We start from the raw sequence: 54,877 nt of genomic DNA, 5'->3' as shown, positions 1-54,877 counted from the left end.
TTGGCCGCGCGTCGCGGGGGTACACCAGTCCGAGCGACTCGAGCTCGAGCTGCAGCCCTTCGACGGCCTCACCGGTCATCAGCGGCGGGCACGGCAGACCCAGCCGGGCGGCCATCCACTCTGCGCGCGCCTGCGCAACGATCCCCGCGCCCTCAACAAACACCTTGTCGGTGTCGGCGGTGTGCAGGCCGTACCACAGCGTACGGTCGCAGCCCTTCAGCCAGCGGAACCGCGCAGGGGGCAGGCGCAGGTCGCGGCCATAGAGACCCGCCAGCGCGGAGCGCACCGTCCGGTGCGTTTTCAGCCATTCACTCACGCCGGGGCTTGCCAGCACGCGCGCCACGTGCTTTTCCGCCACCTGCCAGTCGGGCACGGTGCGGAACTCCGGCGCCCGGAACAGCCGGCGGATGACGCACGAGCGGTTCAGGTCATCCAGCAGCCTGGTGGCGGCCCTGCGGTCACCGGTGAACACCTGCAGGCCAAACACGGCCAGCAGCGCGCGCTCAAACGGCTGCCACTGCTCAGGCGGTGTCATAGCAGGCCCGGTCTGCGCGTCGAACAGGGCAGTCGCCGCCTCGCGGTTCAGCACCCGGCGCTGAATCAGTCCGTGCACGTCCGCAAACTCTTCGGGCTTTTGCGCCCAGGCATTTTCCGGCGTGGTGTCGTTCATCAGCCCGTCGCCGCGGTGCCCGGAGAGCACCGGGATAACCGAGGGCGCGAAGGTGGCCATCACCCGGGGCAGCGAGTGAATGTCGATCGCGCGCCGGCTGCGAAAGCCCAGCGCCGGATGGCGCGCCAGCGCCCAGCTGGTCACAGCAATGAGCGGCGCCATGGGCACAAACAGGATGCCGGCCGTGTGGTTCATCACGTCCCGCCATTCGCTGAGCCCCACGGACTCTGCCCCGTTGCCGGTCGCGGCCAGCAGGTTGATGCGTTCGGCAACGTAGCGGTGGAAGTGCGGGAAGTCGGCAAAGCGCCACATCCAGTAGAGAAACCAGCAGCTCCAGCGCACGAAGTCGGCAAAGAAAAGCCAGCAGACCAGAAGCGCGAGACAAAAGGTCATCAGCACCATAGCCGGCTCGTTACTGCCGGCGGCGTTCGGGTGATAGGTCGTCATGTGAGAGTTTCCGGAAGCGGAGACGGGCAGGTGAGCCCGCCGGACTGCAGACAAGAAAACACCGGCGCGGAGGCCGGTGTCAGGGGAAAAGCGTCAGAATGTCAGGAGAAATCAGTTGCTGGCCTGAGGCACAACCACGTCGTGTTCAAACTCAACGAAACGGCTCTGAATGCTCACGTGCAGCGGCCACGGTTCCTGAGGGAATGATTCAACGTAGCTGTTGTGGCTCATCGCACCGAGCGTGTTAAACAGCTCTCTGGTTACCGTCGGATGCGCGTTGATACTCAGCACCGGCACCTCAGGATTTTTGGTCTTAATCCGCAGCGTACCGTCTTCAAGCTCACGTTCCGTCCAGTCGCGCATGCTGAGGCCGATAACGTCAACAACACCCTTCTTCACCATGTGGATGTAAAGAAGGTTGCCGAATTTGATGTCGATGCCCAGGTATTTACCCTGTCCCGCATCCATCACCTGATGCTGCTGCAGCGGGCAGAAGCGCACATCGCTGGTGAGCAGTGCAACCATCTTTTTGAGCTGACGACGACGATTAATGATTTTGAAACGGCGAAATCCAAGTGGAAGAAGAATACCCATCCAGACAATAAAGAATAAGTAAGCCATATTAGGATCATGGCCGCCCGGCTCATTTCCCGAGTAAATTATGATGCTAGCCAGTGCGAGTAAAACAAGGCAGGGTAGCACCAAAAAATAATAGATAACGCGAGTTAAGGCCCAGATATAATCCTTTGATTTATCATATCGTTGTACTTTTTTCATGGCATCCTCCTGCCGAAATCCCTCTGATTAAATTATACGCACAACTGTAAATAAATCCAGGTATAATTATTTCACACCATCTTTATTATCTGGCTTTTCGGGGTTAGTGACATTCTGGAGACCCGGCGTCCTTCGGGTCCCGCCGCCAAATGCGGCGAACATCCCTTTGACGTCATCAACCAGCCCGCCCATGATGCCTGCCATACCCGCACCACCCAGAAATGTGATCACGTAATCAGCCAGCGTAGCCTGCAGACCAAATACTCGCGTGACGCCAAACGTTGCTATGCGGGCATAAATAATCAGCCACCCAACCATTTTAAATACCCCAACAATAGAGTCTGCGTTTGCGTTGGCCAGCGCGGTCCCGAACAGCAAGTTAAGCAGGGTTCCACCCGCCATGACGGCAACAGAGGCAAAGAAGAATCCCAGCACCATCAGCGAGGGGCGCAGCATCATATCAATCAGGAAGATATAGCCGTATGCGCTACGGCTGCCTTTATCTTCCTCGGCGCCGAGGTGCGTAGCCGACCACATCGGGCCCGCAGCACACCCCACCATTACACTGACAAACCAGTTGAATGCACCCACCATCCAGTACAGGAAGGGTACCGCAGGCAGAAACACGGCCAGAGAAAATCCAACGGCAAACAGAAGCAACAACAGGAAGTAAAATGGAGGTGAGAGTTCAGACAGAACATCTTTAGCCGCCGCAGTTACGTTGAACGGGAGTATTCTACCAACGGTGCCCAACAGGGAATTATCAGCAGCGGAAGCAGCAGCATAGACGAGGGTGTAGGTTGTTAATGCACTTTCGCTGGCCAACAGCGTCCAGTCACCAATGGTCTGCATCTTGATGAGAGGATTGACTTGGCTTGAAAAGTCAGCCTGTGTACCTATTTCTTGCGTTGCTATGGCCTTAGTAATTCTCTGCATTGGATTTTTAAAAATACTGATAAAGACCGCATCTGGATCTGCTGCATTAGCAGCCGCACCATCATCCTTAGCCGTTTGCGTGCCCAGCGGCGCGGTGTAAGTACTGTTTTGCACCTGCGAACGGTAGGCCGTAAACACCTGGTGATACAGGTCGCCGGTCCCGGTTTCGCCGTGCAGGCTTGCTCCGGACGTTACCGGGGCCGCGTTGGCGACTTCGTTCGTTTTACTGTTGGCCGTCGCAAAGGTGTTGTACCAGGCGCCCAGCGAAATCCACCCATAGGTCTTGAGCTGCGTCGTCAGCTGGCTCTGGAGCGAATCCTTATAGTTCAGCTGGTTCAGCGCGTTGTTGACCGTGGTTTCATACGCGGCCGCTGCGTTCTGAATGCTTGTTTCCGGGTCTACCAGCGTGCCGCTGTCCTGATCGCGCCGGCTCAGATAAGCCGTCACGTAGGCCTGCGCGGCTGCATCAAGCGTGGACTGCATGGTGTCCAGCGCCCCCCGGGACGCCGTCGTCACGCTTGCCGTATTTACGGCAGAGCCGAACAGGCTGTCCAGCACGCCGGTAGAGGGTTCCGGGATGCGAGCCGTGCCGCATATCGCGCTGCCGTTGCCGGTCGAGTAATCGCCGTTGCCGCCCTTCGTTGTCATCAGCGCCGTGCGCGCCTGACCGTCCTGATAGAGCGAGGACAGCTCGCTGTTAGTCGCGTACTTGCACAGGTTCATTTCGAACACCGCGCGCGCCGCCGAACGCGTGGAGGGGGCCGTAGGCTGCACGACCAGCGACATACCGCTGCTGATCATGTCGGCCGCCTTGTCCGTGAACAGGTTCGCGCTGCCTACCCCCATGGTGGAGGCCGCCCACAGCATCACCAGCTGTGACAGCGACCAGCCCGACGCGGTCGGAACGAGCGTGATAAAACCGGCAAAGCTCATCACGGGGTGCAGCCAGGTGCGGCCGGTGCTGAATACCTTGCCGTCCTGACCGCCTTTAAACAGCGTTTTCAGCGTTACGATAAGGAACCACGTCAGCGCCACAGCGCACAGCACGCCGTTCAGCAGCGCAAACAGCGAGCCAATGAGGGTCTGCTGCCCGGGCTGGAAAGGCGTGAGCACCACGTCGCCAAAAATCATCACCAGCGCCTGCCGGGAAAGGTCCCCGGTCTTGCTGGCGGCGTCGCTGATGGTCTGGTAGTCCACACCGTCGGCAAACGCCGGGCAGGACGCGGCGCACAGCAGAGCCGCCGCCTGAATTTTTGTCAGTAGCTTCATGAGTTACCTGCGGGTCAGGAGCTGACCTGATAGGAAATAGGGGCGCCGCCTGTGCGGCCGTGTAGGGGGAGTTTTTCAGCGACCGCAGCGGAGGGCAGCAGCATCTCGCAGGATAATATTCAGATGGTGCTTAATTGCCTCTGCCGCACTGCAAAGCAGAGAGACAAGGACGACAACCGCAATCAGCGGAAGCGCCATGGCACAGGCGCCACCGATTAAAACCAGGTAAACAAGAATAATCCAGCCTGTCGGGGGTAAGCCTCCGGCGAAAGCGGCGTCGATAAGAGGTTGTGCCTGCGCTCTGCAGAGACATATGAGAAGCACGACGCCGCCCACCCGGGCAATAAAGTCCAGTGTTTGTTTTAGCATGATAAGGGGTCCTGCATACGCCGGCTCCTAACCGGCTGAGGGAGGGTGACTGCCGGGAACGCCGGCGTCTGAAAAGAGTTACTTCACGTACTGCCAGACGTGTTTGGGTACGCGGTCAAACAGCTTGCCGGCGGCGAACTCGGCTTTGCGGTGGTCATAGGCCGACGTCATCGCAAATTCTTCATGGGGGTTGCCGGTATAGCTCAGGTGCTCATAAACCTTTTCAAGCGTTTCAATATTCCGGCAGCGCCGGAACTTCATAAGCCATTCGGTTCGTGTCATCGTGTTCTCACTGGTGGGGTAGCAATGCGGAACGGGATAATAACGTAAACAAGCGAAACGCATTATCCTGAAAATACTGAATTTAATTCACTTTTTTGCCTGAAGATTGTGGTATGACGTTACAAACTTTTCCACTGCCGCCAGTTCAAACTTCAGCTGACCACCCTCTTTCAGGGCCACCGGAACGCTGAGCCCGCGCAGGCGTTTTCCGCCACTGGCCGCCTGCCACAGCACCAGCGGGGGAATACCGGCCCGGCGCGCAAAGTCATCAAGTGGTATCAGATTTTCTCCGGATGCCGGCGGCACCGCGACGGGCTCCCGGGCGTGCCAGCGCCGGGCGAACTCCGTGGCCTCAGCCTGATCGAACATAACAGCCGCGCCCCGCACCTGATGGCGGGCAGGCAACGCCATGCCGTCCAGCTCGCCGCCGGCGCGCACCGCGTGAAGCAGTTCGCCGGGCCTGATTCTCAGCAGGCCGGCAAAGACATCGAGTCGTATGTACATCTTTTCTGTCCTCCGGAATCAACTATGTGCTCAGCAGGCGCCACACCCCGTAAAGCAGGGCGGCCATGACTAAGAGGATGCTCATCCCTGCCAGGCTCGCGACAGGCCGTTCAGCAATAAACCGTGCGTAAAAGCTCCGTTCCTCCGTCACAAAGTCCGGCAGCAGCAGGTCAATGGCCGAGGCTACGGGCTCAAGCGTTTCCGCCGCGGCACCGGCGGCCTGCAGGCGACCGCTGACGGAGCTTAACGCTTTCACAGCCTCAAAACAGAGCGAGCTAGCCACGGTGGTGCACCCGTCACGACTTGCCCGCCGGGCGCTGTGCAGCAGATTCATAATACGTTCGCGATCGTGGCCCAGCGCTGCTCCGTCCAGCAGGGTGATGACCCGGATGAGCCGCTGTTCGCGTTGTCTGTTTCGCATGTCTGTTCCCTCAGAGCAGGCCGCCGCTCAGCACCTGCCGGCACCAGCGCGTTTCCTGCAGGTAAGCCTGAAAACTCCCGTTCTCTGACGCCGAGACCCGCTTTTCCGTGAGCTGCCACAGACGGTAGCCCGAGGCCAGCGCCTGCACGAAGCCGGTCGCAGATAGCAGCATGAGCACGAGCATGACGCAGCTCACGCGCAGCCAGCCGGTCCCGCCGATGCTGCTGCCCGCGGCAATCAGCGCAAACAGGAAACCTGCTACCGGCAGGCCGGTGAGCCACATCAGCCCCCACCAGATCCAGCGGCTGATGCGCAGGTTCCGCGCCAGCCGCTCCGGCGTCTGCCCGCTGTCCGCCACCGCCTGCGCCCAGTCCGCGGGCTGATAGTCACCGTGACCGCGTCCCGCCGTCACCTCACGCAGTCGCTGCCACAGGCGCGAAACGTTTCTCCCCGCGTGGCGCGTCACGCTGGACACCTCCCACGCAGGGAGCACCACGTTCAGGGCTATCCAGCCCGCGCGCTTCGCGGTGATGCGGGCGGGCTTAGCGCCGTCCTGACGGACGGCTGAGTCGTTGTCTTTCACAGCGGTTCTCCTTCTGCGTTCATGACGGGTTCAACGAGTGCGAACGTCACGTGACGAAGCGCCGCCATCGCCTGCAGCGCGCTCATCAGAAAGCCGTACACCGACGTCAGGTCCTCACTCTCCATGCAGCGGATGTCGGGCGTCAGAAAGATGACCTGCCCGGGCCGCTGCCGGAGCGTACTGAGGTTGAGGCCCGGCGCGCCGGTAAAGCTTTCCGCCACGTGCGGATGATGGTAGGTGCCCATACGGTGGCGGATGGCCAGCAGCGCTTCGCTGGCATCCTCCCGGGTGAGCATCGCCCGCACCGTCTGCAGCGTCGGGTCGGACGGGTGTTTCCGGCTCCAGCGTGCGATGGCCGCCCACGGGTCGTCGGCCCAGAGCTGCCCCGCCAACGCCGGCAGGTCGCTGACGTGTCCGGTATTTTCCGCAAAGGTCAGCAGGCAGGCCATCAGTTCCCGTGTAAGCCCCGCATACCGGCCTTCCGGGAACAGCGCAGCGGCAAGTGCCGCTGTGCCGGCCGCCTGATTAACCTGACCGAGCGCGCCGATGACGTTCCACACGTCGCCCTCCTGCGTCTGACCGGGCGCCAGCCGCCAGGCCTGCCACAGGCTCGACCAGCGGGGCGTGTTCCAGAAGGTTTCCCACAGCACGCCGCAGGGGTCCAGCACCAGCACCGGGCCGGTGCCCGCGTCCAGCAGGGATGAAAGCGCGCCGGCGTCCGGCGCAAAGGTACCGCTTGTTATCATGGAATACTCCGGAAGGGTTACTGAGCGCTCACGCCGGCGCTCATCTGCGAGGACAGCGCCTGCAGCTGCGGGGCGTACTCATTTTTTGCCGCCAGCGCCAGCTGCTGGCCGCTGATGATGTTGGCCTGACGCAGCTCGTTTTTAATGCCGAGCGCCAGCCAGTTGGCCGCGGCCAGCTGACGGGCGACCTCACGCGTCAGGTTGTCGCCGTCCATGGCCTGCAGGTCGGTGACCCAGGCGGTGTTGGCGTAGCGGCGACCCACCTCAAACGCCTCAAACTCGCGCTCGCTCATGGTGCCGGTCTGCTTCGCCTGCGCGGACGCGGTCTGCTGGAAGTAGCTTTCCGCCGACGGCGCCTGACGGGCCTCGGTGAGCGCGGCCTGCGTGGCGTCCTGCGGCTGGCTTGCCGCCACCATGTCCAGCTGCGGCTGCATCGCCGCGCTCTGCATGGCCTTGTACTGCGTGAGCAGGCCCTGATACTCCTGCCCGGTGGCGGTCTGGATTTCGCCCTTGCCCGGCGTGCGCCCGGCGTCAAGCTTCGCCGAGTTATTCACGTAGGCCATGGCCGCATCCGTCTGCGCCTGGGTGAAGGTCAGCTCCGGGTCTTTGCCCGCGGGCCCGGCCCCGTCATAAAGCGATCGCGCCTCGGTGTCGCCGCCCGGAAGCTGAGAGACCGACGGGCACAGGCCCGTGCCGCCGTAGAGCTTTGCCTCCTCCGCGGTGCAGTAGGCCGCATGAATGAGCGCGCTGCGGTAGCCGCCCTGCCGGGGTGTGGTGGGCAGGCTCGCCAGCGTCTCGCGCACGACCGCGCTCGACACCCCGCTGCCGCCGGCAAGCTTCGAGGCCGCCGCCCGGGTTGCCTGACTCACCTGCGCGGCCGTGCCGGAGGCCGACTCGCTGCAGATGCTGTCCGGCACCGTGTAGGACGCGCGGGCCTTCTCCAGCCGGTCCGCCTGACGGTTGAAGTTCTCCGCCTCCCGCTGGGTGCGCGCGGCCTCCGTGACCGCGGTGGTGACCTTGTCGGCGTTCTGCACCACGGCCGTGCCGGTTTCAGTTTCGGCGGAGAGGATTTCGCCGAGCGTGGTCTGCATGGTGCCGAGCGCGGGCTGGATAACCGTCTGCACCGGGATACTGGTCATCACCTCGACGGGATAGGCCAGAGCGCACGGAGACAGCGCCGCCAGCACGCAGGCGGCAAGCAGCCGGCGCCCCGCAGGGCGCCGGTGTGTGGATGGTTGCATATCAGTACTCCTGAAGGATCAGAGGTCGTAGCCCTGTTTATCGATAAGCTCGGTGGCAAGCGCCCGGATGACGCTCTCCCCGCCCGTGTCACCGGCGGTGCGGCGGCGGTGTTCGATGACTTTTTCGGCAGAGCCGTTCGGGAAAAAGCGGCCGAGAATGCGGCGGGCCGTGTCGGCGCCAACGTCTTTTTCAATCGTCCGGCGCAGCGACATGTCCACCGGCGTGGTGCTGTGGCCCCACAGCTCCTCCGGGCCCACCGTATTTTTCATGATGTGCGCGATGGTGCTGCCCCCCTTGATGCGGAAAATGCCGAGGAACGGCACGCCGCTGCCGTCCGCCGACGGGCCGCTGCCCATGCGTTCAAAACGGTCCAGCGTCACGTCAGGCACCTTAAAGCGCGTCTTCAGCAGCTCGCGGTCCTCAGGGTCAACACCGACCATGTAGACGTTGTTTGCGGACTGGCGCAGCGCGTCGGGCATGTCGCGGAAGTACTGCGAGGACAGCACGGTACGCACGCCAAACTTGCGCTCCTCGCGGTTCTCGGTCTCGAGCATCGGGAAGATAAAGGGCACGCCCTTGGCGTTGTGCAGCTCGTCGTACTGCTTGGTTTTGACCTCCTCGTCCAGCTGCTGCACGCGGGCGCGGTGCATCGGGTGCCAGCGTTTGTGCAGCGCCGGAAAGAACTCGTCCTGATACTGCGGCAGCACGAAGTCGCCGCCCGCGATGTGCCCGGCAAACAGGTACATCATGCCCGTCTGCAGGTAGCCCGCCTTCGACTTGTTGCCGGCGACGTACTGAATATCCACCGTGATGACGCGCGCTTTGGGGCTGATCATAAAGCGCGTGCGCCCGGCAAACATGCGGTACTGCCCGCAGGCGTCGCGCAGGCAGCGCGCCATGTACTCAATCAGCGCTTCACCGCTGCCGTCGCGCTGGATGCTGCCGTACATGTCTTTGTAATCGGACGACGTCAGGCGCGGCGCCATGTCGGCCAGCTCCGGCACCGCCTGGAACTGCGCCCGCTGCGCCGCGTCCGTGTGACCCGCGTCCTGCAGCAGGTCGCGCACTTCGTACCAGGTGGCGTTGTCCCGGTAATCCGGATGCGCCTCCCAGATGGCGGCGGCCTCCAGCGCGGCGTCGACCTCCGGCACCAGCCCCGGCTCAAAGCGTCGGGGCTCCTCGCGGCAGGCCTTAAACGCATCGCTGACCAGGCGGCGCAGGATGGCCGGCGTGTCGCGCCCGTTCGGCGGCTCGCCCGTGCCGGGGTCGATACACAGCGCGGTGAGCGCGTTCTCCATAAACTCGGACTCGTAGCTGAGCGGCGCGGTCAGGCCCAGCTGAATGTCGAACAGGTTGCGGCAGTGCTGCTCATCGTTGCGCAGGATGATGCTCAGCACCTCGTCCTGCCGCTCAGGCGGCAGCGCCGCGCGCAGTATCGACACCTGCCCCACCGCGCTAAACCCTTTGTCGATCCCCGCAAAGAACGGCAGCTGTTTCTGCGCGGACATCGCCAGGGCTATCGGCTGGCGGTTAATCAGCACCGACTTACCGCCCCCGGACTCGCCCGCCACAATGGTGGTTTTCTTGGTCTGGTTAGACGCCGCGAGCGCCACCGGCATCAGCTTGCCGTCAGGCGTGATGAACGCCGCGTTGCCCTCCCCGCTCCACGCCGTCGTCGGTCGGGTGAGCGGCATCAGGTTCAGCGCCTCGGACAGCGGCGGGTACATCAGGCACGGACCGCTGGCCGCGGACGACGCCGTGAGCGTGGCCACCCAGGCCTTCACCGGGTCGCCGAAGGTCTGGGTCACGCCGCAGATGCCCCATGAGCCCAGCGCCTGCTGCAGTAAAGTCAGGTTGCGCGTCACCGTCTCCGGCGAGTCTCCCCAGGTCGCGGCGGTGATGGTCATCACGCACACCGGCTCGTGCATCTCGCGATGGGCGAGCAGGGAGATGGACTGGAATACCGGCTTCAGGCCCGGCACCCACTCGGTAAAGCTCAGCACCGCCTGCTTGCCGCCGAGCCGGCGCATGCCGCCCGGCATCAGGTCCTGACGGATGCGGAACGGCACGCTGCGGGGAATCAGATCGCGCAGCTTCGCAAAGCTCTGCGGGTTCTGTGGCCCGAGGTTCACGGCCACCGTGCCGTGCCACACGCCGTTTATTTTCAGCAGGTTGTTGCTTATCTCCTGCACGCCCGCCCCCATTACCTGAAACTTCAGCCAGGGCGCCAGAAAGGGCGTGGCATCCGTTCCCTGACGCACGCCGTGCGGGATGATGCGGTCATCGGGCAGCAGCGGCTGCCAGACGGCACCCGTGCCCGGGTCGGTCTGCGCGCGCAGCACGCGCCCCGCTTCATGTGCGTCAATGCGGCGCATCAGCACGCCCTTGCCGCTGTCGCCAAGCGCGCGCTCGACCTGCGAGAGGAAGGCGTCATGCCGGATTTTAAGCCCCGCCAGCTCGGTGGGCAGCGGGTTCTGCCCGAAGGTGGCCGTGGGGCTGGCCGTTACCAGCTCGCTCAGCCGCGCGTTTTCGTCGCGCAGCTCGTGCCCGGCCAGCACGCCCCGCCCGGTGTAACACACAAGCCAGGTGCGCTCGCGGTTCACCCAGGGGGCAAGCTTCGTGACCTGCTCGTCCAGCAGGTACTGCAGCTTCAGCCCGGTGCGTTTCAGGGACTGATACTGCGGGGTAAGCAGCTGACGGATTTCATCCTTCCCGCCCTCAGGTGAGCACTCGTGCACGATGCTGATGCGGTGCCCCGTGTAGCGGTACTGGGCGGTCAGCGTCTCGGTCATGCGCTGCAGGCGGCCCTCCCACGCGTCGTCGTGCGAGGCCGGCAGCGTTTCGTCTGACTCGCGGTAGCTGCCGGCGATCTCAAACACCGACAGGTAGTCGCCGTTGTGCGTGACCATAATGTACGGCGCGGTCAGCTCAGGGTGGCGGATGCGGTCGTCGGCGGTCAGGCGCACTACGGTCTCAAGGTCACAGTAGTCGGGCAGGTCGCGCGATACGGCAAAGCGCGTCGCGGCGGTAATAATCTCTTCAGTCCAGCGGACGAGGCGGTTTGGCATACAGGTCGCTCCGGGTATAGGTCTTCCAGGCCGGGGTATGCACGGCGCTCTCAGCCGTGCGCCCCAGCGGCAGCAGCAGGGTCAGGTCGGTAAACGCATCAGCGGGCAGGATGAGCACGCAGCCTTCCAGCCGCTGCTGCAGCGTTCTGCACTTTGCAGGCGACAGGCGCGCAAAGGCCGCCGCGAACTCCGGCGCGCGGGAGGTTCCCCACATGCCCTCTACCTCACGGGCGTGGCGGGCGAGCCAGTTCCAGAGCTTCTTCGACGCTTTACGCACGGCTTTGCTGTCGCTGTGCTGCCCGATAAGCGCACGGCGCTGCAGGTTGATGATGTCGGCCGCCGGCGCGTCGGGCAGCCAGGCCAGGTGACCGTGTGCCGCTGTGGGGCTGTCAAGATTGAGGGTCAGCCAGCACAGCGTGCAGAGCGGCTGTGCGTCCGGCCCCTGCCAGAGTCGCTGTGCACGCGTGCCGCAGCAGCGGCAGGGCGGTCCGGGTTCAACAGAAACGGGCCGCGGGGGCGCGTCTTCGCCGCTGACGTCCGGCACGAGCGGCAGCAGTCCGCCCGCCGGAGCAGGTGATAAATAAGCAGACATAGCGGGTCCTTACAGGCAATGCCTGTTAGTCAGTTACAAGACGAATGAATGGGGTTGCATCAGCGGGCCACGTCTGCCCCTTCAGGGCACCGTGCCTCCTGTCAGAAAAAATTGCAGAGCCAGCCCGCCCGCAGTCAGGGTGAGGATGCCCTGTGTAACCGCCGCAAACTGGCTGGCAAATTTTTCCTGACTCAGTACCTCCACCGTCACTGTCAGCAGTGAATAAACAATTACAGCCAGAGCACTGGCACTGACAGGGAGCAGGTATACAAGCAGCCCGGAAAATACGGGTGAAAACATCATCAGAATCATGCCCGCCAGACCTGCACACTCTCTGTGCCAGGGTAACCGTGACATGCTCACAGGACGCGCCTGACGCGCCACAGCCTCCAGTCGCTTCAGCACGTCTATCAGACGCTGAATCTCCGCGACCGCTGGATCGCCATGCCCCTGCTCGCGAACGATGCGAAACTTCTCCTGACGTATTGCGTAAGTCAGCATTGAAACCTCCCCGGGGTCCGGGTAACCGGAAACATGCCGGTCAGTACTCATGCGGAAAACCGCTTTCAGCATACGGTTTCGCTCACTGGTACTGATGGAACACTGCCTGACGATTTGCCGCCGTATAGCCCACAGGAACGCCGGGCATGTGTCCGTATCGTTGCAAATCAGCGTCGCGGACATATTGCCTCCACTAATGAACGGTGCGGTCAGATGAGTGAAACAGAGAGGGATGGAAGTTACTGGCCGAACAGGCCCGGCTCCTCTTCCGGAACGGGTCGCCACTGTGGCCAGCCGGTTTTAGGCTGCACGCCGCAGGCTGATGCATGACCCGCGACCTTAGCCACAGCCCCCTGACTGAAGGCTTTACCGTCCAGCCAGCATGTACCGTTCTGCGCGCTCAGGTTCAGCGCGGTGAATATCTGCTGCAGGCGACTGTCGATAACCAGCGTGGTGGCGTTCAGCTGGTCGAGCTTATGACTGACGTCAGCATCATTCACCGGCTGACCGGCAGACGCGCCGGCGCACAGCCCGGCGGATAGCGTGAAGGCAGCGATCATGCGAATTGAGGTTTTCATCGTGAGGCTCCGGAAGGTTTAAGAAGGAACAGGGAAAAATGTGCCGCCCCGCAGGGCGGCCGGAAAATCAGCTGACGCTGACCGGCGTCAGGCCAATCTGCGTCATGCCGCGCTTGATCATCTCCGCGATACCCATCGCCGCCAGGCCGCCAAGAATGGCCAGCGCAATCATCCAGGGTTTAATCTGCGGGTTGTTCTTCATGGCCTTGATGGAAAGCAGTCCGCCGGCAAATGCAAAGAACCCGATAACCTGAATGATGGTGATCCCGCTGGTCTGCATAGACTTGGCACCTTCCGCGCCGGATTTGGCCATGTCAGCCCAGTCGCCGTCGGCCATGGCCACCGGAGAGATAAGCGCCATCCAGGCGCATACGCCGCGCAGGGTGAGTCTGCGCAGGGTTTCAGAAAGCATGAGCGCGCGCAGCTGAGCCGCGCAGTAAAGGCGAGTAAACATGGTGTTTTCCTTTTGTGAAAAATGGCCGGATGGCCGTTGAGTCCGTCCGTATGGACGTAAGGCTGAAACGGCCGCGTCAGAGCAGGCCGAGGGTTTTCTGTGTGGCGTCAAGCAGGTAGGGGTTACAGACCATCATCACGCCAATGATAAATTTCACGGTGCCCTGGCTGACGTCGTTGCCCGCCGTCAGGCCGGAGTGCCCGTCCTTACGCGAGCGGCGCCACAGCAGCACCCCGGAGAGCGCAAACCAGACGCCAATCATGCGCAGCAGGCTCAGCAGGGCGTTGGCGGCGACTGCACCCTGCCCGAACGTGCCCTGGTCAACGTAGCTGATGGCGTCAAAGGAGACCTGCCACCCCACCTGCCGCGCACCCGCGCCGATAATCTGGTCCAGGCCCACCAGACAGCAGCACAGCAGGCCCCATGCCACCACCTGGCCACCGCTTGCCGACTGACCCGGCGCCTTGCGGGCGAGCCAGGACTGCCGGGCGAGGAAGCCGCCGGCGCCGATCACGCCGAACAGCGACGCCAGCGTCAGCGCAAGGTCAGTGAACGAGCTCTGCAGCCCTGAAGCCAGGTTGGACAGCATCTGAATGCCGTCAAGAGAACTGCCCATGACGCCTCCCTAGCGCAGCACGCCGGCGCTGGTCGTCACGCTGCGCTCGGACGGGTTGATGTCGCGCACCGTGACGCCGCCGAGGCGGTCACCGGACGCCACCGCCCACGTGCGCCCCTGCCAGCTTATCCACGCCATGCCGTCCTGCAGGCTTTCCAGCCGCATGCCGGCGAGCGCGGAGCGCGTGCCTTTACGGCCGGAGGAAGCTGCCCCGTTCGCTTCAGGTGCGGGCCGCACGGCCAGCACGGTCACCAGGTTGCCAAGGCGCGCGTTCTCCTGCGCCACCCCGTCGAGCTGCTGCTGCAGCAAGGCGAGTGCCTTCGTCTGCGCGCGCACCGTGTCCGACAGGCGGGTGATGGCCTCGCGGTTGGCCGCTTCAAACTCACGGCTTTCCCGGATGGCCGACGCCATATCGTCCGGCACGCTGCCGGCGGTGCCGGGAGCGCTGACGGAAGCGGGGACGTTCAGTCCGCCGGTCTGCAGCGGCGCCGGGGCAGCGGCGGGTTTCACCGGCGCGGCGGCGGAATGCTGAACCGGCTCCAGCCCGCCGTCCTGTCCGAAGGCCCGCTGGCTCGCGTCCTGAGTTGAGGACGACGGCCAGAACAGGTACCAGCCCACACCGGCCAGCACCAGCACGATGCCCGCCAGCCACGGCAGGGAGTAGCCCATCAGCACAGGACGCGTCAGGATGCCCTGCTTCGGCGGCGCGGGCGGTGAAGCGGCCGGGGGCACCGGCGCGGTCTGCGCCGGCTGTGGATCGAATTCAGTCACGGTGAGTACCTCTCTGTTCGGCGGCGCGGATGCGCGCCTGCGTTTCCGCGCGCAGCTCTGCGGCGGTCGGGGTCGGGTTACTGCTCAGGGTCGCGGGTTCGCTATTCCCCGGTGTCGTCTGTGAAATGCCCTGCGGCGACTCGGCGTCGGTGCTGAAAACGCCGCGCATGAACTGGATGGCCACAACCTCGCCGTTTTTCACCGTCACGGTGCGGTCCGGCAGGCGGGCAGCGTCGTTTGTCAGCACCTGACCCGCGCGCTGAGCCATGCCGCCCAGCATGACGCCCGCCACCGCTGTCGGATCCGGCAGGCCCGGACGTGCGGTCACGGCGTTAAAGCCGTTGCTCAGCAGCTGGGTGTTGGACTGCGCGTAAAGCTGACCTGCTTCCCCTGCGCCCCCGAAGATAGAGGGCAGCACGATGCGGCGGACGTAGTGGTGATCGACGTCGGTCGCGATGTTGGCCACGAGCGTGTCGTCCTGCAGCGCGTAGGCGTCCACCCTGTAGTTCTGACCGTGCAGCGCCATGGTGGTGAAGTGAATGATGACGCCGTCGCCGGAGAGCTTCGCCCCCTCCGGCGCCTGCAGCACCGCCCCCGCGTACTGGCCGGTGGTGATGCGGCCCAGCACCGGCGTGGTGCCGTTGTCAGAGTTTACCCCGGTATAAATCTCACCCGGTCCGCGCCAGTAAGGTGACACCACCACGGTCGCCGGCGGCGTATTCGCAGCGTCCTGACGGCTGCGCACTGCTGCCTGCTGCACGTAGCTTCCGGGCTGCGAGTCGCGCCAGGCCGTCCAGCCGCTCTCTTTTCCGCCCAGCAGCTGAGCCGCCGGCAGGTCGTCCGTTTTCGGCTCCGCCTGCATTTTTGCCAGCAGCGCATTGAGCGACTTTGCACGGGCGTCGGCCAGCGCCTTCTCCTGCTCCGGCGTGCGTCCGCTGGCCGGTGGCCGCTGCGGGGCCGTTACCGCCGCGACCGGCGCCGCAGCGGTGACAGGTTTCGGGGCAATAACGTCCTGCTCCAGCGGGATGCTGGCGATAAAGCTCCGGTTCTGCGTGGCCGCGACCTGCGCGCCCACCGCGTTGCTCTCGCGCAGCCTTTCGCGGTAGTCCGGCTGCTCCTGGGCGCTGACCTGCGTGGTGCTGCCGACCCGGGTCAGGTTCACGCTGGAGGTTTCCGGCGGCGGCGCGGCGATGTAGCTCCACAGCCAGTAGCCACCGCCCACCATTATCACCGCGCCCCCTGCTATCAGGCTCATCATCAGGCGAATGTTGCTGCCGCCGGTGTTCTGTTGATCGCTCATGATTACTCCAGGGCAATGCTGAGGGCTTCGGTGCGCCCGTCAACGGAAAAGGCCACGCGCGGCGTCAGCGGCAGCTTCCACAGGTGCGTGCCGTCGGCCGAAGAAAGCGTGGTGTCGAACTCGTCGCGGATGTCCGCGCGCGAGCGGATATAGAGGTCGTCGCCCTGCTGCCACACCGCCGTGTCCGGCACGCTGCCGGTGGTTTTCAGGCGCTTTGCGCCCGACGGCGGCACGCCGTCCAGAAACGCCTGCAGCACGTCGTCGTGCAGCCCGATGCGGAAAGGGCCCGGCGCGTCGGGTGCCGCCCCCGGACCGCGACGCGGAATGCGCAGGTCAAGCCGCGCGTCCACCGTCCAGGTTTTCTTCGCCGTGTCCGCCTCGCCGCTCATCACGCTTATCTGCAGCGGCACCGGCAGGCCTTCCAGCCCCACCGTCACCAGCGTGTTCACGAAGTCGCGCTTTGCGGTGATAACCATAAAGGACATGCCCGGTATCCACTTCACGTCGATATCCGGCGAGCCGCTCACCGGATCCCCGAGGATTTTCCAGGGCGCACCGGTGCTGTCGATAAAGCTCACCGTGGCGGGCCAGTTCACCGCCGTGCGCACCAGCGGCAGGCTCGCGCCCGGCTGCAGGCTCACGGTCTGCGCGGTGATGCGCGGCACCGCGATGATACCCGGCGTGGCCAGCGCCCGGTTCTGCTCGGTCTGCTGCGCGCGCAGCTGGCGGATTTCATCCGGCGTCAGCGGGGCAATGGCTGCCTGCGCCTGGTCGTACGACACCGACACAGGCGGCGGCAGCGCTTGTCCGGGCAGTGGACCTGCCGGGGCGGCAGCACTACCCGCAGCCTGCGCCGCCGGGGTCTGACCGGTTGCTGCGTTGCCACCGGCGGGCGCGGTGGAACGCCACCCGCCACCGGGTTCAGACGCCGGGGCGGTGCCCGCCGACGTGGCGGCCCCCGCGCTGCCGCACAGCGCCAGCCACAGGGCCAGCGTGCGAAAGTTGCTCATAGGATTATCCTGCGTTGTTGGTGATGGTCTGCGTGACCTCGAGGCCGCGCGGCTTGAGTCGCGTGTCCGCCTGCTGGATGCGCAGCGTGAAGATGTAGCGCAGCGGCGGCGTGCTGCTGTTCTGCCCCTGCAGCTTCAGCGTGACCGGATACTGGAATTCCCACGTGTAGCGCCCGCCCATCACGCCGCGGCGGGTAATAACGCCCGGCTCCACGGTGTTGGTCAGGTTCATGCGCTTGTCCTTAATCAGCGACAGGATATTCGATCCGGTGGTCAGCGCCTGGTTGTAGCCGGCAAAGCCCTCCTCCGAGAAGTCTGCGGCGGCCGCCGTCATCTGGTCGCGGTAGTGCACGAAGTCCAGCGTGAAGGCCTTGCTGATGGTGTCGGCGCCGAACTGACGGACGTCACTCTCGCTCCACACCGGCTTGTCCGTCGGGTAAAACGGCGTGATGCGCCCGCCCTCGGTGGCGAGGTACTCACGCGGCAGGTTCACGTACAGGAAAATCAGCACGATGATGGCCACGGCCTGCAGGGCATTGACCATCAGACTCCAGCCCAGCTTTTTCAGGCAGCTGCGCGCAAACTCTGCGCCCAGCGATCGTTCGTGCTGCGCCTGCACCGCATGTTCATAGATGTCAGGCTCAGTCATGGGCACTGCCGCCCCCTCGGGCGGCGCGGCGGGTTGAGGGTTTTGCATGGGGGCTCCTTACAGGCCGTAGGACTGCCACGGGTCGATGCTGGTCGGCAGGTTGCTGTTGATTTTGTCCGTCAGCGCCCCGCAGACCTTCTCTGACGCCTGGTTCATGATGTCCTGCAGGCTCGGCAGGTTCGGCAGGCTGATGGAGATGTTGCGGATGCCGGAGAGGCAGTTCTGCAGCTGATCTGACGTCTGGCTTTCGCGGGCCGCCCAGGCATCGTTTGCCTTTTTGGCGGCGTTGTAGCCCGCCTCGCTGCCGGTCTGCGCCGCCGTGCCGGCGCGGCAGGTGGCAGCGCCGGCGTGAAACGCGGCGCAGCAGAAAAAGACCGCCACGAGGGCGGTCAGAGGTTTCTTCATGTGAGTTCTCCAGTCAGGAAATGGCTTACGCCGGGCGGGGTGGGGTGACCGGCGCTGCCTGGGGTGCCGCCGCCGGACGATCCTTTGGGGCGGCGGTATCTGCCTTGTAACGCTCATCGTAACCGAGGCGGGCGTGCAGTGCGGCGGGCACGTCTGCCGGGGCGTCGAGCTTCGCAATGCGCGGCTCTGCATCGCCGGTGAGGCGTACCACCACGTGCTCGCGCGGCACGGGCTGGCCGTTTGAGCGGTTAATACCGTTGCCGTTACCGATGGGCCGCGCGCCCTCCGGGGTAAGCAGGTTCACCACCATCGGCGGTGCCTCCGCGCTGCCGGGCAGGCTCACCAGCACGTGCTGATACACTCCCTCCTGCCGCACGATGCCCTGCAGGTAGTCGCCGTCGCCCTGCACCAGCAGCAGGTCCGGACGACCGTCCGCGCCCCACGCCGACATCACCGGCGTGCCGGCGCGTTCGTTATGCGCCGGGCGCGGCGCCGACAGCGGGTCACCCGGGACGCTGCTGCCCTGCCCGTCCGGCTTCAGCCAGTAGAGGCCGTCGGCGGGCTTCGGCGGGGCATCAATATCGAGTCCGAGGCGGCTCACCAGCGTATGCTGAATCTGCTGATAACGGTTCACGTCAACGGCCGCGAGCCGCACCATTTCCTCAGCGCCGGTCTGCACGCGGCTGCCACCGGCCGGGGCCAGCGACCACTGATTGCGCCGGGTCTGCACCTTTTCATACTGACCGCTGAAGTTGCCCTGCGCGTCCTTCATGGGCTTATTGACTGTGACCGGCTGCTCCCCCATCCACTGCAGCGTGACCACACGACCGGGCTGCAGGTGAGTCTCACGCAGCAGGCCGGCGAGTTCCTTACCCCAGAACGTCTGCGGGCCTTCTTTCGTTCGCAGCGTAATAAAGGTGCTCTCGCTGGCGTCTTTTTCAAAGCGGAACGGCGCCTGACCGCAGGCGGTCACCTTGCCGGTCACCGGCTCCCGGGCCTTTTCTGCCGGGGTATGTACGGCAGGCGAAACCTTCGGCGCGGCGGGCTCAGGAGCGCGTTCAGAGGCCGGCTGAGGTGACGCTGTCACGGGTATGGCGTGCTGCACCTGCGAAATGTCCTGCTGCTCCGCCGGTGATGGCGGCATCACGGGGGGAACCTCAGCCGCGCGCGGGGCCTGCGGGTCGCCGCGAACCGCATCGGCGGGGGCGGCTGGCATGACGGGCTGACCTGCAGCCCGGCGTGCGGCATCCAGGTCGGCCTGCTGGCTGGCGTTCTTCATGCTCACGTCCAGCTTGTTGGCCACGATAACGCCGATGGCAAACGCCTTAAACTCATCGCTGCCGGTGAGTTCAATGCGGCCATGATAATGATTGGCGGCGGTCAGCAATGCTGCCAGCACCATCTCCTCGTGCGCGCTGGTTCCTTCCGCCATGACGAGGCGGTTCCCCCGGTCAATAAAGGCGGGTTCACCATCGAGGCGATACAGGACGCTCTGGCCATCCGGCTGCTTCTCGTGCGTGATGCGGCTCAGCAACCTGTCGGCATCGATGCGGGACGCGTTCGGGCCGGAAGACCCGGGCGCATCTTCATCCTGCGGCGCCACGCGCGGCGCATCGACCAGAATGGCGTTCTCCTCACCAGAGGCGGCCGCCAGCGGTGAAGGGGCGGCGCCCGGGCGCTTTTCCAGCTCCGCGCGCAGTTCTGCTTCCAGCGCCTCGCCTTCCTCCGAAGGCCAGCGTGCGCCCTGGGTATCGTGACCCTGCGACCACATCTCCGTCAGCGCGATCCGCTCATTAATGAGCGCTCCGGTCCGCATGGCCAGAACATCCGTATCCAGACTAGCCGCTTCGTCTTTCAGCGCACGCAGGCGCTCACTGATGTTGGCAAAGCCTGCGCTGAAGTCCGGGAACTCCGCCGTGGCGGAAGCGGCAGAGGCAGGCTGTTCGGTGCCTGCAGACTGTTCCGCATCGGTGGAAAGCGCCGGGGAAGCCTCAGCCGGCTGAACCTCAGGCACGTTCAGAGCCGGTTCAGAATCAGCGACTGCAGCTGCAGGCTCTGCCACTGCCGGTTCGGGAACCGGCATGACCACGGCTGCGGCAGCAGGAGCGGCCGGTGCTGCTTCTGACGCAGGCACATCCTGAGCCGGTTTTGGCGTTTCAGGAGAAGCAAAGGAGACGTCAGGAGTAACGGTTTGTTCCGGCTGAACCGCCGGCGCCGGAATATCAGCGACCGCCGGGGCCGCTTCGGCAGGCGCCGCGGCAGAGACGCGGGACGCAGCCAGTGCGGCAACGGCTGCGGTTACGGCACGGCCTTCCGTCTCGCCGGCGGCCAGGTCAAGGCGCCCGAACGCCGCCCAGGATGACTGAACGTCTGCGGCCGACTGCTGACCGGAGAGCTCCGCGCGGCGCAGGTCGTTGCGCACCTCCCGCAGTGCCTTTTCCAGCTGAGGACGCGACAGCTCGCCGTCCGCCAGGCGGGTGTAAAGCGACTGGATCTGCGCCGGGATGGTTCGCACGTCCGACTGGCCGCTGCTGCGCAGAGACAGCGTGGTGTCGCTGTCCTTCAGACCCGCCGCGCTCAGCGCGCGGCTGAACATGCCCGGGCGCTCGCTGACCGCCAGTCCGTCGCCGGTCAGCCGGTCAAACACCGCCTGCGTTTCGCTGACGTAAGCGTCGTTGTAGGTGCCGGACTCGCGCACCTGGTTAAGTTCGCGCTGCAGGCGATCGGAGGTGTCCTGAAACGCTGCCGGGGTGATGCTGCCCTGAATCAGCGCGGACAGCGCCCCGCGCAGCTCGCCCTGAATCACCGGCGGCGCACGCAGGATATCAGCATCAGCCGCGGGCGCGGCAACCGGCGTTGCAGGTGCCGGCTGCGGGTCAGCTACAGCAGGCGCTTCTGCCTCTGTGGCTGCCGGAACGACCGGCTCTGACGCGGCAGCGATTTCAGGGAACGCAGCCGGAGCCGCCTGCGGTGCGTCGGGTGCAGGACTGTCCTGGACTGCGGCCACCGGTTCCGGCGTTTCCGGCTCCGGTTTAACCGGTTCCGCCGCGGGCTTCTGCTCAGGGTTCATATTGCTGACAGCGCTGTCGACCAGCTGACCCAGCCGGGCAGCATGGTTATCCTGAGTCAGGTCCAGGCTTCTGACGGCTTCCGCGTAAAGGCGGTTTAACGGGGTGATCGCCGTTTTTCTGTCAGGGGGGTTATCGGCCGTTTCAACCAGCGTATGCCTGAGCAGAGCGGTCAGCCTTTCCGCTTCTTCCGGCCTGTTCTGAGCGCTGGCCAGACTGACCAGCTCTGAGCGAATGGCATCATAATGGACCGACACACCCGGCTTTTCCTGCAGGATTTCAGACAGCCTTGACGCGTCCTGAGCGGCATGACCTGACGCCCTTTCAATGTACTGCGCCATTTCAGCCCGGGATGCCCCTTCCGCAGAGCGTAAACGGACGTTATCAATGAGGTCTGTGTTGACGATGGCCACGTAGCTGTTGTCTTTCAGGGCATCAATGCCTGCCTCTTTCAGAATACGCATCCCTTCCGGGCTGCCGGCATACTGAAAAAATGTCGCATCGATTTTCTCGCAGCCGGCGAGCAGATCTCCGTATCCCAGACGAGAGGTCTCCCCTTTCGCTGTCAACGCCTGATCGACCGTTTTCCCGGCCTCTCGTATCCGGTCCCGCAGGGCATCCGTGAGTGTGGAACTGTCCCAGCGGTCCAGAATCACCGAATGAGAGGGGATCTCCAGTTCATACACGTGATAGTCCGGATGGTTGATTTCCTCCATCGCATATTGCACGCCTGTCACCGAGTTATCGGTATAAAACCCGCGGCCCATGAAGTTCTGACCCAGACCAATTTTTTCAGGGTCAACGGCGCTGAAGGCGGCCGGCGAGCCGTGGTAAAGGGTGATCGTGTCACGCACAGGCGCAGAGGCCGCAGGGGCTAAATCATTCGCCCTGCTGGCCGGCACGTCACCGGCAGCCGGTGCTGGCGGTGTGACTGGCGCGGCCTCAGGCTGCTGCGCCTTCAGGATGCGGTAAACGCTGGTCTGCCCGATGCCGAGCTGCTCCGCAATCTGCGCGGGCTTCAGCCCCTCATCGCGCAGCTTCAGAATTTCATCCGTTTTCTCTCTGGCAGCACCAGGGCGGCGGGCCGGAGTGGCGTCCGGAGACGCGGCAGGGACATTATCCGGCGCAGGCTGTGCGTCGTCAGGTGTGGCCATGACGTTTTCCTTATAGTGAAGCCCGGCAAGGGCCTGATTGATTTGCGGCAGGAGGTCAGCCCGGAGGGCCTCCGTACCGCGTGACTGGTGCACATCGTTGAAATCGGTCAGGCCTGCGTCGCGCTCTGCGGCCGTAAAGTCGGGAATAATCACTTTGCCGCCGGTATTAAGCGCGGCCTGCTCTCCCATCACGAGCCCGGTGTTCACCGGCTTGCTGTGGTCAAAGTCGACCATGAACAGGTGAGGGCTCTCCGGGTAGCGGGCGCTGAGCACGTTCGCCACGTTCAGCATGTTCCCGGCGTCGATGGTCATGACCACCGGACGACCGGTCACCTCGTTCAGGCTGCGCGCCGTGGCATAGCCTTCGGCGTAAAGGATGGGCTCCCCGCCGGTGAGCGCTCCGCCCACCACCCTGAAGTGGCCCGCCTTGGGTGCCTCGGAGAACAGGTATTTTTCGCCGTCGGGCGGGATGTACTGCAGCGTGCGGAACGCACCGTCCACGTCCTGAAACGGGATAACCAGCGCGCCGTTACGCGTCTGACGGATTCCGTCGTCCGCCGTCACGCCCTTGCGCTGAAGATAGGGGTGCTCCGGGTCGGCGGGCGGCAGGCGCTCATAAAGCGCCTTCGCTTTGGCCGTCTGCCGGGCGTGCGTGTCGGCCAGTCGTCGCGCAGAGTCATCGCGGGACTGGCGGGCAACCGCCTTCATGTGCAGGCGGGCAACCGGGTCGGACTCGCCGCCGGTGCCCTTCCACTTCGTGATGTCCTTATGGGTTTTTGCGGTCCAGTAGTTAATGAACCAGCCGCCCGGCTTGCTGCCGTTCAGAAAGCCACGGTAGACGCCGTCGCCGTTGCCTTTCGGCCCGTCGGTGACCGACACGCGGTGTATCTCTCCGTCCATCACCGGCAGGCCGTCAATAATCAGCCCGGCGTCGGTCAGCGCGTCCAGAAACTCCGTCTGCGGGTCTCCGCCGCCGCTGCGCCGCGACGGGTCGGGCAGCCAGGCCTGCAGCCGGCTGAGGTCGGCGCCCGGGCGGGCGTACCAGAGCTGCGCCTCTTTATCCCAGGTGATGGCGTTGCCCCCCTTCGGGTGCTTCCCGGCATCGGCGCGCGCGGCGTCGCGCTGGTCCGGCATGACCGCAAGCCACACCGGGTAGTCCGCTGTTTTCATAAAACCTCCTGTGACGCTGTGTCAGGACGGCTACTCGCCGTCGGTGTACCGGCGGTACCACCACGGGCGGCCGCTCAGGCTTTTGCCGCGCGCAAGGCGTGCCACGCGCGTCAGCAGTTCGGTCACGCCCCAGCCAAACATTTTCAGCACGCGGAACGCGGCGATGATGCCGGTGACGACGTAGAGGGTGTTCATGGCGGGGAACCGGAACCAGAAGAGATAAAGCAGAAACAGCCAGGCGGGGATGCCGACAAAGTCCAAGGCGCTGCCGGCGCGCCGCCAGAAGCCCGGCGGATAGTCCTCTTTTCTGAACTCGCTCACGCGGTGCCCTCCTCAAATTCGCGGCGCTGGCGCGGCGACATCACCACGGCCAGCTCGGATTCAGCGATGCGGCCGGCGCGGTACAGCTGCCAGGCCTGGTCGACAATCCGGCGCTTCTCCAGCCGGATAAGGGTGTTGATGTGCTGCCCCCACTGCGACCACGGCATGCCGGCGAGCTTCTCCCGCAGGTAGTAGTCGACCAGAATGTACTCGCGGACCGCCACGCGCTTGCCGTCGGTGGTCCGCAGCAGCGTCTGAACCACCACGTACTGCAGTACGCCCAGTAGCGAAAACGCCATGGCGTCGCGGCTTTCGTAGGCAAATTCATTAATGAGTCGGGGGAACACCTCGCCCGGCGAATCGATGTGCGTGGTGGAGAGCATCAGGTGGCCGAGCTGGCCGGCACGAATGCCGGCGTCAATCGTCTCCCGGTCACGCATCTCTCCCACGCCAATGACTGACGGCGCCCGTCGCAGGTCCGCGCGGATGCCGGTCGCGAAGTCGGGAATGTCTTTGCCGACCTGCGACTGCAGCGGCGGCAGCACGTCGCCCGGGCGGCCCAGGATGAACTCAATCGGGTCCTCTTTGGTCGTGACCTTGCGGTCGGGGTCCGTGTCCAGACAGTAGCGATAGGTGGAGGCCAGCGACGTGCTCTTGCCCGAGCCGGTAATGCCGCCCCAGAGGCCCACGCCCTTGGCCGGCAGAAGGTTGGCCATCAGCTCCGGCTCCAGGCCATGGCTTTCCAGCGGCGGGATATCGGAAGGAATGACGCGCAGGGTCCAGCCGATGGTGCTGTCCTGGCGCCCCGCCGTGCCCTGCAGCAGGTTCACGCGAAAGCGGATGCGCTCGCCGCGGCTCAGACCCCAGCGGCCGGACATGTCGCCGTCGAGCTGCATCGCGCGGTCAGCCGGCACCCCACCCCGCACCAGCGGGCGCAGCTCCGGGGTAAACACCTCGTCCATCAGCTTGGCCATGGTGTCGTCGGCCACCGCAAAGGGGCTCGCCCTGAGCAGGCGGCCGTAGCGGCCCACCACAAAGTGATTGTCGCCCTGCAGGTGAATGTCGCTCACGTTGTTGCGCGCGCACCACACCATAAAGCCGCGCAGCGCGTCGGCGTTAAGGCCGCCACCAAAGTCGAAAAATTTCAGGTCTGAGGCTGACATCAGCGCTTCTCCGTGTTGATGACCGGCTTCCACTTCGCCTTGTCGGTGACAAAGCCGGCGCGGGATTCCAGGCGACGCTCGCGGTCGCCGGTGGTGAGCTTGTTGCTGTCGCCGGTGACCGTCTGCTGACGCTCGGTGACTACCGGGGCGGTAATGAGGTTCTGACGGCGCAGCAGCACGTACTGCAGCATGCCGTTGTAGTCGCGCGTCAGGCGGTTGACGTTAGCCTCCAGCGTCTCGTCGGCGCTCTGCCGCCCTTCCGCCCAGCCTTCGTTCACCGCCGCCTGCCAGATGTCGCGCTGCACGCCGTTTTCCGGGATGAGCCCGCCCGCCGGTTCGTCCGGCGGCACGGTGCTGAGGCCGGCCATCAGCCAGCCGCGCCACGTCGGCGGGTTGCTCACGAAGCGCTCGGGCTGAACGATTTCGTACACATGGCTCGCGGTGCGTATCTGATCGGGCGTGACGTGCGCCACGTCCACGGCCTCGGTGATGACCGGCGGCAGCCAGCCGCGTGCGCTGATAAGGGGGCGGAAGTCATAGGTGGCGTCAAGCTGCTTCGCGCGCGCCTCCAGGTCACGCCGGAGCTCCCACGCGCGCTGCGCCTTGCCCCCGCGAAAGCCGGTGGTGCGCCCGCCCTCGGTCAGCATCTGGCGGCGGTTGTCGGACACGTCTGACGTGTCACGCTTCTGAGGCGAGAGGTAGGCCTCAGGACCCGGCGGCGGTGCGCCGTCCGGCCCGGGCGCGGGCACCGCCTTCGTGAAGTGAAATCCCGCGCAACCCGCCAGCAGCGCGGGCAGCAGCAGGACGGTGAGTCGGGCTTTCATCGGCGCTCCCCTCTATTCGTACGGACCGGCGCAACCGGCAGCGAAGGCATAAACTGCAGCACCATTTGGCCGGGATAGGTCACGAGCGTGGCGCGCCAGGCGGTCTGCATCTCAATCAGGCGCAGCACGTTCGCGTAGGTAACGCCCTGCACCTCGATGTCTACGGGCAGCGGCAGCCGCACCCCGGCGTAGCTGAATGTCTGGCCACGCGCGCGGGCAAGTGCGCTCAGCAGCTCCACGGCGTCGCCGTTCCAGCTGAACGTTAAGCGGTCGCTGTCGGCGCGGATGGCCGCGACGGGCAGCGCCGATCCTTCACGCAGGTCGCCCTCCATCCACAGCTGCGTCAGCTGCACCGAGGTCTTCGGCGGGGAGGTAACTGCCTGTGCCGGTGCGGACCCGGTCGCGTGAGGTTGAGATTGCAGCTGGCAGCCGCACAGCAGCAGCGCCGGCAGCGCGGTCAAAATGCGTTTTTTCATGGTGTCTCCGGGGGTTGCCGGTCTTCAGATGAGTGAGCAGGCGCCGCCGTTCAGCGGCTGGCCAGCCAGATGGAATAGACTTTTCTTGCATACAGCATGCGGCGGGCCTGATTGCCGTCCGCAAATCCGGCGTTGTAGCTGCCGAGGCACTGCCAGGTCAGGCCGCAGACCTGCAGGTGCTGCGCGAGGATCCAGGCGCCTGTCTGCACGTTAAGGCAGGGCTGCGTCAGAAGGTCGCGCTCGTCGCTGATAACGCCCATGGCTTTAAGTTTTGCCAGGTGTGTGGAGTTAATCTGCATCAGCCCGAAATCCCGGCTGGTCACGCGCCCCTGCCGGTCGCGGTTGTAGCCGACCGCGTGCGGGTTCATGCCGCTTTCTACCTGCGCGATGGCGCGCAGGAGCTGCGGCGAGACGTTATAGCGGGCGCCGGCCTCGCGAAAGCAGTAGGCCTGTGCGGTGGCGGAGAAAAACAGCGCGGCCGCCAGCAACAGCAGCGTGCGCCAGAAGTGGGTAATTCGCATGGGTGAAATCTCCGGCACCGGGCAGCCGGGCCTGTGGCTATGACATCAGGAGGGGTAGTTATTCAGCAGGGAATTCTTTGAGCGCACGGTGCATCAGTATCCGCTCATCGAGCGCCTTTTTGCAGGCATCATCAGGGCGCCCTTCACTTTCGGCCTTTATCCTGCAGCTCAGGTCACTGTATCCGGTGACGGCCAGCGACAGACTGTGCATGAGTGCGTCAGAACGGTCGGAAAGGCAGCCGAACCACGCCGCGCTAAAAGCATCGAAAGCCTTATCGCCTTTGACGGCTTCGCGAGTTAACGTTTGGTTCTCACGGGTACATTGATGCCTAAAGATTGCCTGCGTCAGGGGTAGCACGGACGCCTCGTCCTTCTGCCAGGGTGAGAAGTCAACGTCATACTGCCAGCTCAGGTATCCCACCGCGCAGTACCAGCCGAGAAAAAATACGCTGGCTGCTATGCCCGCCCGCTTTAACGTTACTTTCTGCATGATTCAGTTTCCTGTGAGTTCGATATAGCGCGCATATACCTTGCGGGCGTAGCGCATGCGAAACGGCTCGTTCGCGTTTTTAAATCCGGCGTTGTAAGCCCCGACTGACGTCCAGTTCACCCCGTTCTGCGCGATGTTTTTCGCCAGTATCCAGGCGCCGACGTGAATGTTCTGGCAGGCGTTGCCGAGCAGCACGTCACGGGTTATGCCCATCGGGCTTAACACCGGCAGCCAGGAGGAGTTGATTTGCATCATGCCGAGGTCTTCGCTAAGTACCCGGCCGTTCTTTTTGTTGAGCCCGATGGCGCCGGGGTTCAGTCCGCTTTCAACTTCGGCGATGGCCTGCAGCAGCCGCCAGTCAACGCTGAAACGTACGCCCGCCTCACGAAAGCAGCGGGCGGCCTCCGGCTGCACTTTCGCCGCATCCGTCACGCCTGCCACGGTCAGCAGCAGGCAAATCATCACAGCGCGCCACATAGCGACACCGCCACGAAGACCGGATAGAGAACGGTGATAAACGGCACGCCGCGTACGAACCGTCCCGCTATTGCGGTCAGCAGCAGGCTCATGGCAAGACACGCGCCCGACCAGGTCGGGGTCAGCCAGGCACCAATTGCCGGCAGCACGTACAGGTCACCGGAGGCCAGTGCCGGCGGCTGCGACCGTATCCAGGTGATGAGATTCAGCAGCAGCGCCGGCAGCAGCATAACGGCGGCCCCCGTCAGGGCGGGAATGGCATCAGGGCCGCCCGGCAGCAGCGTGGTCAGCGCCAGCCAGGAGAGCAGGAAAATGATCAGGTCGGGCACCCACTGCGTCACGCAGTCGATATAGGCGGCGCTGGCCAGCAGCAGCACAAACAGGATAAAGGCCGGGTTGTGCGTCATAAGCCAGGCGGGAAACACGCCACCGCAGAGCATCACGGCAGCCAGCAGCGGCCGGATGGGCGCCACGTCCGGATAGGCCTGCGTTTCAGCCGCAGAGGCTTCGGCAGCTATCCGGGCGCTCGCGTAGAGAGCCGGCAGGTTAAAGGCGAGCACCAATGAGAACATCAGTACGGCGGGAATAATCAGCATTGCATTACCTCACGTAAACCACATAGCCGGCCGGAACAAAGTCGGGCCGGGCAAGCCGGCCGGACGGCGTGTTGATACCGGCCGCATCGCTCAGGCCAAAATGCGAGCTGTTTTCTGTGTCTGTCATCAGCTGGGCATAAACTCCCGGGCTCGCAGGCATAAAGACATACCCCGCACCGCCGCTGATGCGCAGCAAAATCGTGCTGCTTCGGGGCAGCCAGTCCGGCAGGGTTATCCGCGCGGCAGCATCCCCGTCGGCCGGAGTGCTGCTCGTCCAGAGGTTGTTCAATGCAGAGACGTACTGGAGAAACTGCCCCGCCTGCTGACCCTGCGTCACGCGGTCCACGTTCTCGCGGGCGGATAAATTGATAAACATCAGGCAGGAAGTGGCTACCGCCAGCAGCAAGGCAGCGAAGAAAACGGAAGATCGCATAAGTGTTCCGGGGTGAGGTGATGGAGCCTGACCGGGTGGAGCGGACAGGGGTTGGCGGCAATTCAGTTGTGTACAAAGACCTCGGCGATGGGCAGGGCTGCACGAACACCTGGGCGCTCAGTGCTTCTGCAGGAGGAGTAGGCGCAGCGTCTGCGTCTGACAACAACCCGGCCTAAGCTAAATCAGGAACGATTTCATTTCAGGTGCCTACCTATACCTGTTATTCGATCGTTTCAACCCCCCCTGCCAAGCCAGGGATGTTCACCAGGTGCTTTCACCGTATATACCTATGAGTAGAGGCTGAGAAATACGACAATGTTAGCGGCAAAGGACTGTATACAGATCAATGTCTCCGCCCTGATTGCGTAACCCAACCATAACAGTACCGTCCGGACACATGGCAAAACCGTCGGCACCTTTTGAGTCATGATATGAAGTCTGTCCACCGTACTGGACTGCACCTAAAGAAAACCCGGCTTTAGTCCACACACCGGATTGGCAGGAAAGTATGGCGCCAGCGCTGTCGCGGCTTACAGACCCCCATGTGTCGCAGGATGACCCAGCGGTATTGACCTGCTGGAGCTTAACTATCCCGCCAATGACGGCATCATGTGCGCTGCGCAAGGTCCCGTTAGCCAGCACATCATTGTTCGCCGTTACGTTACCCGCCGCCGTTATGCTGCTGTTCGACGTGATGTTGCCGTTGGCGACCATGCTGCTGCTCGTGGTGATGTTCCCTCCCGCCGCAATGTTGCTGCTGGAAGTGATGCTGCCACCGGCATTAATGGTGCCGTTCGACTGGATACTCTGCGTGGCCGTGAGCCGGGCGGTGTTGACGTCGGCCGACGCGTTCAGCGTCTGAGCACCAACGGTTTTCGCGCTGCTGATGTCGTTGCTGCCCATGTTCAGCGTGGTGCCCATGGTGTTCAGCTCCGGATGCCCTGCCACGCTGTGACGGTACAGATAGTCATTAACCAGCGCGCCGTTGGAATAGAAGCCGGCAATCACCACGCTGCCGTCGCCCGGGTTATAGCCGCCAAACGCGGACAGGTTCTCCTGCCAGCTCCCGAGCGCCCCCTTCGCCACGCCGCTCTCGATGTAGCCGCCCGCCGGCCCGATGTGATTCGCGAGCCGGCGGGCGTCGCTGAGCGACAGCGTGGAGCCGCCGGTCAGAAACGTCATGGTGTGAAACTTATTTGCTGTCGGCTGAAAAATCAGCGTGCGGTAGGTGGCGGTGTAGGCGTTGGTCGACGAGTAGCCTACCGGCAGGTAGCCCGCGGTGATGAGCATCGGCACCGTCAGCGTGTAGCCCGATGAGGCGCTGCTGCCGGCCGCAATGGTCGCCTGCTGATCGGCGATATAGCGGTTCACCGCCTTCTGCACCGTGTTGGCCTGTCCGGCCGCCACGTTCATGCGGTATTCGTCCGCCGCCCACAGCGTGAGGGGGATAAGCAGCGTAACGATAATGACGGCGATGACCCCGTAGGCCACCGTTGCATCGGTGATTTGCGCAATGCCCCGCTTCATCCTGCTCATGGTCTAATCCTTAAAGTCATAGGTGATGGCGTTAAACTGGTCGTCAAAGTTGAACTGACCCGCCGTGATTTTGGCGCGGATGGTATCGGCCGTGGTGGCATGCTTCAGGTTGAAGCCGGTGATGTCCACCTGACGCTGATTATTGGTGGGGTTGACCCGCATCTTCTGGTGCGCCAGTACGTACAGCGTGCTGGCAATGTTGGCCTTGGCGGCCGGGCTGATTTCCTCACAGAACATCACGTAGCGCTCCAGCGCTTCCCTGGGGGACGCTGCATGGATGGTCGAGACCACGAACATGCTCAGGGAAGCCTTCAGCACCTCATGCGCCGTGGCGCCGTCGCGGATTTCGCCCAGCAGAAACGCTGATGCGCCCATACGATAAGCCTTGCGCGTGGCGCTGGCATAACCTTCGTTTTCACCGACCTCCAGCTGGATGCAGCGTCCGTCACCGTGACGGCCCTGCAGCAGCGTTTCCGCCGGGTCTTCAATGGACACGCCGAGGTGGCCGGTGACCGCGATTCGCCGGCTCAGAATGACAGCGGCTGAGGTGGTCTTGCCCGCCCCCATTTCACCAGCGATCAGTATCAGCCCCGTGGCGCCGGGGTGCTCCACGGAGCGGCGCAGCGGCGTGCTGAGGGGGATGTCAGCAAACGACGGCAGGACCGCCGGCGTCTGGCGCAGCACCAGACCGGTGCGGCCCAGCAGGTCGCGGGACACGGTGGCGCGGTAAAGGCGTCCGTCGTGAAAGCAGGAAAACTCGTTGCGACCGCTTTCCTGATGCCGGCGCTCACAGAGCGCACGCAGCGCCTGAACGTCGGCAGCAAGCGGGTCAGGCACGGAGATAAGCAGGCGCGTGGCGCCCACCATCCCTTTGATTTCGGCGTAGTCTTCACCGAGATAGAGATCGATAAAATCGGTCTCGCTGAGCGCGGTGGCGGTCATAGTCGGTCCGGATAAGGGCCGCCGCAGAACGGCGGCAGGGAGTTAGGACTTGGTGGTAAACGTCAGGGTGTTGTCACCGTCCACGCAAGCGGTGGCGGCGTTGGCCGCGGTGACCTCAGCGGTGTACGTGGTGTTGTTGATTTTAGTGGACGCGAGGTCCGCGGTGCCGATGCTGCGTGCGACCTTCACGCAGTCACGTTGCGGCAGCCCGGCATCGGTCACGATAAAGCCCACGCCGTTGCCCTTCACCGTCACCTGACCGCCTGACTTGTTGTAAATCAGGTTATTGGTAATGGTGTAGCTTTTTGAAATGCTCCCGCCCTTCACCAGCGCCGGCACGTAATCATCGGTACCGTAGCCGCTGGATGAGCGCAGGTTGCGCGTCTCGTTCATGACCGTGGTCACAAGCGTGACCTCGCTGGTGCTGTTCACGTAGAAATAGGCCAGCGCGCCGGCGGCCACCACCAGGCTGATGACCACGATCATAATGCCCAGCGAACTGATGGAGTCAGTAATGTTCGCAATACCCTTTTTTAACTTCTTCATTTCATCACCTTTAAGGAAACACACGGAAAGAAGCCGCGCGGCGTCGGGCCGCACGGCTGACAGGAAAATCATGGAGCGTTGAAGCGAACGGCCGTCCGCCTAGTTAAAGAAAAATGCCTTCTGGATGAGGCTGAACATGATGAGCATCAGCGAGGCGACCAGCACCCCGCACAGCAGCAGGCTGACGATGCGCAGGCGATCGCCCGTGCGCTCGACGCTGCTCACGGTGCGCTCAAGCCAGGTGGCCGCAAAGCGCTTCAGCGACCCTTCGCTGTTGCGGGTCTCGAACAGGCTCTGCAGCTTGACGATGGCGCGCTCGTCCGGAAACTCGTAGTCCGTTGCGTCCAGCGCCACGCCGAGGTTCTTTTCACCGGAGGAAATGGCCAGCTCCAGCGCGTCAAGACGCTCGTAAAGCCAGGCCGAACGGGTTGACGCCTTCATGGTGGCCACGGCGCGCTCCATCGGTATACCGGCTGCGTCCATGGCGTTGACGTTCATGATGAACGCTGCGCCGTGGATGCGGCGGTAAATGGACCACGGCGGGAAGCGATCGAGGAAGAAGCGCACGCGCCCGGTCAGCCTGGGCAGCGACCACACGACCAGCAAAACCACGCCGGCGAACAGCAGTAGTAGCGCCCACCACCAGTCAGAGAGCAGCAGGTAAAAGTAATAGACCGCCGTCTGCAGGCCGTTCCACTGGCTGAGCGGCACCGCCTGCATAATCACCGGCACCAGCATCATGCAGAACATCACCACCACGCCCACGGTCAGCAGCGTCAGATAAGCCGTCACGGCGACGGTCGACTTCACCGTGCCGCTGATGCGCCCGGTGCCGCTGGCAATATCCATGGCGTTAACGAAGCCGTCTGCAGGGCGCCCGGCCAGGTCACAGGATTCGATGATGCTGAGTTCCTGATCCGGTACCCACTCGCGCAGCGAATCCGCGAGGCCAAAACCGGCCCCGAGGTTCTCCGCACACTCGGTCAGGATCTGCGCCACGGCATCGCCGGGTTTCTTCCCGCGCCGGCTGTAGTTGTCGATAAGCTTCTGGTAGGTCTCTTTGACGCCGCGGCCGTCCAGCAGGTACTGACGGAAGTCGTCATAGATTTCGATGCGGTCCTGAGCGCTAAAGGTTGCCCGATATATCGCGCGGGCCAGCCTGTTCACAGGTCGCTCCCCGCTGTCAGCCGGGCATCCCGGTCCAGGTTGATGATGCGGCGGTGTGTCCATACCGGATCCGCCACGCCGCTGTTTATCAGCCGCAGCAGGTTCTGACACAGCGTTACGCCGCCGCGCTCAATCCAGTCAAGATAGGCTGCCATTTTGCCCTCACCGCTGTAGCGCCGCATAAAGCGGTTATCCGTTTCAATGACTTCGAATATTCCGGTGCGCCCGTGGATCCCCGTATGCCCGCAGCATTCGCAGCCGCCGGGATTACGGAGAAATACGCCGCGGGTCTGTGCGTGGGTCTCCACCATGTCCTGCATCACCGGGCTGACGCTGCCGCGCCCTTCCTGCCAGGGAATGCGGCAGTGCGTGCAGAGCAGCGGCACCAGGCGCAGGCCGACCAGGCATGAAATGATGGTCGGATCGAACAGCAGGTCTTCGTCGACCCCGAAGCGGCGCAGTCGCTGCAGAATATCCGCCGGCGAGTTGGTGTGGATAGTGCTCAGGACAGGCGCGCCGGTCTGAATGGCCTCAACGACGCCGTTCGCGGTACCCGGGTCGCGCACCTCACCGTTGTAGATGCGGTCAGGGTCCATACGCAGCAGGTTTTTGATCGCATCTGCAAAGGTCTGCAGGCCGAGCGGCGTCTGAAAGACGCCTTCGATCGGTGATTCGATGGGATCTTCCACCGACATGATGTTTTCACCCGGGTCCTCACGCGCCAGAAACTCGGCGGAGACCTGACACACCGTAGACTTGCCGTGCCCGGTCGGGCCGCTGAAGAAGGTCCCGCCTGAGCTGGTCAGCGCACGCCGCAGCATGGTTTCTTCCGCAGGCGTCAGCCCCAGCTGCTCGAAGTGCAGGCTCTGCTTGCGGCGGCTCACCAGGCGCAGCGCGACCGCCAGACGACCCTGGCCGCCCGGGCGGCTGGCAAAGCGGATGGTGCTGAGACCGTAGCCGTTCACAAACTCCTCGCGCACGCGCGCGTCGCAGGGCTCGGTAAAGCTCAGCGTGGTTTTGCTCTGCTCCTCGCTCATCGAGTTATACAGCGCGTTGACGAGGCGCGTGCCCCACTCTGCCGAATGGGAGTGCATCGGCCGCAGGTTGCCGTCAATGCGGTAGAGCACGCGCGTGTACTTGTGCTCGATGCGGATATGAATGTCCGAACCGCGCAGGGCGGTCGCCTCGGCTATCATGCCGAGAATGAGGTTCTGAAAGTCGCTTGCCCCCGTCACGCTCTCACTGCGGTCGCTGAACTGCTGCGAAATCTTCTCGAGCTCCTCGCGGTTACACCAGGTCACGCCCGGGTTAAGGCCCTGGCTGCGCAGCTGCTCGCGCAGCTCGAAGTACTCGGTGCTGGCGTCCAGCTCGTTCAGCACGTAAAGGCAGTGAGACTGGTTCTGCTCGTCGCGGATAAAGCGGACGCTCTCGCGGATTGCCGTGGAAAAAGGGCGGCCGCCGGCGGGCGGAGCAAGCGGCAGCAGGGTATGGGTTTTTTCACTCAGGTTCATCATGACGTCACCTTAGTTCAGGGTAAAGACGCGGCCGTCAGGCGCGCGCTTAATGACTACGCCGCGCATTGAAACGGATACCACGGTGTAGCCGCCGCTGACGCTGTCGCCCGGGCGCACCTGGGTGCTGCTGCCGTCCGTAAAGCTCAGCGTGGCCACCGTTCCTGCCACCTTCTCAAGTACCGGCAGGGTGCTGGCCGGCGCGGTTGCTGCCGGCGTGCCCGGAGGGCCGCCAGGCACCGCGGTGGGGGTGACCGGTACAGCAACGGTGTCAGCCTGCCCCGCCGCCATTTTTGCCTTGTTGTAGGCGGCCTGCGCGTCGTAAAACACGCGGCCGCTCTGCAGGCGATCGAGGTCGCCCACCGTTTTAACGTCCGCTTCCGCGCGCGCAAAGCCGCAGACCAGCAGCATCAGCGCTGCATACTTAACGTTTTCCATAGAGCGATCCTGAGATTTTATAACGGGTTGAGCCGTCGGAGGTGTTGATGCCCACCGTGACCTGCGAGAGGCGGATACCGGTGAAGCCAGCGCCGGCGAAAATGTCGCGGGGCGGGACGTCGGTTTCGGCAGAGAACTGATATTCCTGCCAGTCCTGCAGCGGCAGGTCTTCCCCTTCGCTGTTCTGCTTCACGTCTTTAATCGGCACCGCCGACACGGCGAGGTCGATGTTCAGGGACTGGAAGCGGGAGATAAACTGCATCAGCCGTTCATCCACCGGCACCATCGGGTCATCCCCCTCCGGCTTCTGCGTCTGAGGCAGCGTGAACGAGGTCTGGCTGCTGTCGGCAAAGCTGAACACCGGCGTGACGCCGAACAGCATTTTCACTGCGGCGACATAGTCAGCGGTGGTGGCCGCCGAGTTGGTGCGCCGGAGGGACTGCACGCTGACGTCACCCTGCGCGCAGACTACCGTGACGGTCATCCAGCCCTCGATGGAGAGCGGCACGCGGTCCAGTACCTGCTGGCACTGCCCGACAAAGGAACCCACCGAAGGCTGCTCCGTCCACGGGTGGCGGAAGCTGTCCAGCGCTGCCTTGTAGCGCGCCTGTTTGTTCAGCTCGGCCTGACGGGCCATCTCCCGCTGCAGCGCCACGCGCGCCGCGGCTTCCCGCTCGCCCTCCACGTGCAGCCAGAACCCCAGTCCCGCCAGCGCCAGCGCGGTCACCGCCGCCGCCGCCATCAGCTGCCCCCGGGTCATGCCCCATGTCAGCGGACGCAGCCGGAAATCCTTGCTCAGCTGCTTCGGCGCCAGCACCGACTCCAGGTCTAGCGGCGCGGTTACGCCGGCGACAGCAGGATCGCCGTACACCGGCACCTCCAGGTCGCCCTTGCTGCCGCGCAGTTCGCCCCGCAGGTCAATGAGCGTCTGACGTAGCAGCTCTGCCGCGTAGACCTTATCGGACCACGGGTGAATCCCGCCGCGCTCCGTCTTGCCGACCAGCGTGTACTGCAATGTGCCATCCGGCCCCTCACCCAGCGGCACCACGGCAATGCAGCAGCCCTCAAGCAGCGAAGCCAGCGCCACCGTCAGCGAGAAGGTGCCGCGCAGGCGAAGCCGCGTTTTGGGCGCGAACCCCGCCTGAATGCTGTCGCTGCGACGTACCGCCACGAGATCCAGCCCCTGCGCCTTACCGACGCGGCGTATCTCCTTCATAGGGTTACGCTGCGCGCGTATGGTCTGCCAGGTGAGGCCCACCACAAACCGGCGCTGATTGATGGTCATCACGCGGATATCGCCAGGGTCCTGCGCGGGCGCCGGCGTCTTCCTGTTTTTCTTCATGATGGTTACCTGATGTAAGGCGTGACGGTAATGACGAAGGACTGGCGGGTCCGGTCGCCCGAGCGCTGTCCGCCGGTTATCTGGTTATCCGGCGACAGCTGGCCCTGACGGTTCGAGGTCGCCACGTTCTGCTCCAGCCCGCTGATGACCACGGTCTGACCGGGTTTCAGCCAGACGCGCTGCGGAACGGAGCGGGAGTCCACTTCCGGCGCCTCCAGTTTCTCGGTGTCCGAGCTGATTTCGCGCAGCTGGATGAGGCTGGAAATGTTAAGGAACATGTTCAGCATCATGCGATCGCCGCCGTCGAGTATTTTCGGGAAGATGGTGATGTTGGTTCCGGTGGTTACCGAACCCGGCGTCAGCGTCTGCGACGGCAGCGTGGTGCTGCCCGTCGAGTACACCGTCGTGGAGACGCTCTTGAGATAGGCTATCTGACGCCCCACCACCACGGATGCGGAGGCCATGTTTGTGGTCATCAGCGGGATCGTACGCACGTCCGCCACCTTCGCCTGTTTGGACAGGGCGTCAAACAGGAATGAAGAGCCCGCAAACTGACGCGCCGCGCCGGTGGCCGTATCCAGCACCGAGAAGCTGACCGAGCCCGCGTCGGCTACGGTACCGGACGGTCCCGCCAGGTTAATACCGTACTTGCCGGCCAGCGTCTTGTAGATAACGTTCCAGTCGATGCCGACCGCATCGCTCGTTTCGGTGTTGACGGTATAAATCACCACCTTGAGGTTAACCTGCCGGCTCAGCGCTTTGTTCTCAGATGTCAGGTATTCCCCTACGCGGCGCACCACCTCCGGCACGTCGGTAATCACCACGGTGCCCGTGGTCTTGTTCATATCGAGGCGCCCTACGCCCGGCGTCAGCATGCTCTCCGCCGTGGACTTCAGGTCGTCATACAGGTTGTTGCCCATGGCGACGTCGGACTTGAGGCTCGTGCCGCTTTCGCCGGAGACGCCGCCGCTGGAGCTGGATCCTGAGCTGCCGGAACCCGTGCCACCGTCGGAGCTGCTGCTGTTGGACACGCCGCTCACCACCGAGCCGGTCAGTGCGTATTTCGCGTCAGAAGGCTCGATGTCAAAACGCGCCGTCTGCAGGTAGAAAAACGTGACCATCCCGTCCTCGTACTTCCACGATATCCCCAGTCGCGCGGTCACGATATCCAGCAGGCCACCGAGGTTGCCGGTGTAGGTTACGCCTGAAAAAGTGCGCGAGGTACCGCCCGCAGGTGCCGCTGCGCTGGCCGTGGTGCCCGTGCCGAACGAGTCCAGCGGACGCATGTCGCCGGCGGTCGGAAGCGCGGGCGACGGCACGCTGGTCAGACGCTGAGTCGGCGAGCCGCTCTGGCCACCACCGCCTCCCAGCGCTGCTGCCGCATCGGGCGTGACGCGCGTGCGTATGTGGCAGACCGTTGCGATGTCCTGGCTGAACTGCCAGATGTCCTGCGGCTTGACGGCCCGGTACGGCATGTTGCAGTTCACCACCTCACGGGGGGCGTCGTACTTTGCAACCGGCAGCGGCACGGGGCTCACGTACTGGCTGTTCTGAAACTGCACCACCGGGCGGTTTTCCGCTGCCTGACGAATGAGCCCGGAGGCCTCATCGGCGGTGCTGCCGGCCGAGCGCTGAACGTCATTGATGCGCTCCAGGGCGCAGCCCTGCAGCAGCGTGCTGCAGATCAGCACGGCGAGCGTGGATTTTCTTAGCATAATTATTCCTGTGGCGAAGACGGAGACGAAGTGGACGGGGGAGCGTCGCTGATGACGACGAGGCACTGCTGTCGGTAGCCGCTGACAAACAGCGGCACCTGTGCGCGGTGCCAGAGGTTAAACAGCTGCGCCGTCGCATCCTCAAAGCTTGCCGCATGAAACGTCAGAGTGTAATCGATCGGATAGTTGGTGCCCGTATCCCACCGGACCGTCCATTTTGGCTTGTCGGAGGAACAGGCTTCCTGTGACACCCACTGCTCATAACCCTGACGGAGCGTGGTGCCCCGCTCAATTTTCCAGATGCGCACCGCGGGCTGTGGCTTGACCACGGTTTTCACCGGTTCACCGGTCGGGCTGATTACCGCAGTCCCGGCCTTATTTCCGCGGAAGGGGTTCCGGCCGGTGGTGGGTAACGGCGTAGCTTTCACCGCGCCCGCTGCTTTAGCGGGCGGCACCGATTGTGCTGCAGCTGTAGCAGCATGTGCGGTCTGCGCACGCTGTGCCGGCTCAACCGTTACTGTGTGCGTCTTTTCATTGACGGAGACCTTCAGGCCATGCGCGGCCAGCATCTTGTCCGCAACGTACTGCCAGCGGTCATTGCCCGTCCAGCGCCACAGCTCCGGCGCGTCGGCGGAAACGGCCTTATCGAACACCACGGTCTGTCCGGGCGGCACGATTTTACGCAGGGCTGCGCGCAGCGTGGGCGCCGCACCGTCCTGACGGATAAAGCCGTCGGCAGGTCCGGCGCCCGGTGCTGAGGCAGGAGGTGAAGACGCAGGCTTAACCGTCAGCGCGGAAGCTCCGGTGATACCCGGCGTCAGTGGTGTGACAGCTTTCGCGGCGGGCAAAGCCGGCCGCTGAGCCGCGGGCCCGGTCTGATGCACCCGGTACTGCATGGCGCTGATGTCGGCCGCGCTGCGCGAGAGCATGCTGTCCACCACGCTGCCCGAAGGCGGCCCGGTGTAAACAGCAGGCTGCGCGCAGCCGGTCAGCAGCAGGACCGGTATCAGCCCTGCCCGTTCGGTAAATGACATAGAGAGAACTCCGGATAACTCAGGGCTGCACCGTCTCTGCGGCGGCCGGAGCCGGACCGGCAAAAACCGTGCGGGAAGGCAGGCGAACCTGCCGGTCAGTAGGGGTGTCGTGGCGCCGGGTGCCTCCCGGTGCTCTGGCCAGACTGACAGACGCCAGAGCGGCATGACTTAGACTTGTCGCATCGAATTAATAAGCAATAAGACGATGTCAGTCTGACCGCGTGCGCTGGCCGCAGGTCCGCCACAACGAAAAGCGCACTGACCGGTCTGGGCGAGTGCGCTTTGCGTTGTGAAGAGAAATATTCAGGTTCAGCCCGACGAGTTTCCGGGCTCCGGTTCAGTTGGCGCTGATAATCCAGATAAGGAATCCGTTATCCATGTAAATCCAGGATAATAAGACCCGCCGTCAGGCGGCGGATGCAGGGGTCTGCGATGTGATCAGAGTCGGAGCAGGTGTAACGACAGAGGATGACTCGCATTGTTCAAACCAGAACACAACGGGTTCGGCTTTGACGTGACAGAGTCCGAAACGCAGAGCCGTGCGAAAATTAGCGCTGTGACGCTGAGCCCGCTCAACCTGCTCGGCGAGCAGCGCGCGAAAGGCTTCCGGCGAGGCATTGCCCTTAGCGGTGCGGCATTCCTTACACACTGGCGCAATGCCACCCTGCACATAGTCCTCGCCAATAAATTCTGCGTGCCACTCGCGGGCAGGCAGCTTGCTGCCGCAGAAGGCGCAGCGCCCTCTGAACTGCTCACGCAGCGCTTCCCGTTTTCGTTTTGTAAGATTCATGTTATCCCCTGATTGTCCTCTGAATACGTCCTGCATCTCACAGATGCCTGTTATGTAATATCAGCTCGGTCAGAACCGCACCGGGCTGACCCACTCAGTGTGAGTGGGCCCGCACAGACTGCTCTGCGTCATCTTTGCGTATGTGGCGTAGTACGGCAGGGAAACCTGTTCGCGCCTTCAGTTCACTGAAGGGCTAATCATCACCAGTTGCAGGGGGCCCGACGGATCGCCCCGGGGCCTACAGTGGCTACGTCGAACTGATTCGCAGGGAGAATAATATGAAACTGGTTAACAACCCGTTTGCTGCTGCGCGTGTGCGCAACGCTAATACACTCCGGAAATTGAATTTCCGGAAACCGGCACCGCGAATCCCGCAGGTGAATCCAGAAAAGGTGTATCGAACTGACTCGTTGGGATATGGACGTACTACCCGACATTCCGACTTTGAGTTGTGCCCGTCAGTGAAATAAGCGACCTGGAATGCCTGCCTCAGTCGCTTATAACCTGCCCCGTAAAGCTGTGGGTTCCCCTGATGTGATTCTGGCCATGACATAGCCTCCGGACGTCTTCCGCGCACCAGAACTGCATGCCGGCAAGAGAGGACCTTGAGATCAGGGTTTCGGGCACATTGTTAAAGAGCGGAGGCGGTTTTCGGGCAAAAAAAAAGCCCTGCGCGGATGCGCATAATTTCATTAAAAGGAAAGCCAGCAGTAGCTGATGCTGACTGATAATTTAATTGTTGGTTGCTTCGCTGTTGTCAGCGCTAAACCGGCGCCCTGGTGTGGCTAGGTCAGTAAACGACTTAAGATGATCTTCAAGACGCACAAGTGCCTCTTTGGTATTGCTGCGACCGGAACGGTCTGCGGCCTGGCTCAGCATAGCGGTCATCTCCGGGGAGAGGCGCAGCAGGACTTGCATTCCCTTTTCTTTGTTAATGTGAGCAGGCATCTTTGTTCTTCCGTAACCGAATGTATGGATCGTGTTAGCAATGTAAGCATTAAATAAGATTGGTCCTAATATGCGCAATAACCTAAATGAGGTCATTGACAAAATGCATAATTGATGATTTAGGGTGGGCTTTCTCTAAGTGCAGGTTAAAATCCAAACTTGCAGAATAAAAAACTGAGATAAAAAAAATGTGGCCCATATTTAATGGGTCACATTTATTAGAAAAATTAAGATATTGTAATACTGGCCAGATAAGACTCGAGCCTTACTAAAACAATTATCCTGAGAGTCTGAAGAGAATTAATGTTCATTATCCGTAGAAAGTTATCAATGGCCTTCTGCACCTGACTATCATTCACTAAAAATGCGGAACAGATGTTATCCATCGTCTCACCTGAACAAAAAGCGCACATCAGCAGGGAATGGTTGATATCAAGCTCAGGAAAAAGTCTGAAGGAATTTTGCTCTCCGCGAGTTGATGAAAGAAATGTCTCGATATCAAATTTGAGAGATGAACTTCTCTTTTTACCTGTTCTGATAAGGTAAAAAGCATTGAACATGAGACGAGTTAAAAAAACCGGGCGGATACTCTGCACTGTATAAAGTTCAAGATTGGCCTGTGCCTTCTCAAGGGTTTTTTTTATAGAAACAGGCGATTTCCCCCTTATTTCTGACACCTCATGATATGTAGCACTCGTTGAGAAGATAAAACAGTTTTCAGCCTGAGTTTGAGACAGTTGAGGAAAAAGGTTGATCGCTTTTTGAAAATGAATAGGATCCACGGCAGCCATGGCAGCCTCCCTGTAAGGTTGTTATGGTTAGCTGGTTGTACAGGGGTCCAGCCTGTGCAATCAGCGACTAAGTACTTCAATTTGGCTTATGTCTCTTCTGTTAATCTCCTCATGGTCGTGGTAAATCTCTGATAACGCGAGCAGGAGCGTTATCCGGCTCATTTGAATCATAACGAGGCACTGACTCCATCTCCGCAGCATTATTGCGGTACTTCTCACGGAACCACGCCTCGGTGACGTCAATTCTGTCCTGCTGGGCTTTATTGCCTACACTGAACCGGTGGACTGGATTATTAGCATTTAGTACCGCGCCGCTGTCCAGCAGGCGTGTCACCGACGTTTGCTCACCATTGATCACTGCATTATCGCCTGAACGACGTGCGGTGACTGCAGCGGCAAGCCACCAGGTTTCCTGATCGGCTTCATTTCGCGGATACACTTCCACCCTGTCACCATAATCAGCAACCTCGGTTATTCCGTTGCGCTGGTATTCCACGCATCCGTCTTTGCTGAGCCTGACATCATGTGTCGGGTTACGAAGAAGTGGAGCATCATCACCCGGGCCAAAGGAGACAACGGCGTCAGGAGAATGAATTTGAGATCCACGCTGTTTTGCATTGCGCTTCTCACGGTAAGCCCAGCCACGCATCTGACTCAGTGCAGCAACGTCACCTTTCACCGCTTCGCGTTCAACCCACGACTTCCAGCTCAGCGGACGGTTTTCTCCGGTCTCTTTCAGAGTCTGGCGTTCTTCTCGCAGCTGCAGGCGCAGTTCGGCCATGGCCTTCATCTTTTCAAACTCAGCCACGCGGTACATCAGCTTGCGCATCAGCGGATCCCTGACGCTTTCGCGGACGTGAGCCTTGGCCACCACGCAGTGAGACGCAATCTGACGGAACCGCTCACCCGCGCGCAGGTCAGGTTTGTCCCAGCCAGTTCGGTAAGCATCGTAACGTGCGCGCAATATGTCACGCGCTACCGCGCGGGCTTCCCTGCGTTCACGACGGGCTTCCTGATCGCGCACATGCAGCTGCGGCATATAGAATTTATCAACGACGAGTATCCCGGCTTCATGATTATCAGGATCGGATGCAGGAGGTGCCGGTTGGTATTCTCCCCAGCGCTTCACCATAGCCGTATGGCTGATAGCAGGGTGAACGTCAGACGCTTTCACTCTGATGCCTTCCGGGTTCAGAAGATCGTAGACAGCGAGCCCACCCTGCTGCTCGCGCAGACCGAGTCCGCGCGTGTAAAGCACGTTATGGACCAGCGGCCAGTCCAGACAATCCTGTTCTGCAAAGTCATTCAGCATCTGACGGGTTTCGCGAACGGCATAGCCATGCAGGCTTTCTTTATCAGAGAAGATTTCACGCTTAGCCGCGCCGCGCGGGGTTGCTGGCATATCACGGCGGGTACGGTGAAGGTCACCATACGCATCCATATGCCAGCTACCGTTATCGACTTTAAAGCCGAATTCGCGCTCCAGAACGCGGCAGCACTTCTGCAGCTCGTCGGCGTCGTTCCACATGTTTTGCGCGCGGAACGTCGACGGATGGACGCGGTTAGCCGATACGTGACAGTGGATATTGTCCGTGTCTCGGTGGATGGCGGCGACGTACTGATGTTCTTCCATACCCAGCTGTTTGAGGCTGTACCGGACGGAGCGGAATACCGCATCGGGTGACGGGTCTTCGTCGCCCTGCCAGGACAGAATAAAATGATACACCGCATCTTTGCAGTGGCGGTTCTGCGAGGCCGTATGGTTCATTTCGGACGCGGCGGTATCCAGAGACCAGCAGTTGGTTTCACACAGCACTTCACCGGAGAGCACGCGCTGAATGCCCTCGGGTGAAGTGCTGACAATTTCTGTTGCCGGTGCGGCGCGCTTACGTCCGACGTAATCAACCAGCTGACCAAATCCCGGCGTGGCGACGTATTCAGTTCCCGCAGTATGGGCCGCTTCATTCGAGACGACTTCACCCGGTTTCTTTTCCTCCCGCGTGCTCACGTAGCTGACCAGCTTCTTAAAGCTGGTCTTCTTATCGCGACGCTTTGGCGGGATGATAACGTTCATCAGTCTTTCATGTCCTCAACCGGCACCGGTGTCATGTCCAGCGCGTTAATGGCGTGCTTGATGCTGGTCAGCACCTCAGAAAACTGGTGGCTCAGCTCGGTGGTCATACTCGTCTGCATCTGGGTGTACAGGTGTTTCTGCAGGCCCCCCAGACGCAGCAGCTCGTTCATCATGCGAATGTCAGTACGTACGGTAATGCGACGATTCAGTGCCGTACGGCGCAGGTATTCGGAAGTCGTCAGCCCGGCGGCGACGGCTTTCTTGTTGATGGCCTCGTACTCCGCCTCTGTGCAGCGGCACTTGACCAGTTTTTCCCTCTGACGCTTTTCGCTTTTCGACATAACTCAACCTTGGCACATTACACGGGTCTCGGGGCGGAGCCCTGAGCAGGTCGTTTTGGGAATCACTGCCAGCGTGCTGGCGGTGTTCACAAAACATTTCCTGTCCCGTCTTTAATCAACTGTTTGTATTTTGCCACTTAGCTGCTCAGAAGTAAACCAGCGTCATGTGAGGTGATGGGGGTGGAAATGGTGGTAAAAATCCAGCAAAATCGGGTCTTTACCATTGCGAAGGAAGAAATGAGATGGCGGTACGTAATGTTTTCACGCAGGAGCAGCTGGATGAGGCGCGCAGGAATCTGGAAAATCTCCCGGATTTGACGCCGCAGCGCATCACCAGAGAGGCGGCACTGGAAAATCTGAAGGACACTATTCTGGTTCTGGCAAAAGAGAAGGGTTACACGGTTTCGGATATCAAGTCGGCGCTGGATGCCATGCAGTTTCGTTTCAGTGAAAAGGCAATTTCCGCTGTGGTGAACGAGGGAAGTGGAAAGAAAAAACGGACTCCGCGTAAGGCGGAGGCAGTACAGCAGAAAATCACGCCGCAGGAAAACCAGCCTGCATCATGAAAATATCCGGCGGGTTGGATACGCGCCTGCCGGACTATTTTTTACCAGTTGTGGACGCTGAATCCTTCAAGTAGGTCAGCATCAGCGTCGAAGTGAATCATCGAAGCCCGGCGCTTTTCAGACAGAAAGGTGACAACGTGACAGAAGTCATCCGACAGCCCTGCCCCCCTGAGTATCCCAATCGTGTCCGAACTTGCTGAAAGGCGGATCAGAAAACCGTATCGCGTGGGATGTATCCAGTGACAGGCACCCTCTTCACCGCTCACCCTGGGTGATATTGAGTCCAGAATCTCAGAATCACTCTGCGTCATGTGCGCATTACTGATAACCGCACAGCGACAGATTTCCGGTTCATTTGGCTTACTTTGAAGAGCATTTAATGAAGTCATTTGTGCAGACCGTCTTAATGACGGCTTCCGATATTGTGTGATTTTAATTTCGCTTGGTTCCGTGAACAGGCTCGATTTATTGCCCGCTAACGGAATGTTATTTTTCTTTTCAGGAGCGCAGAACCGTGAAGCCAATGTCAAAGTCATACACCGCTAACGGGTAGCGAACACCGACGTAAATTTTACGCCCTTCCGGTTCCTCGGTGGGCTCATCAATGACGGTCAGTGCCTGAAACTCATGCCCCTGAATGCCGCCCGGTCCGGTGAATACGCCCCAGCGACAGATGTAGTCAGCAAGGTCGTTGAACTGCTCCTGCGTGAGCGGTTTGTCATCCACACTTTCGCTGTTTTCCAGCTTCTGAACCGCATCAGAAATGGCGCGTTCGGGGATGTTGTAGATTTGCGTGTATTCCTCATTTGTCAGCGGGCGGCCGAGGCTGAAGGAAACAGAGTCTGCAACCAGATCCGCATAGCCTTCGTGCGAACTGTTCATGCCTTCCGTAATATCTGTGATGGTCATATTCATTTCATTCAGTCCCACTGTGCATGTTCATCGGATTCCTCATCGAAGTGCATCCGGGCGGTATTGAGTATGCTTACAAATGTGATGGCACCATCAACCGGCCAGCAGTGCGCGCACAGGTGCATAATGTCCGTCAGAAGATCGGTGACGGCGGTTTCTGCGGGTTCGGTGCTGTAGCCGATCCCCGTCTGCTCCGCGAAACCCAATAGTGCGGATGCCGCCAGGCTGATGCGGCGGGCGTTATCGTTCACCTCTTCAGAAGCTTCCGCACGCTGCGATAGCGCCTGTAAATCAAGGATGGTGAACGTTTCTTCAGAAGGTGAAGCGGTTAGTGAGTTAATAGATTCGGATTTCATTGTGACGACCTCTGTAATGCTGTGACGCTCAGAACGGGACGGAAAAACAACGTCATGAGGCCGGTTTTTCTCCGGCCCCTCTGCGCATCAGGCGCAGATTTTCCGGTTATAAATCACCTTTAAATCGGTGTATCCGGAACCCTCACGCAGTGGTTCCAGCCGCACCACGTTCTCCGCCACGCCGTTCATGGTCAGCACGCGCTCGATGCCTGCGTGCCAGTCTTCCTCCTCGTTCAGCGGAAACCAGAGGTTATTATCCATTCCACTCAGCAGCGGATCGGAGCAGACGTGCACGCCGCGACCGTGTCGGGTATTTTCAGTGACTGTTACGGTCAGTTCGCCGCGCACCTGACGCGTAAATGAAGCGCGTACCAGCTGCGTAACCACGTCGTCCCAGCTCCACTCCTTATCATCCGGGACAGGCAGTTCGACGGAGCGCAGGGACTTGCACCCCGCGCGCGCCATGCTCTGCGCCAGCCCTAATACGGAAGGCTCACCGCAGCTCGCGTCCGCGCCGGTGATCCAGTTGCCGTGGTGATAAAACGCTTCGTCGCCGTTATCCAGGCGGATAAAGGTGTATTCGCCCAGCACGCGGATGATGTCGTTCTGCGTCACGGGTGCCAGCGCGAAAGGTAAATTCATGTGCGTTGCGATGCTCATGGCTGCGCCTCCATCAGGTTGTTTACGGTGGTCATGAACTGCTGCCACAGGGCAAAGGGCATGGCGGGCACGTGCGCCAGCTGGCCATTACGCAGGGCATTTACAAAAGTAAGTGCGTGTGCGACGATTTGCGGGTCAAAATTCATAACTTCTCCTTAGTGCAGATTTTGATGAGGCAGCCAGGTGGGACTGGCCGCCGTAATGAAGCAGGGGCAACCCTGCTTTTTTACGCCTGTACGTTACTGCCCTGCTCCAGCTCTGCGGTCAGCCACTGGCTCGCCTTCAGGAATGCTTTTTCCCCCTGAAGCCCGAAGTGCGCCAGCGCGATGCGCCCGGCCTCCTTCCACACTTCTGACTCGTCAGCCGGAAGCATCACCTGATTTTCCGGCACCCGCTGCGCCACGGCCCCGGCCAGGTTGTTCAGGATATGGGCCATAAACTCCCGGCGCTGGGTGAGCGTGATCGCGACGTCATTCAGGTCGGTCAGCGCCGTCAGCTGGCCACGCAGGGACTGGCGCACGCCCTGGCTGTTGATGTACCTGCGCATCCAGTAGCCCGCATCATGTTCAAAATCAAACGAGCGCCAGATAAGCGCGCCTGACGGCTCGCGCACGACCAGGCGAAAGTGGCTGCCCTGATCGTCCTCAATGAAAACATTGCTGAAAGCGGCCGTGACGTGAGTGGCCTGCTCGCGCGAAAATGCGCCGTCGCCCAGCGCCGCGACGCAGCGCATTTCGGTGGTGGTGCCCGTCTGGGTTGAAGTCATGATGTGCTCCTGTCTGAAATTAATGATCCGGCTGACCGCCGCGCGGTGCCTGAAAAGCCCTTCTCTGACGCGGGTTTCTTCTTTCCGGTCTGGCCTTTCGCGGCAAAGGGCAAAGGAGCAACGACGAAGTGAGGGCATAAAGGGGCGACGACAAAAAGTTTTTGCGGCCCCTGGCGAAAAGTTTTTGGCGGCGTGCACTTCACCCCTTTCTGCCTGAACCGGCGGTGCTACGACCAGCCCTCCGCGCAAGGGCTGGCCGGAATGCAGAGGAGCGTCAGAAGGGAAGTTTCAGACCGCCCCGCGGGCCTTAAAGGCCCGGCGGGGTTTTGCCGGGACGGTGAAAGCGGCGGCGAAGCCGGCAGCAGCCGTTGACCTCAGCCATCAGACCCTAGCCGTCAGGCACGGAGCGCGGCCCTTCGCGTTCCGGCGGAGCTTACCGGCTTTGCCGGTTAGCGCAGTAGGGCTCGACGACCCGGCTTGCCGGGGAGCCGAAGGGGGCCATGTTTTTGCTGTGGCTGTGGCTGTGGCTGTGGCTGTGGCTGTTAAAAGGTATTTTTATGCGGCAGGAAGTCAGAACTGACTGGAGAAAAACAGAAGCTGAACCGGGTCTGGAGATGATGGCCATACGCATCCGGGCGGAGAGGACCGGTGCGCCAGCACCGGTTTTCCCGGCCCGCAGGGCGGCGGTGTTGCCTTTCCAGGCTGGCAGAAAGCACCAAGCAAAACCGCGCAAGGCGGCGCGGTGTAAGGTTATCTTTCGCAGGGTTACTTGCCGGGCCGTTCCTGTGCAGTAGCGGCCAGCACGCCCGGATGCGGGGGAGTAAACATCGTCATCAGGCATCTCCTCGCGGTAAAAGTGCAGCGGTATGCTCTTTAAAGCTGCGCCAGCGTCTGCAGGGTTTCCGGGTTCTGCTGCACCATGCGGATCAGCAGTACAGCCTGAGCGTTCGGCTTAGCCCTGCCCTGCTCCCAGTTCTGATAGGTGGTTTCGCCCGTGTGCAGGTAGTGCGCGAAAACGGCCTGTGACAGGTTAAGTTTTTCGCGCACGTCGCGCAGCTCCTGCGGCGCGATGGTGACGGGCTCGCGCTTGCTTACCTTGTAAGTCTTGAGCGTAATTTTTCCGTCCTGGTGATCTTTCAGCTCCTGCATGCCGGTCATCAGCTCACTGAAAATGTCGCGTTCAGTCATGTCTCAGCCCCTTTTTAATTACGTTCAGCGCCGCCGCCAGGGCGTCGCGCTGCTGTTTGGTCAGATCGTCACGCTGATCTTTATCGTAGATGGTAAACAGGATGAACTGGCCTTTTTCGTTGGTCCAGTAATAGATAACCCTGATCCCGCCACGGGTGCCCTTGTTTCGTCGCTCGTCCCGGAACCGGACTTTACGTAACCCGCCCGTGTCCGGGATCAGATCACCTTTTTCCGGGTCGGCCAGCAGCATGCTCTGAAACAGCCTGAACTGGTCATCATTCAGATAGTCGGCCCGGTATTTCTGAAAGGTAGAAAGCTCAATAAATAACGCGTGCATGGTTAGTTCCTGTCCCCAACTTAAGGACATTATATCCCCATATTGGGGATAGTTCAATATTCATCAGTCACCTGTTCCTGATAAGACTGCGCCGTCAGCTTGTTTGGCACCAGCCAGCGGTTCATGCCCTTCTGCGCGCTGTCCATGTGCAGCGATCGCAGGTGAATTTCTCCCGCCACTTCACAGGCAACGTCTCCGGCATACGGCTGCAGGGTTTCCAGGCCGTTCAGCGACGGAAAGCGCCGCGCCCACGCGGCGATCATGTTCTTCAGATCGTTTTCCGGCACGCTGTCACACCAGGCGGCGAACCAGCCGCGCAGGGTCTCCGGCGTGCGAAATGCCAGCTCAGTTTCAGCCTGACGGATGCGGTTCTCCAGCTGGCGTTCCTGATAGTCGGTGCCCAGCCGTTCCCGCCGCGCCGCGTGGCTGACGGACTTATCTGCAGCGTGTTTTACACGTTCTGCCCGGCGGAAAACGGCCTCCGGAAACAGCGTGGTGGCCAGTTCGCCCGGCAGCGGCAGCGGGCACACCTCGCCCGACGTGCTGAGGAAAATATCCAGCGCCCCTTCCCACTCCGGCAGCGGCGCGCGCTTTTCGCGCGGGCGCAGGTAGATGCCCCGGATGCGGTTCAGTGCCTGGACGCTGACGCGGCTCCTGCCGCTCAGCTGCTTCATAAACGCGGCGGCGTAGGGATGGCGGGCCAGCCGCGTCCCCCGCTGCTGCGCGTGCTCAACCGCCGCGATGGCCTGCAGGGCGGCCTGACGTTCGGGCAGCAGGGTGACCAGAGAAAGTGATTTTGGGATCATGCGGCGTGCCCTCCCATCCGAAGCGCGGCGACCAGCTGACCGGCACCGGTGAAGCCCGCCCGCGTGTACTCTGCAATTTTTTCAAGCGTGGTGCGAAGCGTTGCAGGTTCAAAACGATAGCCAGCGCTCAGCGGGACGCGTGACCGGGTGCGCGCATCCGTCAGCAGCGCGCACCAAACGGGCGAATCGGCCGACGGGCTGACCAGCTCGACGGCAAGCCCGGCGGCATCGGCGAGGGTCAGCCGCAGGTGTACGGGATAGGCTCCGCCCCATTCGCCGCGCATCTCGCAGTCTGTGCGCCAGTTGTCCGGCAGCTGCAGCGCGTTCAGTACGGCACCGCTCAGGCGCTGGCGAAATGCTTCGCCCCGGTTGCGGTAGGCTTCAAAATCGCAGCCGGTGAAGGCCTGCAGGGTGTAAAGCGTGAATTTTTCTTCCTGGGTCATGATGTTCTGCTCTGTCTCGGGGTTCAGTTTCCCGGCCCGTTTAGCGGGCCGGTGCGGTGTCCGGCAGGGTCGTCCCTGCCAGCCGGGCCGGGTTTAATCCGGCTTGTACGCCATGAGGCGCACCACACAAACCCCGGTTCCCGCAAACATCCCCTCCATCGGCGCGGACCAGCTGCAGTCCCAGCCCGGCAGCAGGTTTTTGCGGTCGCTGCCTGCGGGCAGGATGGCCGCCAGGCGTCCGCCGTTCTTCACCAGATCCGCCGCCGCGTTCAGGTGCGCCACGGCGCGGCCTTCACTAAACGGCGGATTCATCACGACAACATCAAACCGCTGATCGGTCACCGGTGCCCACGCCAGAAAATCGGCTTCGATCACGTTGTGGCCTTTGGCCTCCAGTACGCGGCAGTGCAGCGGCGAAATTTCCACGCAGGTGGTCTGCGCCTTCGGCATCAGGTCGGCCAGCCCTCCCATGCCCGCGCTCGGCTCCAGGCAGGTTTCCCCCTCGCGGATGTCCGCCTCATCGAGCAGCTGCGCGGCAAGTTCGCCCGTGGTCGGGTAAAACTGATGCGTTTTCAGCTCCGGCAGCGCGCCGGAAAGCTGGATATCTTCCAGCGCCGTGGCCGGGTCGTAATCGAATTCGAACCAGGTAAAGGCGTTAATGTTCATCTTTACGCCGCCCAGGCTCAGCAGCACTTTTTCCGCTTCCGCGCGCGCAGCCGGGTTCTCATCCGAATAGCCCTTAAAGCGGCGGTTATAGGGGTTTGTCGTCACGGGCGGGCGCGGCTCTTCCCGGCGGTTGCGCTGCTCTGGCTCGGTGCGCTCTGTCTGGAGGTCACCGAGCACGCTCAGTACGGAAAACGGCAGGAGGTTTGTGTGCAGCTCAAAGGTTTTCGCCTTCGTGCGTGGCTTCTGGCGGTGCTCCGCCGGAATGGCCGCCGGGTGCAGGAAGGCCAGAATGTCATTCAGGCGCCAGGCCATATCCGGGTGAATTTCAAGATGAATGGTGCCTTTCTGGAAGGCTTTGACGCGCAGCGCGCCCCCGTCGATGGTAATCCACTCGCCCGAACGGTCGCGCGCAATTTTTAAAATTTTGTTGGTGGTGTTCAGGCCGGTTGCATCGCGCCCCATGAATTTCGCGATCACCTTGCGCAGGTCGTCCACGTAGCCGGTGCGGTCGTAGTTGCACGTGCCCCACTGATCGAACATATATTCAAGAATCATGCGCTTGCTGAAGCCTTCCGGGCGGTTGGTCACGTGGCTGCGCGACAGGCTGCGGAAAATACCGTCAACGCGCTCGGAGAAAAATTTCTGCCGTGAGAAAAGCAGCTCGGTGAGCGTGGCACGCACGGCGTTCTCCTCAAAATCCGGCGCTTTCATCTCATGGATCTGATTGTTCCACTCATTGCGGCGGTCGTTGGGCATGTACTCGTAAACGTCGGTCAGGCTCAGCGCCTGCTGCCAGAAATCGGCATTCAGTGACGCCAGCGCGCCGGGCAGGTCAAACAGCTTCGACACGGGCGGCACGTGGTAGCCCCGGCTGCCGTGGAGGTTGCCTCTCAGGAAGTGCCCCACGGCCTCATGATTGTCACCGCCGCGGATTGATACGGACAGGTCATTCAGCTTCGTGCGCAGGAAGTTATAACGACCCAGCAGGCTATCAATCAGATCGGTTTCAACGGGCGCAAAAAAGGTCTCTGAAATGACTTCCCCGACAGCGTTGATAGGGGCGCGGTCGGCGGTCGCATCAGGGGTGACGTTTACGAGTGTATTTTGCATGGCATAGCTCCTTAAATCCGGCTGAATGGGTGCAGCACGCGCTGCGGACCCGAAAAAGACCTTCTCTGACGCGGGTTTCTTCTTTCCGGTCTGGCCTTTCGCGGCAAAGGGCAAAGGAGCAACGACGAAGTGAGGGCATAAAGGGGCGACGACAAAAAGTTTTTGCGGCCCCTGGCGAAAAGTTTTTGGCGGCGTGCACTTCACCCCTTTCTGCCTGAACCGGCGGTGCTACGACCAGCCCTCCGCGCAAGGGCTGGCCGGAATGCAGAGGAGCGTCAGAAGGGACGTTGCAGACCGCCCCGCGGGCTGGCCTTGAAGGCCCGGCGGGGGTTTGCCGGGACGGTGAAAGCGACGGCGAAGCCGGCAGCAGCCGTTGACCTCAGCCATCAGACCCTAGCCGTCAGGCACGGAGCGCGGCCCTTCGCGTTCCGGCGGAGCTTACCGGCTTTGCCGGTTAGCGCAGTAGGGCTCGACGACCCGGCTTGCCGGGAAGCCGAAGGGGGCCATGTCCCGGAAGTTTGTTCATATTTTGAGTGTGTTTTCAGTGATTCTGCCCGAGCCGGCGCTGGTTTGACTCCAGAAGGACTCGCCTGTCACGCTGAAAAAATTCGGGATAGTTACGAATTATCACAAGCATGAAAAAATGTATGCAATTGAATTTAATAACAAATAATGTGCCATCACTCTCTGTTAAGTTTCCCCATTTAACAGACTGGCCAGGAATTCGAATAAGGCCACCGAGACCGGGGCCGCAGGCGCGGGAACCGGGGCCGCCGCGAAGGCGGCAGAGGTTTTTCGCCTTTACCGGGGCGCCCATACGAAACGAAAAAAAGCGCTATAATTCAGACGGACATAGAGCACTGCCTTTCTTCTTTATGGTTAAGGATTAACCCGTAGCCGTTGCCGACGTTCCGGTTCCGTTATGAAGCGCCCCTGTCACGGGGCTTTTTTTTCTAGTTATCCGGGCTTCCGTGCCCGCCCCGGTTAACCCTTCAGCGCGTCCATCACTTTTCTGATGGCTTCAAGCTCCTGCGGGAAAAACCGCTTTGCGCTGCCCTCGCCGTTCTGCGCATCTTCAAGCCGCATAAAATCACCCGCAACCCGCAATACCTGAGTCAGCGCGACTACGGGCACGCTGACCTCCCGCGCCTGCTGCTCCTCATTGCGCAGGTTGTTCAGCATTTCGCGGACACGATCCTGGCCTATACCGTATTCAAAGTGATAGCCCTCATCACCAATGGCGCTGAGCACCCTGTCCGCCTCGTCCTCCGTCATCTCCATACATTCGCCACAGTTCATCACATCGGCTTGTGTCCAGACCAGAACGGCGACTGACTGCTCATTGCCGAAGTCATCTGCCAGATTTTTACAAACATCGATAACGCTGCCGTACATCATGTATTTTTCTCCTGTTAACGGGGCGGCCAGAGCCGCCCCGTAGGTTAATCAGTCCAGCGCGGCAAAAATCGCGGCGGCTTCGGGGTGGGCAAAGGCGTAGTCGGTCAGCTGGCGGTGACGGCGGCAGTACAGCGCGCACAACTCTGTGTCATCGTGGCGGTCATACATCCAGCTGCGGTGGTTCAGCACCAGTGAGGTGATCACGATGCCCGCCGCCTCGCTGCTCAGGCGCACATCGCTGTGGTTTGCCGGGTTAACGAAACGCCAGGTTTCCTCCGCTGCGGGCTTCATGAAGCCACCGCCGGACGGCAGTTGCGCGAAGTCCCACACGCCGCCGTCGTAGTCCGCCAGGAAACGATCGGCGTACAGGTACACGTTGTTTTCGGCGCGCATGAAATCGTCGCCGAACAGCGCGGGCAGGAAACGCAGGCGCACGTAGCCGTCAAGGACGCGCGCGGACTCAAAAGCAGGGGTGGCAGTCTTCATCAGAAATCTCCGCAGTCAGGGTGGTTAACAGTTCCGGCCTGTGCCGTGACTGAATGACAGCCCGGCGAAAAGCGGAGTGTTCAGGAGCGGTGACGAGGCCGCAGCGCAAGCGAACGGAGGCGGGATTACGGACGGCGCAGACGCGAAGCATGAGCGGAGGCGCGACGGGAGTAAGCGCGCCAGAGAGAGTGCGAACGGGGGAGGAGACGAGCTTGCGCCTCTTGAACACGCAGCGGCCGGGCTAAAGTGAAGTCACGGCACCGGCCGCAGACCGCACGGTTTTTATTCCCCCGCCGCAGGCGGCATCAATGAGGCGCGCAGCAACATCCATATTGTCTTGTCCACATCCGGGGTGCATATCCGCCCCGGAACCCTGTGGATAAAACTGGCCCTGCCGTGCGCCGGCAGGGGTGCAGAGCGCTGTTCGATTTTTAATCAGTCACACCCTCAGGTGTTTCTGTATCACGGCCGCGCGGCAGTACAGTTCAACCAGGTCATTATCGATCCCCTCAATCAGCAGGCCAGCCATACGCTGCTCGCGGCTGGCGCCCTGCCAGAGGTGGCGCGCAATCATGTCGCGCAGGCGCAGATGAAATTCGTACAGCGACTCTTCCAGGTCGGCCACGTCGGCCGCCAGGGTATCGTTATCAGGGTGCATAGTGTGATCGTTCATCGTGTTCTCTCCGTTCATCAGGCCGCGCGGGCGTCGCGGTGGGCATACAGGCGGCGCAGGCCGGCCGCGTGGTACTGTTCCATCAGCTCGATACCAATCCAGCGGCGGCCGCACTCCTGGGCGGCCACGCAGGTCGAGCCGGAACCTGCAAACGGGTCCAGAACAATGGCGCCGGGCTGCGTGAAGGTCTCAATCAGCGGCCGCAGGGCGCTGACCGGCTTTTCGGTCGGGTGATGGCGGTTGCCGGTGTACTCCCACGGCATCACATCCGGCAGCGGCTTTGCCGGCAGCGCCGGGCGCCCTTTGGCCAGCACGTAGGCGCTTTCGTGCTGGTAGCCGACGAAGGCCGATTTTGAGGCGTAAGGCTTGGTGAATACGATGTGGCCCACCACGCGGAACCCGGCCGCCTTCCATGCCTGCATAAAAATGTCTATCCGGTTCCAGCCGTAGAA

General features: G+C 62.0%; 60 protein-coding genes and 1 pseudogene (1 of these 61 cut by a window edge). 2 read left to right on the top strand and 59 right to left on the bottom strand.

Annotated elements, in window-relative coordinates; genetic code table 11:
* The 45 genes from JK231_RS21620 to mobA all read right to left on the bottom strand — a co-directional run.
* Window positions 1-1,117, bottom strand: partial view of a conjugal transfer protein gene (locus JK231_RS21620; protein ID WP_211729461.1) — the 5' portion only. The gene continues 98 nt to the left of window position 1, outside the view; only the first 1,117 of its 1,215 coding nucleotides appear in the window; its start codon is at window positions 1,115-1,117; its stop codon lies beyond the left edge, outside the window.
* A gap of 111 nt (window positions 1,118-1,228) precedes the next feature.
* Window positions 1,229-1,894 (bottom strand): plasmid IncI1-type surface exclusion protein ExcA, encoded by a 666-nt coding sequence (gene excA / locus JK231_RS21615; RefSeq protein WP_211729460.1) that lies wholly within the window; start codon window positions 1,892-1,894, stop codon window positions 1,229-1,231.
* 66 nt (window positions 1,895-1,960) lie between these two features.
* Window positions 1,961-4,099: a DotA/TraY family protein gene (locus tag JK231_RS21610; protein WP_211729459.1), complete on the bottom strand. Its 2,139-nt coding sequence runs from the start codon at window positions 4,097-4,099 to the stop codon at window positions 1,961-1,963.
* A gap of 75 nt (window positions 4,100-4,174) precedes the next feature.
* Window positions 4,175-4,468 (bottom strand): hypothetical protein, encoded by a 294-nt coding sequence (locus tag JK231_RS21605; protein WP_211729458.1) that lies wholly within the window; start codon window positions 4,466-4,468, stop codon window positions 4,175-4,177.
* Between the two features lie 78 nt (window positions 4,469-4,546).
* Window positions 4,547-4,750: an Hha/YmoA family nucleoid-associated regulatory protein gene (locus JK231_RS21600; RefSeq protein ID WP_211729457.1), complete on the bottom strand. Its 204-nt coding sequence runs from the start codon at window positions 4,748-4,750 to the stop codon at window positions 4,547-4,549.
* Between the two features lie 87 nt (window positions 4,751-4,837).
* Entirely contained in the window at window positions 4,838-5,254 is a 417-nt protein-coding gene (locus JK231_RS21595; RefSeq protein ID WP_211729456.1) for a hypothetical protein, read from the bottom strand.
* Between the two features lie 22 nt (window positions 5,255-5,276).
* A complete protein-coding gene (locus JK231_RS21590; RefSeq protein ID WP_211729455.1) occupies window positions 5,277-5,675 on the bottom strand; it encodes a hypothetical protein in 399 nt (132 codons plus the stop codon).
* Between the two features lie 10 nt (window positions 5,676-5,685).
* Window positions 5,686-6,258 (bottom strand): conjugal transfer protein TraX, encoded by a 573-nt coding sequence (gene traX, locus JK231_RS21585; protein WP_211729454.1) that lies wholly within the window; start codon window positions 6,256-6,258, stop codon window positions 5,686-5,688.
* Window positions 6,255-7,004: a prepilin peptidase-dependent protein gene (locus tag JK231_RS21580; RefSeq protein WP_211729453.1), complete on the bottom strand. Its 750-nt coding sequence runs from the start codon at window positions 7,002-7,004 to the stop codon at window positions 6,255-6,257. The genes traX and JK231_RS21580 overlap by 4 nt, the downstream gene beginning before the upstream one ends.
* Before the next feature lie 17 nt (window positions 7,005-7,021).
* A complete protein-coding gene (gene traW, locus JK231_RS21575) occupies window positions 7,022-8,245 on the bottom strand; it encodes a conjugal transfer protein TraW (RefSeq protein WP_211729452.1) in 1,224 nt (407 codons plus the stop codon).
* 18 nt (window positions 8,246-8,263) lie between these two features.
* Window positions 8,264-11,314 (bottom strand): ATP-binding protein, encoded by a 3,051-nt coding sequence (locus tag JK231_RS21570; RefSeq protein ID WP_211729451.1) that lies wholly within the window; start codon window positions 11,312-11,314, stop codon window positions 8,264-8,266.
* Window positions 11,286-11,906, bottom strand: a complete 621-nt coding sequence (locus JK231_RS21565; protein WP_211729450.1) for a conjugal transfer protein — start codon at window positions 11,904-11,906, stop codon at window positions 11,286-11,288. The genes JK231_RS21570 and JK231_RS21565 overlap by 29 nt, the downstream gene beginning before the upstream one ends.
* Before the next feature lie 81 nt (window positions 11,907-11,987).
* Window positions 11,988-12,407, bottom strand: a complete 420-nt coding sequence (locus tag JK231_RS21560; protein WP_211729449.1) for a hypothetical protein — start codon at window positions 12,405-12,407, stop codon at window positions 11,988-11,990.
* A gap of 239 nt (window positions 12,408-12,646) precedes the next feature.
* Entirely contained in the window at window positions 12,647-12,985 is a 339-nt protein-coding gene (locus JK231_RS21555) for a hypothetical protein (protein ID WP_211729448.1), read from the bottom strand.
* Window positions 12,986-13,052: 67 nt separating this feature from the next.
* Window positions 13,053-13,439 carry a DUF6750 family protein gene (locus tag JK231_RS21550; RefSeq protein WP_211729447.1) on the bottom strand — a complete coding sequence of 129 codons (387 nt, stop codon included), beginning with the start codon at window positions 13,437-13,439 and terminating at the stop codon, window positions 13,053-13,055.
* Window positions 13,440-13,515: 76 nt separating this feature from the next.
* The gene (gene traQ / locus JK231_RS21545; RefSeq protein WP_211729446.1) at window positions 13,516-14,055 is read right to left on the bottom strand and encodes a conjugal transfer protein TraQ; all 540 of its coding nucleotides are present in this window, start codon (window positions 14,053-14,055) and stop codon (window positions 13,516-13,518) included.
* Window positions 14,056-14,064: 9 nt separating this feature from the next.
* Window positions 14,065-14,826: a conjugal transfer protein TraP gene (gene traP, locus JK231_RS21540; protein ID WP_349291526.1), complete on the bottom strand. Its 762-nt coding sequence runs from the start codon at window positions 14,824-14,826 to the stop codon at window positions 14,065-14,067.
* Entirely contained in the window at window positions 14,819-16,126 is a 1,308-nt protein-coding gene (gene traO, locus JK231_RS21535; RefSeq protein ID WP_211729445.1) for a conjugal transfer protein TraO, read from the bottom strand. Before traO ends, traP begins: the two co-directional genes overlap by 8 nt.
* A gap of 2 nt (window positions 16,127-16,128) precedes the next feature.
* Window positions 16,129-17,136, bottom strand: a complete 1,008-nt coding sequence (locus JK231_RS21530) for a DotH/IcmK family type IV secretion protein (protein ID WP_211729444.1) — start codon at window positions 17,134-17,136, stop codon at window positions 16,129-16,131.
* A 4-nt stretch (window positions 17,137-17,140) separates the two neighbouring features.
* Window positions 17,141-17,833, bottom strand: a complete 693-nt coding sequence (locus tag JK231_RS21525) for a DotI/IcmL/TraM family protein (protein WP_211729443.1) — start codon at window positions 17,831-17,833, stop codon at window positions 17,141-17,143.
* Between the two features lie 9 nt (window positions 17,834-17,842).
* On the bottom strand, window positions 17,843-18,190 hold the full coding sequence (locus JK231_RS21520) for a conjugal transfer protein (protein ID WP_211729442.1): 348 nt from the start codon (window positions 18,188-18,190) through the stop codon (window positions 17,843-17,845).
* Between the two features lie 25 nt (window positions 18,191-18,215).
* A complete protein-coding gene (locus tag JK231_RS21515; protein ID WP_211729441.1) occupies window positions 18,216-23,582 on the bottom strand; it encodes an LPD7 domain-containing protein in 5,367 nt (1,788 codons plus the stop codon).
* A gap of 30 nt (window positions 23,583-23,612) precedes the next feature.
* Window positions 23,613-23,903: a conjugal transfer protein gene (locus JK231_RS21510; protein WP_211729440.1), complete on the bottom strand. Its 291-nt coding sequence runs from the start codon at window positions 23,901-23,903 to the stop codon at window positions 23,613-23,615.
* Complete coding sequence (traJ, locus tag JK231_RS21505) at window positions 23,900-25,066, bottom strand: plasmid transfer ATPase TraJ (RefSeq protein ID WP_211729439.1); 1,167 nt, start codon at window positions 25,064-25,066, stop codon at window positions 23,900-23,902. The genes JK231_RS21510 and traJ overlap by 4 nt, the downstream gene beginning before the upstream one ends.
* Window positions 25,066-25,890 carry a type IV secretory system conjugative DNA transfer family protein gene (locus JK231_RS21500; RefSeq protein ID WP_211729438.1) on the bottom strand — a complete coding sequence of 275 codons (825 nt, stop codon included), beginning with the start codon at window positions 25,888-25,890 and terminating at the stop codon, window positions 25,066-25,068. Before JK231_RS21500 ends, traJ begins: the two co-directional genes overlap by 1 nt.
* Window positions 25,887-26,366 carry a DotD/TraH family lipoprotein gene (locus JK231_RS21495; RefSeq protein WP_211729437.1) on the bottom strand — a complete coding sequence of 160 codons (480 nt, stop codon included), beginning with the start codon at window positions 26,364-26,366 and terminating at the stop codon, window positions 25,887-25,889. The genes JK231_RS21500 and JK231_RS21495 overlap by 4 nt, the downstream gene beginning before the upstream one ends.
* 50 nt (window positions 26,367-26,416) lie before the next feature.
* The gene (locus tag JK231_RS21490; RefSeq protein WP_211729436.1) at window positions 26,417-26,887 is read right to left on the bottom strand and encodes a lytic transglycosylase domain-containing protein; all 471 of its coding nucleotides are present in this window, start codon (window positions 26,885-26,887) and stop codon (window positions 26,417-26,419) included.
* Between the two features lie 58 nt (window positions 26,888-26,945).
* Window positions 26,946-27,377 (bottom strand): hypothetical protein, encoded by a 432-nt coding sequence (locus JK231_RS21485; protein ID WP_249221778.1) that lies wholly within the window; start codon window positions 27,375-27,377, stop codon window positions 26,946-26,948.
* A 3-nt stretch (window positions 27,378-27,380) separates the two neighbouring features.
* On the bottom strand, window positions 27,381-27,854 hold the full coding sequence (locus tag JK231_RS21480; RefSeq protein ID WP_211729435.1) for a lytic transglycosylase domain-containing protein: 474 nt from the start codon (window positions 27,852-27,854) through the stop codon (window positions 27,381-27,383).
* Window positions 27,839-28,450: a prepilin peptidase gene (locus JK231_RS21475; protein ID WP_211729434.1), complete on the bottom strand. Its 612-nt coding sequence runs from the start codon at window positions 28,448-28,450 to the stop codon at window positions 27,839-27,841. Before JK231_RS21475 ends, JK231_RS21480 begins: the two co-directional genes overlap by 16 nt.
* Before the next feature lie 4 nt (window positions 28,451-28,454).
* Entirely contained in the window at window positions 28,455-28,883 is a 429-nt protein-coding gene (gene pilM / locus JK231_RS21470; protein WP_211729433.1) for a type IV pilus biogenesis protein PilM, read from the bottom strand.
* A gap of 318 nt (window positions 28,884-29,201) precedes the next feature.
* The gene (gene pilV, locus JK231_RS21465) at window positions 29,202-30,419 is read right to left on the bottom strand and encodes a shufflon system plasmid conjugative transfer pilus tip adhesin PilV (protein WP_211729432.1); all 1,218 of its coding nucleotides are present in this window, start codon (window positions 30,417-30,419) and stop codon (window positions 29,202-29,204) included.
* A 3-nt stretch (window positions 30,420-30,422) separates the two neighbouring features.
* On the bottom strand, window positions 30,423-31,361 hold the full coding sequence (locus JK231_RS21460) for an ATPase, T2SS/T4P/T4SS family (protein ID WP_211729431.1): 939 nt from the start codon (window positions 31,359-31,361) through the stop codon (window positions 30,423-30,425).
* Between the two features lie 42 nt (window positions 31,362-31,403).
* On the bottom strand, window positions 31,404-31,907 hold the full coding sequence (locus JK231_RS21455) for a type 4 pilus major pilin (protein WP_058970016.1): 504 nt from the start codon (window positions 31,905-31,907) through the stop codon (window positions 31,404-31,406).
* A 99-nt stretch (window positions 31,908-32,006) separates the two neighbouring features.
* Complete coding sequence (locus JK231_RS21450) at window positions 32,007-33,074, bottom strand: type II secretion system F family protein (RefSeq protein WP_211729430.1); 1,068 nt, start codon at window positions 33,072-33,074, stop codon at window positions 32,007-32,009.
* Complete coding sequence (locus JK231_RS21445) at window positions 33,071-34,588, bottom strand: ATPase, T2SS/T4P/T4SS family (protein ID WP_249221777.1); 1,518 nt, start codon at window positions 34,586-34,588, stop codon at window positions 33,071-33,073. The genes JK231_RS21450 and JK231_RS21445 overlap by 4 nt, the downstream gene beginning before the upstream one ends.
* A gap of 9 nt (window positions 34,589-34,597) precedes the next feature.
* Window positions 34,598-35,023 (bottom strand): type IV pilus biogenesis protein PilP, encoded by a 426-nt coding sequence (pilP, locus tag JK231_RS21440; RefSeq protein WP_211729429.1) that lies wholly within the window; start codon window positions 35,021-35,023, stop codon window positions 34,598-34,600.
* On the bottom strand, window positions 35,010-36,365 hold the full coding sequence (gene pilO2, locus JK231_RS21435) for a type 4b pilus protein PilO2 (protein WP_211729428.1): 1,356 nt from the start codon (window positions 36,363-36,365) through the stop codon (window positions 35,010-35,012). The genes pilP and pilO2 overlap by 14 nt, the downstream gene beginning before the upstream one ends.
* A 5-nt stretch (window positions 36,366-36,370) precedes the next feature.
* Window positions 36,371-38,080 carry a PilN family type IVB pilus formation outer membrane protein gene (locus JK231_RS21430; protein WP_211729427.1) on the bottom strand — a complete coding sequence of 570 codons (1,710 nt, stop codon included), beginning with the start codon at window positions 38,078-38,080 and terminating at the stop codon, window positions 36,371-36,373.
* Between the two features lie 2 nt (window positions 38,081-38,082).
* Window positions 38,083-39,114 (bottom strand): TcpQ domain-containing protein, encoded by a 1,032-nt coding sequence (locus tag JK231_RS21425; protein WP_211729426.1) that lies wholly within the window; start codon window positions 39,112-39,114, stop codon window positions 38,083-38,085.
* 406 nt (window positions 39,115-39,520) lie between these two features.
* Window positions 39,521-39,904, bottom strand: coding sequence for an HNH endonuclease (locus JK231_RS21420; protein WP_211729425.1), 384 nt, complete (start codon window positions 39,902-39,904; stop codon window positions 39,521-39,523).
* 732 nt (window positions 39,905-40,636) lie between these two features.
* Window positions 40,637-40,822, bottom strand: a complete 186-nt coding sequence (locus JK231_RS21415; RefSeq protein ID WP_249221776.1) for a TraY domain-containing protein — start codon at window positions 40,820-40,822, stop codon at window positions 40,637-40,639.
* A gap of 257 nt (window positions 40,823-41,079) precedes the next feature.
* Window positions 41,080-41,643, bottom strand: a complete 564-nt coding sequence (locus tag JK231_RS21410) for a hypothetical protein (protein ID WP_211729423.1) — start codon at window positions 41,641-41,643, stop codon at window positions 41,080-41,082.
* A 109-nt stretch (window positions 41,644-41,752) separates the two neighbouring features.
* Entirely contained in the window at window positions 41,753-43,717 is a 1,965-nt protein-coding gene (gene traI, locus JK231_RS21405) for a TraI/MobA(P) family conjugative relaxase (protein WP_211729422.1), read from the bottom strand.
* On the bottom strand, window positions 43,717-44,058 hold the full coding sequence (gene mobA / locus JK231_RS21400; protein WP_211729421.1) for a plasmid mobilization protein MobA: 342 nt from the start codon (window positions 44,056-44,058) through the stop codon (window positions 43,717-43,719). Before mobA ends, traI begins: the two co-directional genes overlap by 1 nt.
* A gap of 242 nt (window positions 44,059-44,300) precedes the next feature.
* Between mobA and JK231_RS21395 the strand changes: the two genes are divergently transcribed.
* Window positions 44,301-44,624, top strand: a complete 324-nt coding sequence (locus tag JK231_RS21395) for a hypothetical protein (RefSeq protein WP_211729420.1) — start codon at window positions 44,301-44,303, stop codon at window positions 44,622-44,624.
* Between the two features lie 498 nt (window positions 44,625-45,122).
* Here JK231_RS21395 and JK231_RS21390 read toward each other — a convergent pair whose 3' ends face one another.
* The 5 genes and pseudogenes from JK231_RS21390 to JK231_RS25765 all read right to left on the bottom strand — a co-directional run.
* A complete protein-coding gene (locus tag JK231_RS21390; RefSeq protein WP_211729419.1) occupies window positions 45,123-45,533 on the bottom strand; it encodes a hypothetical protein in 411 nt (136 codons plus the stop codon).
* Window positions 45,534-45,544: 11 nt separating this feature from the next.
* Window positions 45,545-45,892: a hypothetical protein gene (locus tag JK231_RS21385; protein ID WP_211729418.1), complete on the bottom strand. Its 348-nt coding sequence runs from the start codon at window positions 45,890-45,892 to the stop codon at window positions 45,545-45,547.
* Between the two features lie 87 nt (window positions 45,893-45,979).
* On the bottom strand, window positions 45,980-46,552 hold the full coding sequence (locus JK231_RS21380; RefSeq protein ID WP_211729417.1) for a hypothetical protein: 573 nt from the start codon (window positions 46,550-46,552) through the stop codon (window positions 45,980-45,982).
* Window positions 46,549-46,698, bottom strand: coding sequence for a succinate dehydrogenase flavoprotein subunit (locus JK231_RS21375; protein WP_211729416.1), 150 nt, complete (start codon window positions 46,696-46,698; stop codon window positions 46,549-46,551). Before JK231_RS21375 ends, JK231_RS21380 begins: the two co-directional genes overlap by 4 nt.
* 365 nt (window positions 46,699-47,063) lie before the next feature.
* A pseudogene (locus JK231_RS25765) lies at window positions 47,064-47,285 on the bottom strand (DUF905 family protein); the annotation flags it as partial.
* A 533-nt stretch (window positions 47,286-47,818) separates the two neighbouring features.
* On the opposite strand from JK231_RS25765, the gene JK231_RS21365 reads away from it, so the two are divergent.
* Window positions 47,819-48,112, top strand: a complete 294-nt coding sequence (locus tag JK231_RS21365; protein ID WP_211729414.1) for a hypothetical protein — start codon at window positions 47,819-47,821, stop codon at window positions 48,110-48,112.
* 79 nt (window positions 48,113-48,191) lie between these two features.
* Here the strand turns inward: JK231_RS21365 and JK231_RS21360 are convergent, their stop codons facing one another.
* From JK231_RS21360 to JK231_RS21320, 9 genes are all read right to left on the bottom strand, one after another.
* Window positions 48,192-48,506, bottom strand: a complete 315-nt coding sequence (locus JK231_RS21360) for a type II toxin-antitoxin system MqsA family antitoxin (protein ID WP_045834423.1) — start codon at window positions 48,504-48,506, stop codon at window positions 48,192-48,194.
* The gene (locus JK231_RS21355) at window positions 48,499-48,843 is read right to left on the bottom strand and encodes a toxin (RefSeq protein WP_211729413.1); all 345 of its coding nucleotides are present in this window, start codon (window positions 48,841-48,843) and stop codon (window positions 48,499-48,501) included. Before JK231_RS21355 ends, JK231_RS21360 begins: the two co-directional genes overlap by 8 nt.
* A gap of 53 nt (window positions 48,844-48,896) precedes the next feature.
* Complete coding sequence (locus JK231_RS21350; RefSeq protein ID WP_211729412.1) at window positions 48,897-49,649, bottom strand: plasmid SOS inhibition protein A; 753 nt, start codon at window positions 49,647-49,649, stop codon at window positions 48,897-48,899.
* A complete protein-coding gene (locus JK231_RS21345) occupies window positions 49,646-50,092 on the bottom strand; it encodes a conjugation system SOS inhibitor PsiB family protein (protein WP_211729411.1) in 447 nt (148 codons plus the stop codon). Before JK231_RS21345 ends, JK231_RS21350 begins: the two co-directional genes overlap by 4 nt.
* 93 nt (window positions 50,093-50,185) lie before the next feature.
* Complete coding sequence (locus tag JK231_RS21340) at window positions 50,186-51,868, bottom strand: DUF4942 domain-containing protein (protein ID WP_249221775.1); 1,683 nt, start codon at window positions 51,866-51,868, stop codon at window positions 50,186-50,188.
* 984 nt (window positions 51,869-52,852) lie between these two features.
* Window positions 52,853-53,266 (bottom strand): DUF1380 family protein, encoded by a 414-nt coding sequence (locus JK231_RS21335; protein ID WP_211729410.1) that lies wholly within the window; start codon window positions 53,264-53,266, stop codon window positions 52,853-52,855.
* A 48-nt stretch (window positions 53,267-53,314) separates the two neighbouring features.
* A complete protein-coding gene (locus tag JK231_RS21330) occupies window positions 53,315-53,752 on the bottom strand; it encodes an antirestriction protein (protein ID WP_211729409.1) in 438 nt (145 codons plus the stop codon).
* A 439-nt stretch (window positions 53,753-54,191) separates the two neighbouring features.
* Window positions 54,192-54,425, bottom strand: a complete 234-nt coding sequence (locus JK231_RS21325) for a hypothetical protein (RefSeq protein WP_211729408.1) — start codon at window positions 54,423-54,425, stop codon at window positions 54,192-54,194.
* Between the two features lie 17 nt (window positions 54,426-54,442).
* A partial coding sequence (locus JK231_RS21320; RefSeq protein ID WP_249221774.1) for a DNA methyltransferase occupies window positions 54,443-54,877 on the bottom strand: 435 nt, incomplete at its 5' end.

The sequence above is a fragment of the Pantoea sp. JGM49 genome (genome assembly GCF_018257655.1).
GTDB lineage: Bacteria > Pseudomonadota > Gammaproteobacteria > Enterobacterales > Enterobacteriaceae > Pantoea > Pantoea communis.
This window is presented reverse-complemented; position numbering and strand designations above follow the sequence as displayed.

Coding starts and splice junctions, on each gene's coding strand:
- excA (WP_211729460.1), bottom strand. CDS start 1,894: ATGAAAAAAGTACAACGATATGATAAATCAAAGGATTATATCTGGGCC.
- JK231_RS21610 (WP_211729459.1), bottom strand. CDS start 4,099: ATGAAGCTACTGACAAAAATTCAGGCGGCGGCTCTGCTGTGCGCCGCG.
- JK231_RS21605 (WP_211729458.1), bottom strand. CDS start 4,468: ATGCTAAAACAAACACTGGACTTTATTGCCCGGGTGGGCGGCGTCGTG.
- JK231_RS21600 (WP_211729457.1), bottom strand. CDS start 4,750: ATGACACGAACCGAATGGCTTATGAAGTTCCGGCGCTGCCGGAATATT.
- JK231_RS21595 (WP_211729456.1), bottom strand. CDS start 5,254: ATGTACATACGACTCGATGTCTTTGCCGGCCTGCTGAGAATCAGGCCC.
- JK231_RS21590 (WP_211729455.1), bottom strand. CDS start 5,675: ATGCGAAACAGACAACGCGAACAGCGGCTCATCCGGGTCATCACCCTG.
- JK231_RS21580 (WP_211729453.1), bottom strand. CDS start 7,004: ATGATAACAAGCGGTACCTTTGCGCCGGACGCCGGCGCGCTTTCATCC.
- traW (WP_211729452.1), bottom strand. CDS start 8,245: ATGCAACCATCCACACACCGGCGCCCTGCGGGGCGCCGGCTGCTTGCC.
- JK231_RS21570 (WP_211729451.1), bottom strand. CDS start 11,314: ATGCCAAACCGCCTCGTCCGCTGGACTGAAGAGATTATTACCGCCGCG.
- JK231_RS21565 (WP_211729450.1), bottom strand. CDS start 11,906: ATGTCTGCTTATTTATCACCTGCTCCGGCGGGCGGACTGCTGCCGCTC.
- JK231_RS21560 (WP_211729449.1), bottom strand. CDS start 12,407: ATGCTGACTTACGCAATACGTCAGGAGAAGTTTCGCATCGTTCGCGAG.
- JK231_RS21555 (WP_211729448.1), bottom strand. CDS start 12,985: ATGAAAACCTCAATTCGCATGATCGCTGCCTTCACGCTATCCGCCGGG.
- JK231_RS21550 (WP_211729447.1), bottom strand. CDS start 13,439: ATGTTTACTCGCCTTTACTGCGCGGCTCAGCTGCGCGCGCTCATGCTT.
- traQ (WP_211729446.1), bottom strand. CDS start 14,055: ATGGGCAGTTCTCTTGACGGCATTCAGATGCTGTCCAACCTGGCTTCA.
- traO (WP_211729445.1), bottom strand. CDS start 16,126: ATGAGCGATCAACAGAACACCGGCGGCAGCAACATTCGCCTGATGATG.
- JK231_RS21530 (WP_211729444.1), bottom strand. CDS start 17,136: ATGAGCAACTTTCGCACGCTGGCCCTGTGGCTGGCGCTGTGCGGCAGC.
- JK231_RS21525 (WP_211729443.1), bottom strand. CDS start 17,833: ATGCAAAACCCTCAACCCGCCGCGCCGCCCGAGGGGGCGGCAGTGCCC.
- JK231_RS21520 (WP_211729442.1), bottom strand. CDS start 18,190: ATGAAGAAACCTCTGACCGCCCTCGTGGCGGTCTTTTTCTGCTGCGCC.
- JK231_RS21515 (WP_211729441.1), bottom strand. CDS start 23,582: ATGAAAACAGCGGACTACCCGGTGTGGCTTGCGGTCATGCCGGACCAG.
- traJ (WP_211729439.1), bottom strand. CDS start 25,066: ATGTCAGCCTCAGACCTGAAATTTTTCGACTTTGGTGGCGGCCTTAAC.
- JK231_RS21500 (WP_211729438.1), bottom strand. CDS start 25,890: ATGAAAGCCCGACTCACCGTCCTGCTGCTGCCCGCGCTGCTGGCGGGT.
- JK231_RS21495 (WP_211729437.1), bottom strand. CDS start 26,366: ATGAAAAAACGCATTTTGACCGCGCTGCCGGCGCTGCTGCTGTGCGGC.
- JK231_RS21490 (WP_211729436.1), bottom strand. CDS start 26,887: ATGCGAATTACCCACTTCTGGCGCACGCTGCTGTTGCTGGCGGCCGCG.
- JK231_RS21485 (WP_249221778.1), bottom strand. CDS start 27,377: ATGCAGAAAGTAACGTTAAAGCGGGCGGGCATAGCAGCCAGCGTATTT.
- JK231_RS21480 (WP_211729435.1), bottom strand. CDS start 27,854: ATGTGGCGCGCTGTGATGATTTGCCTGCTGCTGACCGTGGCAGGCGTG.
- JK231_RS21475 (WP_211729434.1), bottom strand. CDS start 28,450: ATGCTGATTATTCCCGCCGTACTGATGTTCTCATTGGTGCTCGCCTTT.
- pilM (WP_211729433.1), bottom strand. CDS start 28,883: ATGCGATCTTCCGTTTTCTTCGCTGCCTTGCTGCTGGCGGTAGCCACT.
- pilV (WP_211729432.1), bottom strand. CDS start 30,419: ATGAGCAGGATGAAGCGGGGCATTGCGCAAATCACCGATGCAACGGTG.
- JK231_RS21460 (WP_211729431.1), bottom strand. CDS start 31,361: ATGACCGCCACCGCGCTCAGCGAGACCGATTTTATCGATCTCTATCTC.
- JK231_RS21455 (WP_058970016.1), bottom strand. CDS start 31,907: ATGAAGAAGTTAAAAAAGGGTATTGCGAACATTACTGACTCCATCAGT.
- JK231_RS21445 (WP_249221777.1), bottom strand. CDS start 34,588: ATGATGAACCTGAGTGAAAAAACCCATACCCTGCTGCCGCTTGCTCCG.
- pilP (WP_211729429.1), bottom strand. CDS start 35,023: ATGGAAAACGTTAAGTATGCAGCGCTGATGCTGCTGGTCTGCGGCTTT.
- pilO2 (WP_211729428.1), bottom strand. CDS start 36,365: ATGAAGAAAAACAGGAAGACGCCGGCGCCCGCGCAGGACCCTGGCGAT.
- JK231_RS21430 (WP_211729427.1), bottom strand. CDS start 38,080: ATGCTAAGAAAATCCACGCTCGCCGTGCTGATCTGCAGCACGCTGCTG.
- JK231_RS21425 (WP_211729426.1), bottom strand. CDS start 39,114: ATGTCATTTACCGAACGGGCAGGGCTGATACCGGTCCTGCTGCTGACC.
- JK231_RS21420 (WP_211729425.1), bottom strand. CDS start 39,904: ATGAATCTTACAAAACGAAAACGGGAAGCGCTGCGTGAGCAGTTCAGA.
- JK231_RS21415 (WP_249221776.1), bottom strand. CDS start 40,822: ATGCAAGTCCTGCTGCGCCTCTCCCCGGAGATGACCGCTATGCTGAGC.
- JK231_RS21410 (WP_211729423.1), bottom strand. CDS start 41,643: ATGGCTGCCGTGGATCCTATTCATTTTCAAAAAGCGATCAACCTTTTT.
- traI (WP_211729422.1), bottom strand. CDS start 43,717: ATGAACGTTATCATCCCGCCAAAGCGTCGCGATAAGAAGACCAGCTTT.
- mobA (WP_211729421.1), bottom strand. CDS start 44,058: ATGTCGAAAAGCGAAAAGCGTCAGAGGGAAAAACTGGTCAAGTGCCGC.
- JK231_RS21395 (WP_211729420.1), top strand. CDS start 44,301: ATGGCGGTACGTAATGTTTTCACGCAGGAGCAGCTGGATGAGGCGCGC.
- JK231_RS21390 (WP_211729419.1), bottom strand. CDS start 45,533: ATGACCATCACAGATATTACGGAAGGCATGAACAGTTCGCACGAAGGC.
- JK231_RS21385 (WP_211729418.1), bottom strand. CDS start 45,892: ATGAAATCCGAATCTATTAACTCACTAACCGCTTCACCTTCTGAAGAA.
- JK231_RS21380 (WP_211729417.1), bottom strand. CDS start 46,552: ATGAGCATCGCAACGCACATGAATTTACCTTTCGCGCTGGCACCCGTG.
- JK231_RS21375 (WP_211729416.1), bottom strand. CDS start 46,698: ATGAATTTTGACCCGCAAATCGTCGCACACGCACTTACTTTTGTAAAT.
- JK231_RS21365 (WP_211729414.1), top strand. CDS start 47,819: ATGTTTTTGCTGTGGCTGTGGCTGTGGCTGTGGCTGTGGCTGTTAAAA.
- JK231_RS21360 (WP_045834423.1), bottom strand. CDS start 48,506: ATGACTGAACGCGACATTTTCAGTGAGCTGATGACCGGCATGCAGGAG.
- JK231_RS21355 (WP_211729413.1), bottom strand. CDS start 48,843: ATGCACGCGTTATTTATTGAGCTTTCTACCTTTCAGAAATACCGGGCC.
- JK231_RS21350 (WP_211729412.1), bottom strand. CDS start 49,649: ATGATCCCAAAATCACTTTCTCTGGTCACCCTGCTGCCCGAACGTCAG.
- JK231_RS21345 (WP_211729411.1), bottom strand. CDS start 50,092: ATGACCCAGGAAGAAAAATTCACGCTTTACACCCTGCAGGCCTTCACC.
- JK231_RS21340 (WP_249221775.1), bottom strand. CDS start 51,868: ATGCAAAATACACTCGTAAACGTCACCCCTGATGCGACCGCCGACCGC.
- JK231_RS21335 (WP_211729410.1), bottom strand. CDS start 53,266: ATGATGTACGGCAGCGTTATCGATGTTTGTAAAAATCTGGCAGATGAC.
- JK231_RS21330 (WP_211729409.1), bottom strand. CDS start 53,752: ATGAAGACTGCCACCCCTGCTTTTGAGTCCGCGCGCGTCCTTGACGGC.
- JK231_RS21325 (WP_211729408.1), bottom strand. CDS start 54,425: ATGAACGATCACACTATGCACCCTGATAACGATACCCTGGCGGCCGAC.